Genomic DNA, 50,926 nt, shown 5'->3' with positions numbered 1-50,926 from the left:
TTCGCAAAGATCAAGGAATTCAGAGCCATAGCGACCCGCTACGAAAAGACAACGTCCAGCTACGCCGCCAATTGGCATCTCGCGGCTGCCATCATCGCCTCACGATGAATGTCCACAGACCCTAGACCTGCCCAAAAAATTTTACCTGGAGATTTCACAAATAACAGAAATAACTGATAGGTTAAAAAATACTGAGCCCGAAGTCGTGGCAAAGCGCCACCTGGTGGACCCCGTTGCCTTCGCCCTCGCCGTCGTCGGCGGGCCGCTGCTGGCTGGATTGATAGGAGCACCGACTCTGATCAGCCCCTTCGCCACCCTTATCGGCGGACCAGTTTATGTTCTGGCCGGAACACCAATAATGCTGGCCTACCTGGCCATGCGCGACTCGACTCCGGAAGCATGGGCAGGGCTGGCATTTCTTACCAACCTCATTCTGTTTGGGATCATTCTACAACTGCCTGACATGTCCCGTTCCACACAAAGCTGGGATGGCATGCGCTTGGTTTGGGGAAGTCTCTTTGCCCCTATCTGGGGCTGGATCAGCGGCTGCATTTACGCCTCTCTCAAACGTGATTTCTACAAACAACCCCTCTGAATCGAAAGGACACCACCATGCTGTTTCAAATCGCAACCTACCTCGCCCTCGCCCTTCTCATGGTCACCGCGATGACCCTGATGATCCTCAAAATTTCCAGCATCTTAGGCGACTGCCCACAATCGGGCCGTGCCGCGCAGGCGGCAGGCGTCACCATCGCAACCGGCTATGCCATGATCGCCCTCGGGGGCATCGGGCTGATCGGCGCCGCGATGCCGGTGCTTGACCTAGGTGTCTGGGGCCTGTTGCCCGCGCTCGGCTTTGCAGCGATCTGCCTTGGTCTCGGCTTCGCCCACGCAGTCGCCACCCTGCGCGCCGTGGTCCGCGAGGCGGTGAACCCACCTGCCACAGTTCCCACAGGCAAACCGGCCGCAAGCGCCGCCTGAGCACAGGTCACCAGAAAGCGGGGCGCCTAAGCGGCGCCCCGTTTTACGTTTTGGATCAGTAGCTGTATTCGGCGTAGATCCGGGTCAGATCGCCGTTCCAGTCACCGTGGTAATGCTCCAGCAGCTCATCTGCCGGGACCTTGCCGCTGTCGATGCTTTCCTTCAGTGCATTCAGGAAATGCGTCTCGTCCGGGACCATGCCGCCCGCACCTGCCCGCGCACGCGCCTTGAGGCCTGCCTCGGAGATCTCCAGCACCTGACGCGCCAGATCGTGCATCTTGATGTCGCCGACCTCGGCCTGCAGCGCCTTTTCCGCCGCACCGACGCGCAGGGCCTCGCGGGTCTCTGCATCCCAGCCCTTGACCAGATCCCAGGCCGCATCAAGGCTGTTTTGGTCATACATCAGCCCCACCCAGAAGGCCGGCAGCGCACAGAGCCTGCGCCAGGGGCCGCCATCGGCGCCGCGCATCTCCATGTATTTCTTGATCCGCGCCTCGGGAAAGGCGGTGGTCAGGTGGTCGGCCCAATCGCTGAGCGTCGGGGTTTCACCGGGCAACGCGGGCAGTTTGCCATTGAGGAAGTCGCGGAAGGACTGACCCAGCGCGTTGATGTATTCACCATCGCGGTAGACGAAATACATCGGCACATCGAGCGCGTACTCCACGTAGCGTTCAAATCCCATGCCCTCTTCAAAGACGAAGGGCAGCATGCCGGTGCGCGCATCGTCGAGATGGCGCCAGATCTTGCTGCGCCAGGACTTGTGGCCGTTCGGCTTGCCTTCGAAGAAGGGCGAATTGGCAAACAGCGCAGTGGCCACCGGCTGCAACGCCAGGGCGACGCGCAGTTTCTGCACCATGTCGGCTTCGGAGGCGAAATCAAGGTTCACCTGCACCGTGGTGGTGCGGCGCATCATGTCCCGGCCCATGGTGCCGACCTTGGCCATGTAATCGTTCATCAGCCGGTAGCGCCCCTTGGGCATCAGCGGCATCTCGTCATGGGTCCAGATCGGAGCAGCGCCAAGGCCGATGAAACCGACGCCAATCTTGTCGGCGATTTCCTTCACCTCGCGCAGGTGGACGTTTACCTCGTCGCAGGTCTCGTGAATGGTTTCCAGAGGCGCGCCCGAAAGCTCCAGCGCCCCGCCGGGTTCAAGGCTGACGTTGGCGCCATCCTTGGTCAGACCAATGAGGTTGCCGCCTTCGGTGACGGGCGACCAGCCATTGCGGTCGCGCAGCCCTTCCAGCACCGCCTGGATCGAGCGTTGACCGGCGTAGGGCAGCGGTTTCAGCGTATCCTTGCAATAGCCGAACTTCTCGTGCTCGGTGCCGATGCGCCAGTCGGCGCTCGGTTTACACCCGGAGGCCAGGTATTCGGCCATCTGTTCGTGGCGTTCGATCGGTCCGCCGCCGGACTGGGGAATGGACATGCCGGGCACTCCGTCCTGTTGTTTCGCTGTTTTCGGCGGTCAGAAGTGGGGCCAAACGACGCCGGTGTCAATGCAGCCTTTGGTGGGTGGGTCGGCTTGGGATGCGCTCCCAGATCACGACCTGGTGAGCACCGGCCTTGCGCAGCTCGGCCAGCATCCGCTCCGTGCGCAGCCCCGGAAGGCTGGCAAAGACGTCAAACAGCGCCTCGTGACCTTCGGCGTTGACCGGGATCGCCAGCGGCGGCTGCCCCGGCTGCTCCAGCACCCAATGGGGCGGTTTCGCAGTATGATCCAGCCGCAGCCGTTCGATTTCAGAGGCCGCAACGGCGCCGCCCGTCAGAGGACCGAAATAGGCGATCTGCCCTTCGTCCACCTGGACCACACCCGGCCCGCCCGCGCCCAGCCGGAAGCGCAACCGCTGCGCGCCTACCACGGCCAGAACCAGCCCGACCGCGATCAGCGCCCAGCCGGTCATGGCGGTAAATCCATAGGAGGTGAAAGCCCACTTCAGCCCCACCAGCAGCATCAGCGCCGCGACGATCAGCTCGCGCCAGCGCCACAGGCTGGCCTGTGCTTCGGGTCGGATGAAACTCATGGCACCTCCTGTTCCGGGGCAAAAAGCACCAGAGAAAATGATCCAGCGTGCCGGAACCCGATTGCCTCATAGGCGCGCGCTGCTGCCGGGCTGGCGGCGAACAACACGGCCCGCTGCGCCCCGGCCTTGCGGGCCTCGTCCAGATGCAGGGCGACGGCAAGGCGCGCCAACCCCCTGCCCCGCAAACCCGGCGGCGTATAGACGCCACCGATCTGCACCACCTCCGGTATCTGGGCATTGAACCCTGTCATGGCAACCGGCTGGCCTGCAATAACAAGAACCCGGTGACTGTCACGATCGAGGTAACCGGCGATATCCTGCGCCGCCTTTTCTTCACTGACATCCGCCCCAGTTGCCAAGACTTCGCGATGATAGGCCGCCCGCCAGTCCAGAACCAGATCGCGCGGCGCCGTGGCCAGCGGGATCAGCGCCGCCTGTTCGGCCTTCGGTATTTCCAGCTGGTCAAGGTCAAGGGAGAACCCCGGCTCGTCTTCATCCAGCCGGGTCGGGCAGGAGACAAGATCGCTGACGGCGAGAAAGGCGCGCAGCTGTGCGGTGTCTCCGGCGCAGCCCGCGATGCTCCGCCCGGCCAGCAGCGCAGATGCTTCCTGCCAATCTTCGGCGCGCGCTTGGGGCGCCTGCATCAGCACCATGCCCGCCTCTGTCAGACCAAAGACGCCCGAGTGGTCATCCTGCACCCAAAGATCCATCGCCTGCCCATTGCCGGGATCCTTCAGGTTGCCCAGAAGGAACATCGAGCTTTGCAAATGCTGGCGCAGCAGGCGCTCTACCGGCGGAATGTCAGCCGCGCGGGCGGCGCGCCAGACCATGTTACCAATCCCCGAGACTTTGCTGCCACAGGGTCATTGCCGCCACCGCTGCGGTGTCGGCGCGCAGGATCCGCGGGCCAAGGCTGACCACATGGGCCTGCTGCATCCCGTGCAGACGCTTACGCTCCACCTCAGAGAAACCGCCTTCGGGACCGATGAGGATGGCCCAGGATCCTGGCTGAGAGACTTCGCCCGGACGATAGGCCGGGCAGCGCCCGTCCACCCCCGGACGACCGTCGCCCGTAACACGGTCCAGAAACAGTCGTTGCCCCACCTCGGCCTCGTCGCAGAACATCAACTGACGCTCCTGCGGCCAGTGATCCAGCAGGCGCGAGAGTTTCTGCAGATCCGTCACCTCGGGAACGAAGGTACCACCGCATTGCTCGGCAGCCTCCACCGCGTGGGCCTGCAGCCGGTCCTGACGGATGCGCTCGGAGTTGGTGAATTCGGTCTGCACCGGCATGATCCGCGCCGCGCCCATCTCGGCGGCTTTTTCGACGATAAAATCGGTGCGCGCCTTCTTGATCGGGGCAAAAATCAGCCAAAGGTCCGGCGGCATCTGCAAGGGCTGGGTCTGCTCAATGCAGGCCAGAACCCCGCCGCGTTTGCCTGCTTCGGCCACCTCGGCCAGCCATTCTCCATCGCGCCCGTTGAACAGGGCCACCTTGGCGCCGACAGCCTGCCGCATCACCCCAAAGAGGTAATGCGCCTGATCCCGGTCCAAAGGAATGGTTTGCCCTGCCCCCAAGGGGTGCTCTACATACAGTCTGATCTTCGCACTCATGAGGTCCTACATATGCAAGGGCAATCGCCAACACCAGATGGTCAGGTCGCAGATGCGGTCAAGGGGAATTGGGTGGACACCCACGCGCCCGCCTGGTCACGCCCCTATCTGCGGCTGAGCCGCGCAGACCGCCCGATCGGCACATGGCTGTTGCTGATCCCCTGCTGGTGGGGTCTGGCGCTGGCCATCCTCTGGGATGACACCCCGGTCTGGCAGGACGCCTGGATCTTTGTCGCCTGTGGGCTTGGCGCCTGGCTGATGCGCGGTGCGGGCTGCACATGGAACGACATCACCGACCGCAACTTTGACGGCGCGGTCGAGCGTACCCGATCACGACCGATCCCATCCGGACAGGTGACCGTGCGCGGCGCGGTGACTTGGATGTGCGCGCAGGCGCTTGTGGCCTTTGGCATCCTGATGACCTTCAACTGGGCTGCCATCGGCATGGGCGTGCTGGCGCTGTTGCCGGTTGCCGTCTACCCCTTTGCCAAACGCTTCACCTGGTGGCCGCAGATCTTCCTTGGGCTGGCCTTCAACTGGGGGGCGATGCTGGCCTGGGTGGCGCATACCGGATCGCTGGCCTGGCCGCCGGTCATCCTCTATCTGGCGGGGATTGCCTGGACGCTGTTTTATGACACCATCTATGCGCATCAGGACACCGAGGACGACGCGCTGATCGGCGTCAAATCCACCGCCCGCCTGTTTGGCGACAACAGCCCCAGCTGGCTACGCCGCTTCATCGTGGCAACCGTGGGCCTGATGGCCCTTGCCGTGGTGCTGGCCGCACATGTCGATGCCAACCTGCTGACCCTGCTGATTGCGCTTGCCGGTCCCTGGGCTATGGGCTGGCACATGACCTGGCAATTGCGCGTATTTGATCCCGAAAACAACCCACGCCTGTTGAAGCTGTTCCGGCTCAACCGCGATACCGGCTTGATTCCGCTGATCTTCTTTGCCGTGGCCACTTTCGTGTGATTGAACAGGCCGCCGCTGGCCTGTATGACAGAGCCCAACCGTATCTGGGAATGCTGTTGCAATGCGCCTGTCTTCGTTTCTGATCCCGACTTTGTCCTTCGCCGCGGCGGCAGGGCTGAGCCTGATCGCAGCGGGGTTTGCCGTCACAGCCGTCGAGCGTGGCAGCGAGCGCGAAGTGCGCCGGTCTCTGGATGTTGCGGGCCTGCACTGGGCCGAGGTCACCGCCGACGGGCTGCGGGTTACCCTGCAGGGCACCGCCCCGGACGAGGCCACCCGGTTTGCAGCGATTTCTCTGGCGGGCAGCATTGTCGATGCGGCGCGGGTGATCGACGATATCACGGTACCGCCCTCGGACGGATTGGCGCCGCCGCGGTTTTCGGCGGAAATCCTGCGCAATGATCGGGGGATTTCAATCAGCGGGTTGATCCCGCTGTCCGCCTCGCGCGAGACGCTGGTCGGTCAGCTGGACCGGATCGCCGAAGACAACAACAAGAAGGTCGCCGACCTTCTGGAAACCGCCGATTACCCGACCCCCGATGGCTGGGACCCGGCGTTGAAATTTGCCGTCGCGGCTCTGGAGCTCCTGCCGCGCTCCAAAATCTCGGTCGAGGCAGGCGCGGTTTCGGTAACCGCAATCGCCGACAGCGCCGAAGAACGCGACAGCTTCGAACGCCAGCTGAGCAAGATGGCACCGCCGCAGATCCGTCTCAGCCTTGATATTGCGGCACCGCGCCCGGTGATCACGCCCTTTACCCTGCGGTTCCTGATTTCCGAAAGCGGTGCCCGGTTCGATGCCTGCTCAGCCGAGGACGAGGAAAGCCGCGCCCGCATCCTGTCCGCCGCCCGCGCTGCCGGGCTGGAGGGAGAGGCCGACTGCGTGATTGGCATGGGGGTCCCCTCGCCCACATGGGCCGATGCCGCCGAACTCAGCATTCAAAGCCTTGCGGAATTGGGTCAGGGATCGGTCACCATCGCCAACGCCGATATCACCCTTGTCGCCGCCGAAGGCACGCCGGAGGCCCAGTTCGACACGGTGGTGGGAGAGCTGGAAACCGCGCTGCCGCAGGTCTTTGCTTTGCATGCGGTGCTGCCCATGCCGGAAACCGATGCTGCCGCCGGACCGCCCGAATTCACCGCCACGCTCAGCCCCGAAGGCCAGGTGCAGCTGCGCGGGCGCATCACCGATGCCGCCACCCGCACCATCGCCGACAGCTATGCCAAGGCGCGGTTTGGCTCCGACAGCGTCTATACCGCGGCGCGGGTGGCCGAAGGCCTGCCTGCCGACTGGCCGGTGCGGGTGCTGGCCGGGCTTGAGGCGCTTTCCTATCTGGAGCGCGGTGCAGTCAGCGTCACGCCGGAGGATCTGACCCTGCGCGGCATGAGCTACCGCAAGGATGCCTCCTCAGAGATTGCCAAGTTCCTGTCCGCCAAACTGGGCGAGGCCGAAGACTATGAGCTCGACATCACCTATGAAGAGCCGCCCGCGCCCAAGGATCAGCCGATGGCGCCGGAGCTGTGTCAGGCGGCGCTGACCAGCGTGCAGCTGGAGAACGGCAAGATCACCTTTGAACCCGGCTCGGCCACGGTGGAGGCCGGCAGCAACGTGATCATCGACAAGATCGCCGCGATCCTTGAGAAATGCGGCCCGATACGGCTGGAAATCCAAGGCCACACCGACAGTCAGGGCCGTGAGGAGATGAACCAGAACCTCAGCCAGGCGCGGGCGCAATCGGTGCTCAACGAACTGCGGGCGCGGCGGATCCTGACCTCGACCTATATCGCGCGCGGATTTGGCGAAAGCAGCCCGATCGCCTCGAATGACACCGATGAAGGCCGCGAAGCCAACCGCCGCATCGATTTCCGCCTGCTGCTGCCGACAACCGGCGAGAGCGAGGAAAGCACCCTCGACAGCGCCGCGGCGCCCGTGGAGGAGACAGCAGCAGAGACCGAAAGCACTGAGGCTGATACGCAAACCGAAACCCAGGCTGACGATACGCAAGGTGACGACGCGCAGGCGGCTGACACCGAGACCGGCGACACAGAACAGGAGACATCGGGCCAATGAACAGGACAGAGTTCATCCTCACCACCGCAATCATCCTGTTTGCCGCCTTCGCGATGGGCTGGTTCGCCAATTGGCTGGTGCACCGTTTCACCCGCGTCCGGCAAAGCGACGTCGCCGATCTGGACCGGATGAGCCAGGAATTGCACGAGGCTGAAGAGACACGCGATCAGGCCATTACCTATCTGCAACAGCGCGAAGCGGAGCTGACCAACCAGCTGACCCAGACCGAAGCCGAGCTGAGCGCGGCCATGGAAGGTCTGCGCGATGCCCGCCGCGAGGCCGAAGAGCTGCGCGCGCAGCTGAACCACTGATCTAAAATAGACCACCCCGACCATCCTGCCCGGGAAGAGGATCGGGCGGAGCGGCCGGGGCGACGGTTTCTACGGCCCATGTTCCAATGCACATGGGCCGATTGATGGCTTACCAGGAATTATAGCCGAGGTATTTGCCGGACATCTCGATCTTCACCCGGTCGCCCTTTTCATGGGGCACGCGGATCACCTGCATGTCGAAATCGATGGCTGACATGATGCCGGTGCCGAATTTCTCTTCGATCAGCGCCTTGATGGTCGGGCCGTAGACGCCGACGATTTCGTACAGTCGATAGATGCAGGGATCGGTGGGAATGGCTTGTTCCCAGACCTTGGTTGGCGGTTCTTCCAGAACCGAAACCGCCTCTTGCGGCAGGGCAAGGGCCGTCACCAGCGCTTCGGCCTTGTCCTTGGGAAAACCATTCATGCCCATGCAGGCCGAATGGGTCCAGACCGGCGACATGCCGATCTTTTCGGCGATGCCTTCCCAGGTCATCCCGGCCTGTTTCTTGGCCGAGAGGATCATCATGGTCACGTCTTCTTTGCTCATCATCGTGGGCACCTCAAAAGTATCTTTCATCTGTTGTCCTCCTGATTTGTCTTCAGTCGGCCGCGCCGACCTGTCAGTCGTTGACCGCCTGTAGGTGGCGGGCCGGTTCCGGTTCTGGTGCGGATTCGGTGGCGGGTTCTGCCGCAGTTTTGTCGATCCGCACGGTTTCGGGCCGCTGATCGGGATCGTCGCTTTTCTGTCCGGCCAGTTCTTTCGACCTCTGACCAAGGAACTGCACCAAGTGGTTGCGGATGGCGTAGTAGTTGGGATGTTCGACGATCTCGGTACGGCTGCGCGGACGCGGGATGGTGATCTCCACCGACTCCGCCACCCGGGCAAAAGGACCGTTGGTCATGAGCAGAATGCGGTCAGCCAGCAGGATCGCCTCATCGATGTCATGGGTGATCATGAACACTGTCTGCTCGGTCCCGCCCCAGATCTTCAGGAGTTCGTCCTGAATGGTGCCCCGGGTCAGCGCATCCAACGCGCCAAAGGGTTCATCCAGCAGCAACAGCTTGGGATGGTTAGCAAAGGCCCGCGCGATGGAGACCCGCTGACGCATACCACCCGAAAGCTGACTGGGCTTGCGCTGAACCACATCGCCTTCAAGCCCGACCATGGCCAGATATTCCCGGGCGTGTTCTTCGACCTTGGCCTTGGACCAGTCGGGATAGCGCGCCTTCACACCAAAGGTGACGTTCTTCAGGGTCGAAAGCCAGGGCAGCAGCGAATAGTTCTGGAACACCACCCCGCGGTCCAGCGACGGGCCGGAGACCTCGGTTCCATCCATCTTGACCACGCCCGAAGTCGGCTCGGCTAGCCCGGCAAGGATGTTCATGATCGTCGACTTGCCGCAGCCAGAGTGGCCAAGGATGCAGACGAACTCTCCCTTTTCGATGCCAAAGGTGGCGTTTCCGAAAACGGTCAGGGTGCCCCCCTGACCGTCAGGGAATTTCTGCGTCAGACGCTCGATACTGAGAAAGGGTTTAGGCATTGGAATGCTCCTATTCGGCGTAGGCGACGGCGCGCTGCAGGACACCAAAGGCGGCATCCAGCATCATGCCAACAACGCCAATCATGAGGATCGAGAAGATGACGGAGGTCAGGTCGAGGTTGTTCCACTCGTTCCAGACGTAGTAGCCAATGCCGGTCCCCCCCACGAGCATCTCTGCCGCAACGATCACCAGCCAGGCGATGCCGATGGAGATCCGCATACCGGTGATGATGGTCGGCGCCGCCGCAGGTAGGATCACCGTGAAGGCGGTGCGCAAAGCGCCCAGTTCGTGGGTGCGGGCCACGTTGACCCAGTCCTCGCGCACCCCGGCAACGCCAAAGGCGGTGTTGAGCAGCATCGGCCAGATCGAACAGATGAAGATCACGAAGATCGCCGAGGCCTCGCTGTCCTGAATGATGAACAGCGCAAGCGGCATCCAGGCCAGCGGCGAAATCGGGCGCAGCACCTGAATGAAGGGGTTGAAGGCCTTATAGGCGACCTGGCTCATCCCGATCAGGAAACCCAGCGGGATCGCGATCAGCGCCGCCATCAGATAGCCGGTCAGCACCCGGTAGATGGAATAGCCGATCTGGATGCCGATGCCCTTGTCGTTGGGGCCTGCATCATAAAAAGGGTTCGACAGCTGCTCCCAAGCCTTGGCGATCACCTGGCTTGGCGGGGGCACGCCCGCCTTGGGGGCACCCCCACCGGTCAGGCGCTCGTATTCCGTCAGCTCGGACGCGGCCTTCTGGGCGGGAATGGCGGCCTCCCAGATCAGGAGGCCCACCACCAGCATCACCACGGACAGGATCACCGCGCGCTGATTGACTGAAAGGTTATCCAGCATGGATCACCCCTTTCCGATCGCAAAGCTGGACACGTATTCTTCGGGCTTGGCCGGATCGAAGGTCTTGCCCATGATGGTGTGCGATTTGTAGGTGACGTCGGGCGCCTCGTAGCCGAGATCGTTCATCACCTTCTTGGCGTCGGCAGCCAGATAGACCTGCTCGGCCACCGTTTTGTAATCGACGTCGCCTTCGATATAGCCCCAGCGTTTCATCTGGGTCAGGATCCAGACGCCCATGGAATGCCAGGGGAAGGGGTCGAAATCGATCCGGTCGGGCACGCGCTGCACCTCACCCAGACCATCGGCATAGGTGCCGGTCAGCACCTGTTCGATCACCGGAACCGGCTGGTTCAGATAGTTGGTCGGCGCGATTGCTTCAGAGATTTCCTTGCGGTTTTCAGGGTTTGACGCGTATTGCGTGGCGTCGATGATCGATTTCAGCAGGGCGCCGTATGTGTTCGGCAATTCGGTCGCAAAGGACAGCGGCGCGGCAAAGGCACAGCAGGGGTGACCTTCCCAGATGTCCTTGGTCAGCATGTGGATATAGCCGATGCCTTCCCAGACGGCGCGTTGGTTGAACGGGTCGGGCGACAGGTAACCATCAAGGTTGCCAGCGCGCAGGTTGGCGACCATCTCCGGCGGCGGCACCACGCGGATCTGGATATCGACATCCGGGTCCAGCCCGTGCTCGGCCACGTAATACCGCAGCAGGAAGTTGTGCATCGAATATTCAAACGGCACGCCGAAGGTGAAGCCTTTCCACTGTTTCGGGTCACGCTTGTCCAGATGTTCGTTCGACAGGACGATGGCCTGACCGTTGATGTTCTCGACCGCGGGCATGATGTAGGGTTCGGCGATGGATCCGGCGCCCAGCGTCATTGCCAGCGGCATCGGCGTCAGCATGTGGCTGGCGTCATATTCCCCCGACAGCGACTTGTCGCGGGCCACGGCCCAGCCAGCCGTCTTGATGACCTGCGCGTTGAGGCCGTAACGTTCGTAGAACCCCATCGGCTGCGCCATGATGATCGGGGTGGCGCAGGTGATCGGCACAAAGCCGATGTTGAGATCGGATTTCTCCGGCGGACCCAGCTCGTCAAGGATCGCAGCCTTGGCCTGCTCCATCGGAAACACCGAAGCCAGCGCCGCAGCCACAGTGCTGCCGCCCAGCATGCCCATGAAAGAGCGGCGACCGATGTCATTGTGCCCAAAGACCGAGCGCACGATGGCGCTTTCGACGGCGCGTTCAATCATGTCGTCAGAGGACATATGCTGCGGCTCGGTATGGCCCTTGTCATGGCCGTGTCCGGACAGGCATCCATCGCAACCGCAATCGGCGCCGTGTCGCAGATCGGTCTTATCCGAGAACGGATTTCCAAGGCTCTTTGTCGTCATGGGTGTCCCCTTTCAGTCAATGTTTCGTAAACTCTGACAGTCGCCACGGGACAAAAAAAGCAGCCGCCCAACATTTGTGCAGCAAACAAAAAATATAAAAATCAGTGTCTTATGTGAAATTCGGACCACACAAAATTACGACATATCGTAAATTACGAAATTTCGTTTAAACCTGACGAGGGCGGAGATTAACCTTTTCCCATGTCACTCGATCTTCTCAACGCCGATTCCCTTTTGCAGTCGATTCCCGAGGCCATGCTTGTCCTCGACACCACGGAAGACCGGGTGGTCGACTGGAACCAATCCGCTGCCCGGCTCCTCGGAAACGGGCACGACAACAACGCTCCCCTGCCCTTCTCACACTACCTGGGCAAGGACATGCCTCGCTTCGTGGTGTTCCTCGAAGAAGTGGACCATCGCGGCGCAAGCTGGACCCGCGATGTTACTCTGCGGGCCGGGGATGGCAGCGCGCTGAGCTGCGAACTCCGGGCCCAGCCGGTGCCGGGACAGGACGGCTGGATCATCCTGGCGCTAACCGATCTGCGCGCCCTTGATCAGCGCGCCGAAACCGCCGCCCTGGCGGAAACCTTTCGTGCCGGCCTTGTGAACTGGAAACGCACCGAAGGTTTCTTTGCCGAGCTGGAACGCCAGAACCAGCTGATCCTCAACGCCGCTGGCGAAGGCATCTACGGGGTCAACGCCGAGGGCAAGACCACATTCGTCAACCGCGCCGCGCGTGAGATGCTGGGCTGGACCTCCGAAGATCTGCTGGGCAAGGACATCCACTCGATGATCCACCATCATCACCTCAACGGCGAACACTACCCGTCGCAGCAATGCCCGATCTACCGCTCCTTCCGCTTTGAACAGGTCCACCGGATCGAGGACGAGGTTTTCTGGCGCAAGGACGGCAAGCCGATCCGGGTCGAATATGTCTCGACCCCGATCTACGATCAGAAGGTGCTGGTCGGGGCGGTGGTGATCTTCCGCGACATCACCGAACGCAAGGAAAGCGAACGCAAGCTGCGTGAGGCGATGGAAGAGGTCGCGGCGCTGCGTGACCGGCTGGAACAGGAAAACGCCTATCTGCAAGAGGCAATCACATCAGAGCGCGCCCATCACGACATCATCGGATCCTCGCCCGCCATCCGGCAGATCGTGGCCCGCATCGATCTGGTGGCCAAGACGACGGCGACTGTCCTTATCAGCGGCGAAACCGGCACCGGGAAATCGCTGGTCGCCACCGAGATCCACAAGACCAGCCCTCGCGCCCGGCGGCCGCTGATCCATTTCAAATGCAGCTCCGTCGCCCCCGAGGAGGTCGAGGCCGAACTTTTCGGCCAGATGCGCGGCGCCCCGAATGGCGCCATGCGCGACAAGCCCGGCAAATTGGAACTGGCCCACGGCGGCACCCTGTTCATCGACGATGTCGAGGAACTGCCGGTCGAAATTCAGGGCAAACTGCTGCACGCCCTGCAAAGCGGATCCGTCACCCGGCTGGGCGATACCCGGGAAAAGCCGCTCGATATCCGGGTGATCGCGGCGACCTCGCTGGCTGAGGAGACCGTGCGCCGCACCGGGCGCATCCGCGAGGATCTGTTTCTGTTCCTCAACGTCTTTCCCATCAACTGCCTGCCACTGCGCGACCGCCGCGAAGACATTCCGCTGCTGGCCGCACACCTGCTGAAGATCGCCTGCCGCAGGCTGAACCGGCCGGTGCCGGTGATCACCGAACGGGTGATGCAGCAGATGCAGGCCTATGACTGGCCCGGCAATGTGCGCGAATTGCACAATGCGATGGAGCGCGCCGCCATCGTCTCGCAGGATCGCAAGCTGGTCATCGAACTCTCCGGCACGACCCAAGACGCCCCGGCACACGGCACCAGGTTCCATACCGAGGCCAGAATGCAGGAGATGGTCCGGGACAATATCATCGCCGCCCTGCGCGAAGCCGGTGGGCGCGTCTCCGGCCCGACCGGCGCCGCCACCCTGTTGCAGATTAAACCGACGACGCTCTATTCGCGGATCAAGTCCTTTGACATCACGCCGCTGGACTGGGCCTGAAGATCAGACAACCGCCACGGCCTTTGGAACCTTGGCGGTCTGGCCCGCCGCCGTTTGCGATTGCACTGTGGGCACCCCGTCCTCTGGCCAGGTGACCAGCAGGATCGCGCAGCCGGTGATGTGGCAGGCCGCGATGACATCCGCCAAAGAGCCGACAGTGGCAGCAAAATGCCGCTCCCCGGGTTTGGAGACCTCCACCGCGATGTCAACGGGGCTGTCCGCAGGCAGGCCTTTCTGCATCAACTGATCCGCGAGCCGCCGCGCCTGACGCACCGACATGTAAAAGGCCGTCGTCGTGCCCGGTCCCGACAGGCGGGTGCAATCGGGAAAGGGATCGCTGGCACAGCCGGTGCCCGTGGTCAGCACCAGCGCATTGGCAACACCGCGACTGGTCAGGCTGCGCCCCAGCGCCGCCCCAGCGGCTGAGGCTGCAGTGATGCCAGGCACCAGCTCAACCGGGATGCCCGCCTCATCAGCCGCCTCCATCTCTTCGCTGGCGCGGCCAAAGATGCCGGGATCGCCGGATTTCAGCCGCACAACGCGGCGTCCTTTCAGAGCTTCGGTTACGATCACGCGGTTGATCTTCTCCTGCGGCCAGCTGTGCGCCCCGACATGTTTCCCGACAAAGACCATTTCGGTACCGGGCCGGGCAAGCTCCAGCACTTCAGGATCGACCAGCCGGTCGTAGAAAATCACGTCGGCCTGCTGCAGGCGTTTGACGGCGCGCAGGGTCAAAAGGTCCGCCGCCCCCGGCCCTGCCCCGACCAAGGCGATATGACCTTTTGCCTGCCACTCCTTCGGCGTGGAAGGGGCGCTAAGCTGGGGTGTCATCCGGTCCAGCGTGCGGCCCACCCGCGCCAGGATGAGGGAGGCAGGCCCTGAAGCGAGAGCAAGTGTTTGCGCCGGGCCAAACAGGGGGATGTGAAACAGCCGTTGCAGCAATGTCATGTGATGTCCTTTCAGGCTGTGAGGGGAAGGGCCGTCGGCACAGGGCTGCCGTCGGGAAAATGCAAAGGGCTGTTGGCACAGCCCAGCGTGTCCATCGCCAGCCGCGCGGTTCCAAGGATGACTTCACCCTCAAATCGCGGCAGTGCGGCAGGGCTGATCGCCACCTTCAGCGAATTGATATGGCCTGCGCTGTCCGCCAGGCGCCGGGTTTCCTGTAGGCGCGGTGCCTCGGTGTCCTGCCAAAGCGCGCCATCCCGCAATCCGAAGGCTTCAATCGCCTTGGCCGGGTGACGTTCGAATTCGCCGCCGCCCCCCTTGATCACGGTCAGGGACTGCCAGCCAAGGCGCTGGGCGGCATCGGCCTGCAACAATCGATAGGAGGGGTGAAAGACGCCCTGAACACTGGCCGCCGCGCCAGCCGGGTTCAGCATCCGGCACACCGTGTTGACGCAAGAACGCAGGCCAAGCACCGCACGCAGGGACAAGAGCTGCATCAGGGGCGGGCAAAGATCTTCCAGCGGCATATAAACGATATTCCCCGCGTTCAGCGCGGCTTCGGCCTCGGCGGGGGTATGGGCAATCGGGATGGCAAGGGTTTCAAGACCGTTTCGCACGGTGGGATCGGATCCGTTCCAGCCATGCAGCATCACCCGCTTGCCGCTTTGGGCCACCATCAGCGCCGAGACAAGGAACCAGGGAAGCCCACGCGTGCGCCCTGCCGCATAGGACGGCCAGTCGAGGTCGACCTGCGGCAGCGCCGGGACCTGTTCTTGTGCGGCAGCCGCGAAACCGGCAATCTCTTCCGCCGTTTCGCCCTTCATGCGCAAGAGCATCAACAGCGCGCCAATGGCCTCGGGCGCGGCGTCCTTGCCCAGCATCAGGGTCATGGCATCCCGCGCTTCGTCTTGGGTCAAAGAGCGGGAGCGTCCGGGGCCATGACCCAGGGTGCGCACATGACCGACCAGGCTCATTCCGCCGCCTCCCGCTGATGGGTGCTGGCCAGAATGGCGGCCAGTTCCGGGCGGCAGGAGCCGCAGTTGGTCCCCGCCTCCAGTGCGACACCGATCGCTTCCACCGTCATCAGGTGCTGGGTTTCGATGGCGCTGATGATGGTGTTGATCCCAATCCCGAAGCAGGAGCAGATCACCGGGCCAGGATCGGGCACATCCGCCGGGGGGCGACCGGTCAGAACCTCTGTGCCTGCCGCATACGGGAGCGTGGCAAGATAGTCCCGCACCACCGCCACCGGTTCCCGGTCCACAAACAGGGCCGCAAGAAGGCGCCCCTTGTCGAACAGGGCGATCCGGGCTGTTCCCCGTGCGGGGTCCAGAATGGTGGCAGCTTCGGCGCCGGGCAGATCGAACAGGCGGCGGGCTTCCTCTTCCCAATCGGGCGCAGGCGCGTATCCGGCCATCTCGGCGCGATAGCCGCCACGGGTGGGCGCCAGCGCCCAATAGTCAGCGTTTGGCGCCATGGGCCGGGTCGAGACCGCGAAACCATACCAGGCGGCCTCCATCTTCTGGACGGCAACGACGCTGGCCTTGCTTTCGGGCTGGCCTGACACTGGGTCGGTTTCGGCTGCGACCAGATCGTCGATCCGGCCAGAGGGCGCGGTTTCCCCGGTCCAGTGGATCGGCGCAAAGACCTGCCTGGGTTGCACCGCGTCACTGATCCGGGCGCGCAGGATGGCGCTTCCATTGGGGCTGCGCACCTCCACAAGATCCGCAGGGGCGATGCCCAGGGCGGCTGCGTCTTCCGGGTGCAATTCAAGGAAGGGTTCCGGCATATGCGCGCCAAGGCGTGGCGACAGCCCCGTGCGCGTCATCGTGTGCCATTGGTCGCGAAGCCGCCCGGTGTTCAGCCGGAAGGGGTACTTTGGCCCCGTCCTGGCTGCGGGCGGGCGATAGCGCAGCGGCAGCAGCCGGGCCTTTTTGTCGCCATGGTAGAAATTGCCATCGGCAAAGAACCGGCCACCGCTGCGATCTGCGATGACAGGCCAGCGGGTGGGGGCAAGGGTGTCATAGGCCGATGCCTCCAACCCGGAGAGGCCGGAGATGTCGAAATCACGTCCGAACTGACCCGCGACCCCAGAGAGGGCGGCATATTCACGGAAGATCTCAACCGGGCTTTCATAGTCAAAGGCCGCGTGCCAGCCCATGCGTTTGCCAACTTCGCAGAGGATCTGCCAATCGGGGCGGGCCGCACCGGGGGCGGGCAGGGCCGCGCGCTGGCGGCTGATGGTGCGGTCTGAATTGGTAACGGTGCCGTCCTTCTCCCCCCAGGCGCTGGCGGGCAGCAGCACCCGTGCCAGACGCGCGGTGTCACTGTGTTCGGTGATGTCACTGACCACGGTGAAAGGGCAGGCCTTGATCGCCGCGCGCACGGCGGCGGAGTCGGGCATCGACACGGCGGGGTTGGTGTGAATGACCCACAGCGCCTTGATCCGCCCGTTGGCCACGGCACGGAACATGTCCACCGCCTTCAGGCCCGGCGCCTCGGGCATCTGCGGGGCCTGCCAGAAATCGCGCACCGCCTGACGGTGATCGGGGTTTTCCAGATCGAGATGACAGGCCAGCATATTCGCCAGCCCGCCGACCTCGCGCCCGCCCATGGCATTGGGCTGGCCGGTCACCGACAAGGGCCCCATGCCGGGCCTGCCGATGCGCCCGGTGGCAAGGTGGCAGTTCAGGATCGCGTTGACCTTGTCGCTGCCGCTGGTCGATTGATTGACGCCCTGGCTGTAGATGGTGACGGTCTTTTTGGTGCCGATCCACATGTCGCAGAAGGCGCGGACCTCGTCCTCTGTCAGCCCGGTCGGGGACAGGGTCTCAAGCTGGGCTGCTTCGAGCGCAGCTTCGAACCCATTGGTGTGTTGCAGGAAATCGGGATCCATCGCGCCGCGCGCGTCGATCTCCCTCAGAAGGTGGTTGAACAGGGCCACGTCCGACCCCGGTTCAAGCGCCAGATGCAGATCGGCGCCGTCGCAGCTGGCGGTGCGGCGCGGGTCCACCACCACAATCTTGGTGCCGCGTGATTTGCGGGCCGCAAGAAGGCGCTGGTAGAGCACCGGATGGCACCAGGCGAGGTTTGACCCCACCAGCACCACCAGATCGGCCTCGTCCAGATCCTCGTAGGTGCCGGGCACGGTATCACTGCCAAAGGCGCGCTTGTGCCCCGCCACGCTGGAGGCCATGCAGAGCCGCGAATTGGTGTCGATATTGGCCGAGCCGATGAAGCCTTTCATCAGCTTGTTGGCGACGTAGTAGTCTTCGGTCAGCAGCTGGCCCGAAACATAAAAGGCGACGCTGTCAGGCCCATGATCGCGGATCGTCTGGGAAAACCGATCCGCAACCAGATCGAGCGCCGTGTCCCAATCGCTGTTCTGCCCGTCTATCTTTGGAGCAAGCAAACGATGCTCCAGCCCCAGAGTTTCTCCCAGGGCCGAACCTTTTGAACAGAGCCGCCCGAAGTTGGCCGGATGGTCGGGATCGCCGCGCACGGAAAGCGCGCCGTTCTTGTCCTCAGACAACAGAACTCCGCAGCCCACCCCGCAATAGGGACAGGTGGAGCGGATCCCGCCGGGCGCGCTCATGCGGCGCTCCGCCCGGTAAGGGCGCTGGAGTCAAGCAGCATACGCTGCCCTTCCAGACGCAAGGGGTAGGTCTCGATCCGCCCGTCATCAGCACCCTGCGCCTCTCCGGTATTGAGATCAAAGACCCAGTTGTGCAGCGGGCAGGTCACCGATTGCCCGTGCACGATGCCTTCGGACAGCGGGCCGCCCTTGTGCGGGCAGCTGTTGGAGGCGGCAAAGACCTCTGCCTCGGCGGTGCGAAAGACCGCGATACAGCCCATCGGGGTTTTCAGAAGCCGCGCGCCTCGCAGGGGCACCTCGTCAATATGTCCGATATCGATCCAGCTCATTCTGCGGCCTCCAGGGTGAGATCGGCAAGGGGGGCATAAGCGGCGGATTTCTCCTCCACTTCCTTGGCCCAAGGGTCCTTGCGGTAGATGGTTTGCGACAATTCAAACGCGTCGATCAGGCGCTGGCGTTCCTCCAGATCGTCGACCACGCGGGCCTTCACCCAATCAAGGCCGACCTTGGCGACCCATTTGTAAGGCCGGTCGAGGTATTTGGCGTTCTCGCGGTAAAGCTGCATGAAGGCAGTCGCGAGATCGAGCGCCTCTTCCTCGGTTGCCACATCGGCCAGCCGTTCGGTTTCCTTCACGTCCATGCCCGCCGCGCCTGCGACACCGATCTGGTAACCACTGTCGACGCAGACAACGCCGATGTCCTTGCAAGTGGCCTCAGCGCAGTTGCGCGGACAGCCCGAGACGGCCAGCTTCACCTTATGCGGAGACCATGAGCCCCAGAGCCGTTTTTCCAGCTTGATGCCAAGGCCGGTGCTGTCTTGGGTGCCAAAGCGGCAATGATCCTTGCCGACGCAGGTTTTCACCGTGCGAAGGCCCTTGGCGTAGGCGTGGCCCGAGACCATGCCCGCCTTGTTGAGATCGGCCCAGATATGCGGCAGATCCTCGCCCTTGACGCCAAGGAGGTCGATCCGCTGGCCGCCGGTCACATGCACGGTGGGTACGTTGTATATTTCGGCGGCATCGGCGATGGCGCGCAGCTCGTCCGGGGTGGTCATCCCCCCCCACATGCGCGGCACCACGGAAAAAGTACCGTCCTTCTGGATATTGGCGTGCTTGCGTTCGTTGACGAAACGGCTTTGCGGGTCGTCCTGATATTCCACCGGCCAATCGGCGAGCAGGTAGAAGTTTACCGCCGGGCGGCAGACATGGCAGCCATTGGGGGTTTTCCAGCCCAGCTCCTGCCAGACCGCAGCCTGAGATTTCAGCTCTTGTGATTTGATCAGGCGGCGCACGTCCTCATGCGTCAGGTCACAACAGCCGCAGATCGGCTGCGCCGTGGGGGCGGCGTAGTCGTCCCCAAGGGTGACGGCCAGCACCTGTTCCACCAGTCCCGTGCAGGTCCCGCAGGAGGCAGACGCCTTGGTGCAGGCCCGCAATGCACCCAGATCGGTGGCACCATCGTGGATCGCCGAGACGATATCGCCCTTGCATACGCCGTTGCAGCCGCAGATTTCCGCATCATCCGGCAAGGCTGCAACGGCTAACAAAGGGTCCGCGGAGGCGCCCCCCTGATAGGCCGGGCCAAAGATCAGCGTATCGCGCATCTCGGCGATATCGCTGCCGTCCTTGATCTGACTGTAGAACCAGGCGCCATCGGCGGTATCGCCGTACATCACAGCGCCGATCAGTCGATCGCCTTCCAGCACCAGCCGCTTGTAGACGCCGCGCGCGGGATCGCGGAAAACGATATCCTCGCGCCCTTCGCCTGTCGCGAAATCTCCGGCGCTGAACAGATCGCAGCCGGTCACTTTCAGCTTGGTCGAGACCTCCTTGTTCACGAACCGCGCGTCCTGCCCCAAAAGGGTCTGCGCCAGCACCTTGGCCTGATCGTAAAGCGGCGCCACAAGACCAAAGAGCGCACCATCGTGTTCAACGCATTCACCAAGGGCGAGGATATCGGGATCCGAGGTCACCATGTGGTCGTCCACCACGACGCCCCGGTTGCAGGAAAGGCCCGTTGCCTCTGCCAGCGCCATATTAGGGCGGATGCCCACCGCCATCACCAACAGATCGCAGGGCAGTTCGGTGCCATCCTCCAGCCGCAGGGCCTTCACATGGCCAGTGCCGTCATCCAGGATCTCCTTGGAGTTCGCCTGGCAAAGGACCTTGATCCCCTTCTCAACCAGCGATTTGCGCAAGAGATATCCGGCTGCCTCATCCAGCTGACGCTCCATCAGGTGACCCATGATATGGACGACGGTGACATCGACGCCGCGCGCGGCCATGCCTGCTGCCGCCTCCAGCCCTAACAGGCCACCACCGATCACGACCGCCTTTGTGCCGGGGGTGTCGCCAAGGGCCATCATCGCCTCGGTGTCTTCCAGATCGCGGTAGGGGATCACGCCCGCCAGATCATGTCCGGGCAAGGGGATCATGAAGGGGTTCGACCCGGTGGCGATGACCAGCTTGTCGTAAGAGACATCGCCCTTTTCGCCGCGCACGACTTTCTGCGCGGGATCGATGACGGTAACCTTTTCACCAAACCGGCAGGTGATGCCATGCTCGGCGTACCAGTCTTCGTCATGGGTGACGATCTCGGCATAGGTCTTTTCGCCTGACAGCACCGGCGACAGCATCAGCCGGTTGTAGTTGCCGCGCGGCTCCGCATTAAAGAGGGTGATCTCATAGGCCTCTGGGTTCGCGTTCAGAAGATGCTCCAGCATCCGTCCCGAGGCCATGCCTGCCCCGACGATAACGAGTTTCTGCTTCATGGTCCTCACTCCGCAGCGACGGCGCTCAGCGCCGGTTTTTTCGGTTTCGCGCCATGCTCGTATTCTTCCAGGAAATCGAGCACCTCTTGCCGATAGCTGTAGTAATCCGGGTGTTCGAGCAGCGCCTTGCGGGTGCGTGGGCGCGGCAGGTCGACCTCGGTGATCTTGCCGATGGTGGCCTGCGGACCATTGGTCATCATCACCACCCGGTCAGCCAAAAGGATCGCCTCGTCCACATCGTGGGTGACGCAGATGGCGGTCACTTTGGTGCGGGACCAGACCTCCATCAGCACCTCTTGCAGTTCCCAGCGGGTCAGGCTGTCGAGCATCCCGAAGGGTTCATCCAGCAGCAGCAATTTGGGCGACAGGGCAAAGGCGCGCGCAATGCCCACCCGCTGCTGCATGCCGTTGGACATGTCGCTAGCCGGGCGGTCCATCGCATCGGCAAGGCCGACGCGTTCCAGATAGTATTCCACCACGTCCTGCCGCTCGGCGCGGCTGGCACCCGGGTAGACCTTGTCGACCCCGATGGCGCAGTTTTCCCGCGCGGTCAGCCAAGGAAACAGGTTCGGCGACTGGAACACCACGGCGCGTTCGGGATCGGCGCCCTCCACATGGCGGCGGTCCAGCTTGATCGCCCCCTTGGAGATCGGGTTCAGACCCGCCGCCATGGTCAGGACAGTGGATTTGCCGCAGCCCGAGTGGCCGATCAGCGAGATGAACTCGCCCTTGTTGATCTTGAGGTTGAAATCCTCGACCACGGTGAGCGGCCCCTTTGGCGTGGGGTAGATCTTGTGCAGTTGCGAGAAGTCGAGGAAGCGTTCCTCGGTCGCGCTTTCCTGTGCCTTGGCCACTGCGGACGGCAGGCCATGGATCGGGGTCACGTCGGGCAACAGGCGGGTGCCTTCGACCTTGGCCTCGATCCCAACCTCCATCAGGTAGGAGGTGACCTGGCTGCGCAGGGTCTTGAACCCTTCGTGGTGGTTCATCTCGACCCGGTCGCGCGGGCGGGGGATGGTGACGCGGAATTCCTCGCCAAGGGTGCCATCGGGATTGAGCGCAATGATGCGATCCGCCAGAAGGATCGCCTCGTCCACGTCATTGGTGATCAGCACGCAGGTCTTCTTGTCCGCCTCCCAGATCGCCTCGATCTCGTCGGCGAGGTTGGCGCGGGTCAGCGCATCCAGCGCCGAAAGCGGCTCATCCAGGAGCAGCACTTCGGGCGACATGGCCAACGCACGGGCCACGTTGACCCGCTGACGCATCCCGCCGGACAGTTCCGCCGGGCGGCGGCTCGCGGCATGGGACAGGCCAACCATCTGGATGTAATGCGCGACCTTGGCGTCCTTTTCTGCCTTGGGCATCTTGGGGAAAACCGTATCGACGGCAAGGCGCACGTTGCCTGCCACGGTCAGCCAGGGCATCAGCGAATAGCTTTGGAAAATCACGCCGCGTTCCGGGCCGGGGCCTTCGATCTTCTGATCGCGAAAGCTGACGGAGCCTTTGGTCGGGCTGTCGAGCCCCGCCATCAGGTTGATCAGCGTCGTCTTGCCGGTGCCGGAAAACCCGAGCAGCACGAGGAATTCGCCCTCTTCGACCTCAAGGTTGATGTTCTTCAGCACATGCGTTTCGCTGGTGCCCGTGCCAAAGCTTTTGGAGACGTTGTCGAATGTCAGAATAGCCATGGCGATCACCGGTTGTTCGTGAAGGTGAACAGGGACTGCAGCGCAAACATCACCCGGTCCAAGAGGAAGCCGATGATGCCGATGGTGAAGACCGCCACCATGATCTTGGCCAGCGAGCTGGAGGAGCCGTTCTGGAACTCATCCCAGACGAATTTGCCAAGCCCCGGGTTCTGCGCCAGCATTTCCGCGGCGATCAGCACCATCCAGCCGACGCCCAGGGACAGGCGCAACCCGGTAAAGATCAGCGGCAGCGCCGAGGGCAGCACCAGTCGGGTGATCTTGGTCCAGGTGTTCATTTTCAGGACCTTTGAGACGTTCACCAGATCCTTGTCGATCGAGGCAACGCCCAGCGCGGTGTTGATCAGCGTCGGCCAGAGCGAGCAGAGCGTCACGGTGATGGCCGAGATCAGGAAGGATTTGGAAAACAGCCCGTCATTGGTCGCATAGACCGCCGAGACGATCATGGTGACGATCGGCAGCCAGGCCAGCGGCGAGACCGGTTTGAAGATCTGCACCAGCGGGTTGATGGCAGCATTGGCCGTGGGCGACAGACCCGCCGCGATGCCCAGCGGCACGGCGACGACGGTTGCAATCAGGAAGCCAAAGAACACCGTCCGGATCGAGGTCCAGATCTGCTGATAATAGCTCGGCGCGCCGGTATAGGCGATGGTCTTGACCTCATCGGCGCGGCCCGCAGCGATCAGTTTCTCGTTGCGCTTGGCCACCATGGCTTCGAATTTCTCGCGCTTGGCGGCCTTGGCCTGCGCATCCTCGTGCAGGTTCACCACCTCGGCCCAGACCTGCGCCGGACCGGGCACTGCCCCAAGCGATGTCTGCACCTTCGGTGCCAATGTGCCCCAGAGCAGCAGGAAGGCTGCGATGGCGATCAGCGGAACAGCCAGAAGACGCCAGATTTCCTTGACCTGAGCCTGCGGGTTGTCGCCTGCAACGGCTTTCAGGATTGGCGTGATCCAGGACATGCCCAGAACCTGGAACCATTTGTCAGCGGTGTTGATCTGGGTGAACAGCCTTGCGCGCCGGGCTTCCCGCTCCTCGGCGGCGGCAAAATCGGGGTCGGTCGTGGTCATCGGAAGAACCTTTCGAAACCAGAGGTATAACGGGGAGGGGAGAGGCGGAGCGCGCCGGTCTGGGCGCGCGCCGGATCAGGAGAGGTCAGCCTTCGACACCGGCACCCACGACGACCTGCTCGCCCTTCAGGCCGATCGGCAGGCTTTCGAGGTAAGCGTTGGGGGTGCGGCCATCAAAGGCGATACCGTCGATGATATCCTCGGCCGGAGTCACTGCCTTGTAGCCATCGCTGTCCCAGGGGAAGTCGGCACTGTCGGCAAGGCCTTCGTCCACCAGCATCTTGGCCGCGTCCAGATAGATGTCCGGGCGGTAGACCGACTTGGCGACCTCGTCATACCAGCTGTCAGGCTTGGCATCGGCGATCTGACCCCAGCGGCGCATCTGAGTGAGGTACCAGACCGCGTCCGAATAGAACGGGTATGTGGCGTTGTAACGGAAGAAGACGTTGAAATCGGGCACTTCGCGCTTGTCGCCCTTTTCGTATTCAAACGTGCCGGTCATCGAGTTGGCAATGACGTCGTAGTCGGCGCCGACGTATTCCGGGCGGCTCAGGATCTCGACCGCTTCGGGGCGGTTGGCGTTGTCGTTCTCATCCAGCCAGATGGCGGCGCGGATCAGCGCCTTGGTCACGGCGCGGGTGGTGTTGGGGTATTCTTCGGCAAACTCGGCGGTGATGCCGAACACCTTTTCCGGGTTGTTCTTCCACAGCTCGTAATCGGTGATCACCGGAACGCCGATGCCCTTGAACACCGCCTGCTGGTTCCAAGGCTCGCCCACGCAGTAGCCATTGATGGTGCCCGCTTCCAGCGTGGCAGGCATCTGCGGCGGCGGGGTCACGGACAGGAAGACATCGGCACCGATCTGGCCGGTCACGTTTTCCGGGCTGTAATAGCCGGGATGCAAACCGCCGGCGGCCAGCCAGTAACGCAGTTCGTAGTTGTGCGTGGAGACCGGGAAGACCATGCCCATGTTGAAGGGCTTGCCTTCGGATTTGTACTGTTCGACCACCGGCGCCAGTGCCTCGGCAGAAATGGGATGCTGCGGGCGACCGTCATCCATGGTGGGAATGTTCGGCTTCATCATCTCCCAGACTTCGTTGGAGACGGTGATGCCGTTGCCGTTCAGATCCATCGAAAAGGGCGTGATGATATGCGCCTCGGTGCCAAAACCGATGGTCGCAGCCAGCGGCTGTCCAGCCAGCATATGCGCGCCGTCCAGCTGCCCGCCGATGACGCCATCCAAAAGAACCTTCCAGTTGGCCTGTGCTTCCAGCGTGACGAAGAGACCTTCGTCAAGGAAATACCCCTGCTCATAGGCCACGGCGAGGGGCGCCATATCGGTCAGCTTGATAAAGCCGAAGGTCAGCTCGTCTTTTTCAAGTTCCAGTGCTTCGGCAAAGGCCGGGCTGGTCAGAGCGGTGGAGGCCACGAGGCCAAGCATCAGTTTTCTCATCTTCTTCCCTTTCGGTAGCGCCCGGTCGGAGGAGGATGGAACCGGGCAAACGCAAAACAGGCCGCTACGCTACGCGCCGAAGGTATCGGCGGTGCGAGAGCGGCCTTGCTCAGAATATCCCTGTCAGTGGGAGAATTTCGGACCGGCCCACCCCGTTGTGAGCCGATGTCCTCATCTTGCGGCAGCGCAGCATGATGGCGAAGAAAAAACGAAAATCTGATCGGGATTTTCCCAACCCAGGCAGCCTGGGCGGGATTTTTGCCCAAAAAATGATCAATCAGTGGCGTCCGGGTTAAAAACCCGACCATCAAAGAACGCATCAGGCATCAGGCACAATTCACCCCGCGTCGAGGCCACCGCCGTTTTTTGTCGAATCGCGCCTTCCAGTTTTTCGGATGCACCCGGCATATCCACACCAGCCTCGCCCAGCAGGCTGCGGTGCAGATCCGCGCGGAAGACCCGGGAAACCTCATCAAGAGAGGGCGAAGCTGCGGCCTCATGGGATTGCCGCAGACGATGGGCGATCCACTTCGCCTGACTGCGCCAGGGAAAGGTGGCCGCGCCGTGGTGGAATTCGACGAAACTGTCGACCCGGCGCTGCTCGCCCCGGTCCGAAACGGTGAACTGCCCCGATAGGGCCCGGTCAATGAGTTCCGGCGACACGTCCAGATAGTCCTTGCGCGACAGGATCTCTCCGGCGGTGCTGCGGCTTTCGGGCTTGGCCAGCCAGCGCCCGGCCTGCCATAGCGCCCGCATCATCCGCCCCAGCAGAGCCGGTTCGCTCTCGGCCCAGTCTGTTTTGACCGCAAGCACCTTTTCGGGCGCAAAGCCCCAGATCGCCTTGCCCGGCAGCAGCAACGCCCCTGCCCCCTGGTCCACCGCGACCGATCCCCAGGGTTCGCCAACGCAGAACGCATCCACATCGCCATTGGCCAGCGCAGTCGCCATCAGGGGCGGCGGCACCGTGCGGATTTCAATCCCCCCAGCGCCAAGGGCGGTGCCTTCGCACCAGTAGCGCAGCAATTCCACATGCATCGAAAACGGAAACGGCACGCCAAAGACAACCGGGCCGGAGCGCACCTCGGCCAGCGCTGCGGCGGCCTTCACCGGATCGGCGAAATCAAAACCATAGCCAATGCCCCGCAGCCGCTCTTCCAGCGCGCGGCCAACACCGATGACGTTTCCGTTGACCGACAGGACCGACACCGCCGAAAGGTCTGTCTTCACCCCGCCCAGCCCCATGGCCATCGCAACCGGCACCGGCGACAGCATGTGGGCGGCCTCGACCCGGCCAAAGGCCAGCATATCCCGTACGGACGACCAGGAGGGCGCGGCGATCAGGTCCAGCGCAATCCCTTCGGACTCGGCAAATCCCATTTCCTGCGCGATGATCAGCGGCGCGGCGTCGACCAAGGGCATATAGGCGACAGGCAGGTGGCTTCGCTTCATCCCAAGAGCCCCGAAGCCGTGACAAGCGCCTCTGCCACATCCGGCACCCGGCGTCCCTGATCCATCGCCGTCTTGCGCAGCAGCGCATAGGCGGCGTCTTCATCAATGCCCTTTGCCTTCATCAGCAGCCCCTTGGCCCGGTCGATCACCTTGCGTTCTTCCAGTGCCCGCCGGGTTTCGGCCAGTTCGTTGCGGATCTGGCGCACCATGCGGAAACGGGCAATGGCGGTATCCATGACGGGTTTGATCCGCTCTGGCGCCAGACCGTCCACCACATAGGCCGACACGCCCGCCTCGATCGCGGTCTGCGCCAGTCCTCCGGCAGGGCCGGACACGAACATGGCCACCGGACGGTCCAGAGGCCCGGAGGCCAGCGTCAGCTCTTCCAGCATGTCACGGGTCGGATTGTCGAGGTCGATCAGAACGATGTCGGGGTCATGTGCCGCAATCTTGCGTGCCAGAGCGCTGGAATTGCCGATCACGTAGACATCGCAATCCGCGCTATCCTTGATCGCGTCGACAACGGCGATTGCGCGATCCCGATCTTCCTCGACAACAACAACTGTTAATCTGGCACCCATTCTTTCCGCTATGGCGATCATGTCTGCCGCCGCAAGCTGCCGCAGCGCCGCAGGGCGTTGCCGGGGCAACCGCCGGAGGGCGCTGGCGGGCGGATGCACATCTTTTTGGCGCGCCGGGCAAAAATGAGGCACCCTGAGAACCGGTCGGGCATCATGCGGCCCGCCGGTTTATCCCTGTCAGGGGCCTGCCACTATGCGCAGCGCGTCGGAGCTTCAGTCCGCTTCGGACAGCGGGTGATTGCAGGCGGCCCAGACCCCGTCCGATTGCTGTTCAAGCGGCGGCGGTGCCTGCCTGCATTCTGCGCTGGCGTAGGGACAGCGGGCGCTGAAGGCGCAGCCCGGCGGCGGGTTCAGCGGATCGGGCAGTTCGGTCTCACGTCCCTCCGGCGCCACCAGCGCCCGTCCAACAACCGGGGCGCTATTCGCCAGAAGCTTGGTATAGGGGTGTTTCGGCTGGGCAAAGATCTGCTCCGCCGGGCCAACCTCGACCACCGAGCCAAAATAGAGCACGGCAACGCGGTCGCTGACTGCCTCGACCACGGCCAGATCGTGGCTGATGAACAGATAGGTCAGCCCGAACTTTTCTTTCAGATCAGCCAGCAGGTTCAGCACCTGCGCCTGCACCGAAACATCCAGCGCCGAGACCGGCTCATCCAGGATCAGGATCCGCGCATCGGCCGCCAGTGCGCGCGCGATACCGATCCGCTGCGCCTGCCCGCCAGAGAATTCATGCGGGTAGCGGTCAAGGAACTCCTCCCGCAGGTTCACCGCGGCAAAGATCTCCCGGATCCGCGCATCACGTTCCGCCGCAGACATGCCATGCAGGTGCTTCAGCGGCGCTTCCATGATTTGCCGGATCGTCTTGCGCGGGTTGAGGCTGCTGATCGGGTCCTGAAACACATATTGGATCTTACGGCCAAACAGTGCCGGATCGGCGGCATCCAGCGGCGCACCGTTGATTTCAATCGTACCGGTAGAGGGCGGCAGCAAGCCCACCAGCATCCGCGCCAGTGTGGATTTACCGCAGCCCGACTCGCCGACGATCCCGAGTGTCTCGCCCTCTTCGACGGAGAGCGACAGAGGCTGCACCGCACGCACCAGCCCCTTTGCCGGGCCGAACAGACGCTTTCCCACCGGAAAGGTCTTGCTGAGGTCGGTCAGTTTCAGAGCCGTCGTCATGCGCGTGCCTCCTGCAGTGTGTCTTCGGGCGCGATGCAACGCACCCGGTGGTCGGCGCCATGATCGACAAGCAAGACATCAGCCGCGCGGCAGCCGTCCTGCGCCTTGTGGCAGCGATCGGCGAAGGCGCAGCCCTGCGGCAGCCGGTCGACCGCAGGCGGCAGCCCCGGGATCGCGGCCAGCTCGCGCCGCCCCTGCCCCAACTCGGGCACACAGGCCATCAGCCGCGCGGTATAGGGATGCGCCGGAGCATTGAGGATCGTTTCACTGGGGCCTTCCTCCACGATCCGGCCCGCGTACATCACCGCAACCCGGTCACAGATCTGCGCCACCACGCCGAAATCATGGGTGATAAAGATGATCGCCAGCCCGCGTTCGCGCCGCAGGTCATCCAGCAGAGACAGGATCTGCGCCTGCACCGTCACATCCAGCGCGGTGGTCGGCTCATCCGCGATGATGACCTCGGGATCGTTGGCCAGCGCCATGGCAATGCCAACCCGCTGCCGCATACCGCCCGACATCTCATGCGGGTAGCTGTCCACGCGCTGCTCCGCATTGGGGATGCGCACGGACTTCAGCAGCTCGATAGCGTGGGCGCGGGCCGCAGCCCGGTCGGTTGGATGGTGAGCGCGCACCGCCTCGATCAGCTGGTCGCCGACGGTGTAAAGGGGGTGCAACGTCGCCAGCGGATCCTGAAAGATATAGGCGATGCGGCTGCCGCGCAGGCTGCGTAGGGTTTCATAGGGGGCTCCGATCAGGTCTTCACCCTTGTAGTGGACAGCGCCGCCGGTGATCACGCCGGGAGGCGAGGCCACCAGCCCCATCACGCTGAGCGCAGTAACCGATTTGCCCGAACCGCTTTCGCCGATCACGCCCAGACATTCGCCGGGCTGAACCTTCAGATCCAGGCCGCCCACCGCCTTGTAGACGCGGTCCTTGACCTGGAATTCAGTCTTCAGCCCGCGCAGCGCCAGCAGGGCATCGTCAGATGCGGCCGGAACCGGGCCGCTTCGATCGACACGGGTGGTGGGCATCGGCCGCGACAGCGCCCCGGACTTCAGCCGGGGATCCAGCGCATCGCGCACCCCGTCGCCCAAAAGGTTGATCGCCATGACAATCACCAGGATCATCGCCCCCGGCACAATCGAGGTATGCGGGTTCGAGATCAGCGCCGCGCGCGCCTCGCCCAGCATCGAGCCGAGATCGGCCTGCGGTGGCTGCGAGCCAAGACCGAGGAAGCTGAGGCCGGCGGTTTCAAGGATCATCCAGCCGACCGTGGTGGACATCGCGATCACGATCACAGGGATCACGTTGGGCAGCACTTCGGTCAGAATGATCCGCCAGTCTTTCATGCCGGACAGGCGCGCGGCATCGACGAATTCCTTATGCGCGATGCCAACGGTGATGCCGCGGATGTTGCGCGCGAAAAAGGGAATGTTGACGGCGGCGACGGCGATCAGCGCATTCATCAGCCCCGGCCCCAGCGCCGCGACAATGGCCAGCGCCAGCAGGATATAGGGAAAGGCCATCAGCATATCGACGCCGCGCATGATGATATTGTCGGTGCGCCCGCCGTAGAAGCCTGCCACGATCCCGATCGCAGCGCCAAGGGTGGCGGCGATCACCGCGGCGGCAAATCCGACCGCCAGCGACAGGCGGGTGCCCCACATCAGGCGGCTCAGCAGATCGCGGCCCAGATGATCGGTACCCAGCAAGGCGCCCTCGGACAGGGGCAGTTTGAACCGGTTTGCCGTATTGGTTACATCCGGATCAGCCAGCGGCAACAGCGGCGTCACCAGCGCCAGCAGCACGACGACGCCCATCACGATCAGCCCGCCAAGGGCAAGCCGGTTGCGGGCGAGAAGCGAAAGAAAGCTCTTCATGTCTTGATCCTTGGATCCAGCATGCTTTGGGCGACATCGACCGCGATGTTGAACAGCACGTAACAGGCTGCCACAAAGACCACGCCGCCCTGCACCAGCAGGATGTCCCGTTTCAGGATGGCATCGACCAGCATCCGCCCGACACCCGGCCACTGAAACACCATTTCGATATAGACCGCGCCGGACAGGACAAAGCCCGCCTGCACCCCCAGAACCGGGATGATGCCGACCATGGCCGCGCGCAGGGCGTGGCGCCAGATCACCGAGCGTTCATGCACACCCTTGGCCCGCGCGGTGCGGATGAAATCCTGCCGCAGCACCTCCAGCATGGCCGAACGCGACAGCCGGGCAATCACCCCGGTCGCAACCACCGCCAGCGCCAGCGCGGGCAGGGTCAGATGACTGATCAGCGCAGAGAGATCGCGGGCGCCGTAGATGGGCCACATGCCCGACACGGGAAACCAGCGCAGCTTCACGGCAAAGATCAGGATCATCATCATGCCAAGGAAGAACGACGGGATGGAAATCCCCAGAAGCACGGCAAAGGTAATCGCCTTGTCCGCCAGACCGTATTGGCGCGCGGCGGAAACAACGCCCGCAGCAATGCCAAGAATGGAACACAGCACAAAAGAGGTACCAGCCAGAACCAGAGTGGCGCCAAAGCGGTCCAGCACCTCGTCCAGCACGGCACGGTTCAGAGAGAAGCTGCGGCCGAAATCACCCTGCAGCATATTGCCAAGCCAGATGAAATACCGCTGCACCATCGGCTGATCGAGACCCAGATCCCGGTTCAGTTTCTCAACATTCTCCGGCGTGGCATAGGAGCCCAGAATAGCCGTGGCCGGATCACCGGGGATCATCGCCATAATGACAAAGACGATGATGGAAATACCAAACAGCACAGGTATCGCCGACATCAGCCGTTTCAGAATATAGCCCGCCATGGCGCGTCCCTCCTGAGTGGCGCCGCCGCAAGATCAGCTGCGGCGACGCCTTGTTTCTTATTTCTTGGCCACGTCATCCAGCAACAGGAAGAACGACGGCTGCAGGGCAAACCCTTCGACCCGATCAGAGGTCACCGCGTTCTGCTTCCAGTTGGCGACAAAGACCCACGGGGCGTCTTCCTGCACGATGGTCTGCATTTCGCGGTAGAGCTTGGCGCGCTCCTCCTGATCGGTGGCAGCACGGGCGGCTTCCAGCAACTCATCAACCTTGGGATTGGAGTAGTAGCCGGAGTTAAAACCGCCTTCTTCGGGCCATGCACTGGTGCGCAGCGCCAGGAACGGCAGGGTGTCCGGATCGTTGGTCATCCAGGCCATCTCGGCCATGTCAGCCTTGCCTTCCAGACCGGGGTTCACCTGGCCAAGGAAGGTGTTCCATTCGTAGGTTTCGATTTTCACGTCAAACCCGACAGCCTCAAGATCGGCCTGAATGGCGGTACCCATGGCCAGCGGATCCAGCATGCCCGAGCCACCTTCGGTGACGTAGAAGGTCAGTTCCGCCCCTTCGGCGCCCGCGTCAGAGATCAGCTCCTTGGCCTTGGCCGGATCATAGGGATAAGGTTCCAGTTCCTCGTTATAGGCCCAGGCAAAGGCCGGAGGCGTCGGACCGGCGGCGACTTCCGCGGTGCCTTCCAGAACGTCATTCACGATCGCGGATTTATTGATCGCATAGTTCGCCGCCTGACGTACGCGCTTGTCGGCAAAGGGGCCTTCCTTAGCGTTCAGGATCAGGAACCAGACGTGCGGGCCAGCCTGTTCGTGCACGGTGTAGGCGTCGCTCTGGAATTCACCCAATGCTACCGGAGGCACCTCGACCATCAGGTCGATCCCGCCCGCCAGCATTTCCGCAGTGCGGGTGTTGGCATCGGTGATCGGGCGGAACACAACCGCGTCCAGCTCGGCCGCGCCATCCCAGTAATCGGCGTTCTTCTCGATGACCACCGCCTCGTTCGAGCGCCATTCGGCGAATTTGAACGGACCCGTGCCGGACGGGTTGCGACCGAAATCGGCGCCGTGTTCGGCCACGGCAGCGGGCGAAACGATCAGGCCGGTCGGATAGGCCAGGTTCGACAGGAACGGTGCATAAGGCGCGTTGAGCGTGAATTTCACCGTCAGCGGATCGACAACCTCGACCTCTTCCACGGCGGAAAAGAAGAAGGCCAGCGGGAAGGGACCGGTGTTGTGATAGGGGTGGTTTTCATCCAGCATCCGGTCAAAGTTGAACTTGACCGCCTCGGCATCAAAGGCGCTGCCATCGTGGAAGGTCACGCCCTCGCGCAGGGTGAAGGTATAGGTCTTGCCATCCTCGCTAATGTCCCAGGCGGTGGCCAGCGCCGGTTCAACTTCCAGCGAGCCATCCTTGTAGCGCACCAGACCGTCATAAACATTCATCAGAATACGGAAGTCATTGACGGCGGTGACCGCAGCGGGGTCCAGCGCCTTCGGCTCGGCAATCTGGCCGACAATCAGGACACCCGGCGGCGTCTGAGCAGCCGCAGAAAGCGGGGAAAGGGCGAGTGCCGTTGCTGCGCCAGCAGCCAACATCGCCCTGCGGGTCAGTTTCAGCAGAGTCATGAGCGGGTCCTTCCCTGTTTATTTATCATAATGAATTGCATTCACGCAAATTATCATGATAAATACAAGGGAAATGTGATTGGACCCTGAAATGACCTTCTCGATTTTGACATACGACCGCAAAACAGGCGTTTTCGCTGCGGCGGCCGCCACTGGCAGCCTTTGCGTGGGCGGCTGGGTGCTGCGGGGGGATATCGAATCGGGTCTTGTGGCGTCTCAAGGCACGGCGCCCAGCAGCTTCTGGCGCGATGACGTGCTGCGGGCCATGTATCAGGGCGAGGACGCCGAAACCGCAGTCACCCGTGTCACCAGCGCCGATCCGGGGCGTGGGCACCGGCAGCTCACCGCGCTGGACCGGCAAGGGCGCACACAGGGCTTCACCGGCGATCAAAGCGTTCCCTATGCCAGCCATATCGCGGAGCTGGGTCTTGTCATCGCCGGCAACATGCTGACTGGTCCCGAGGTTCTGGAAGCTATGAAGACAGCGGCGCAAGCAGAAGCCCCCTCGCCCGCCGAACGCATGCTGCAGGTGCTGACCGCCGCAAAAGGCGCAGGCGGCGACAGCCGCGGGCTGAAGTCCGCAGCCCTGCTGGTGCTGGAGCCGGAGCGCCCGCCGCTGGATCTGCGCATCGACCAGCACGACAGCGATCCGGTCTCGGCGCTGGGGCAGCTTTGGCGGAAAACCTGCCAGTCCCCCTATTTCGACTGGTTGGCAGAGGTCCCCGTGCTGAACGACAAAAGCCGCGCTCCGCAATAGACCGCGCCACAATCGCTCCTGCAAAGGCTGAATCACGGGCTTCACGCTGACGCATTTACGCTGCGCGCAACACGTTTTCGCCACACTTCTGCCGCAATGGCTAATTGGTTAATGGCGGTCTTGCCCATGCGCGGCATGGTTTCAGGGGTTTAGCCCCTTGTTGCATGTTTTCGCCGATCCCGGACGCAATGGACCAACGCCACTTTGCCGCCACCTTTGGCGCGACATTGCCCGATAAACTTCTCCCCAACAGCAACCACAGAACATAGGCTATAGCAAAAAGAGGACCCTGAGCATGGTCGCGAATACCCCGACTCCGGTTTTCACGAGAGAAGCCGACCGCATTTATTCCGGCGCGCAGGAAGACATCCTGAAAATCCGCCATTCCGATGCCTATGAATCCCGCGCGGCGACGGTTTCGCTCAGTTTTTCTCTGGACCGGCTGCCGGGGGAAATGGCGCTGATCTCCAAGGATGGCAAGGGCGACGGGAAAGGTGATTTCACCCTCTGGGTCAAGGATGGCACCCTGCAGCTCAGCCAGTCGGACGGGGCCGACACCGAATACCTGAAGGTGCCTGATCTCGTCCTGTCAGCGCAGACCAAATACCATATCTCCGTCAGCTTTGGCAGCGACGGGCTGATGATCTGGCTCAATGGCGCGCTGGTCGCGGCAGAACCGGAGTTCAAGCAGGGCCTGCAACTGAACGATCATTCGCTGGTGGTCGGCGGCAGCCGGGCCTGGCGCGAGGGGCAGGACGACGACGCCCATTCCCTGTTCAAGGGCACTATCGGCGATGTCATGATCTTTGACCGCCAGCTGGGTGCAGACAGCCAGTTGGCGCTGGCCGAAGCTGCCGGAGCCGAGCTGGCCATGGGCGCGCAGATGCAGGCCGCGATGGCGGATCTGGCGCCGGTCTTTGGCCAGCTACACGGCGCCAGCGACACCTTCCTCGACATTCTGGCGGATTACGGCGTGAGCGCCCATGGTCACATGGAGAGCCACCTCAACATGATCAGCCGCAATGGCGGCGACAACCGCGTCGTCGGCACCGGCGGCGCCGATGGCATCAACGGCGGTGGTGGCAACGACCGGGTCAAGGGCAAGGGCGGCGCCGATGTGCTGCAGGGCGGCTATGGCAATGACCGCCTTTTGGGCAGCGGCGGGCATGACGTGCTGGATGGCGGCCACGGCGAGGACACGCTGAAGGGCGGCGGGGGCAACGACCTGCTGATCAGCCGCGCCGACGGGCGCGAAGGCGCCATCTATTACGACCCCGACCGCGACGAGGGCGATCCGCTGAACGAGCTGACCGATGGCAAGCTCTATCCCGATCAGCCAATCCCGGCCGATGACCTGCTGATCGGCGGGCGCGGCGCCGACATCTTCTATTTCCAGACGCTGATCAACGCCAAGGAACGCTATATCGAAAAGCACACCCGCGAAGATGGCACCATCAACTGGCACGGCGTTGCGGGCGAAAACGACAAGCTGCACGACCATTGGGTCGATATCCTAGGCAACGACGTGGTGCAGGATTTCAGCCGCGCCGAGGGCGACAGGCTGGTGATCGAAGGGCACACCACTCAGATCGCCTCGATCACCTATGGCGATGCTGATGGCAACGGGGTGATGGACCATTCGGTGATCGCGCTCTACTCGGATCAGGGTAACAACGGCGGCGCCCATAATGACGACCGGCTGGGCACCATCACCGTCTACGGCGATCTGGTGAAACGCTCCGATATCGAGCACACAGCCGCCCCGGCCTATGGCATTGTCAAATCCATCGAAGATCTGGAAGAGGCGCTGGCCCCGCTGGACCCCGGCACCAACAGCGGCCCGATCCGTGCGCCCGGATCCCAGCTGCCCGATGCCGCCGGGCTACCCCTATCCGAAACCCGCATGCCAGTACTTTCCATGCCCGGGACCCATGTTTTGAGCGGAGAAGAGGGCGATTACCTCAACGCGGGTCATCTGGACAGCCTTTCCTTACGCGCGGCGACGGTTTCGCTCAGTTTTTCACTGGACCGGCTGCCGGGGGAAATGGCGCTGATCTCCAAGGATGGCAAAGGCGACGGGAAAGGTGATTTCACCCTCTGGGTCAAGGATGGCACCCTGCTGCTCAGCCAGTCGGACGGGGCCGACACCGAATACCTGAAGGTGCCTGATCTCGTCCTGTCGGCGCAGACCAAATACCATATCTCCGTCAGCTTTGGCAGCGATGGGCTGATGATCTGGCTGAATGGCGCGCTGGTTGCGGCAGAACCGGAGTTCAAGCAGGGCCTGAAACTGAACGATCATGCGCTGGTGGTCGGCGGCAGCCGGGCCTGGCGCGAGGGGCAGGACGACGACGCCCATTCCCTGTTCAAGGGCACTATCGGCGATGTCATGATCTTTGACCGCCAGCTGGGTGCAGACAGCCAGTTGGCGCTGGCCGAAGCCGCCGGAGCCGAGCTGGCCATGGGCGCGCAGATGCAGGCCGCGATGGCGGATCTGGCGCCGGTCTTTGGCCAGCTGCACGGCGCCAGCGACACCTTCCTCGATATTCTGGCGGATTACGGCGTCAGCGCCCATGGTCACATGGAGAGCCCGCTCAACATGATCAGCCGCAATGGCGGCGACAACCGCGTCGTCGGCACCGGCGGCGCGGATGGCATCAACGGCGGTGGTGGCAACGACCTGGTCAAGGGCAAGGGCGGCGCCGATGTGCTGCAGGGTGGCTATGGCAATGACCGCCTTTTGGGCAGCGGCGGGCATGACGTGCTGGATGGCGGCCACGGCGAGGACACGCTGAAGGGCGGCAAGGGCAACGATCTGCTGATCAGCCGCGCCGACGGGCGCGAAGGCGCCATCTATTATGACCCCGACCGCGACGAAGGCGATCCGTTGAACGAGCTGACCGATGGCAAGCTCTATCCCGATCAGCCAATCCCGGCCGATGATCTTCTGATCGGCGGGCGCGGTGCCGACATCTTCTATTTCCAGACGCTGATCAACGCCAAGGAACGCTATATCGAAAAGCACACCCGCGAAGATGGCACCATCAACTGGCACGGCGTTGCGGGCGAAAACGACAAGCTGCACGACCATTGGGTCGATATCCTAGGCAACGATGTGGTGCAGGATTTCAGCCGCGCCGAGGGTGACAGGCTGGTGATCGAAGGCCATACCACGCAGATCGCCTCGATCACCTATGGCGATGCCGATGGCAACGGGGTGATGGATCATTCGGTGATCGCGCTCTACTCGGATCAGGGCAACAACGGCGGCGCCCATAATGACGACCGGCTGGGCACCATCACCGTCTACGGCGATCTGGTGAAACGCTCTGATATTGAGCACACGGCGGCCCCGGCCTATGGCATCGTCAAATCCATCGACGATCTGGAAGAGGCGCTGGCCCCGCTGGACCCCGGCACCGACAGCGGCCCGATCCGTGCGCCCGGATCCCAACTGCCAGATGCCGCGGACCTTGGATATGAAACAGATGCATCAGCGGTATTCGCCGTGGCGGGCAGCCACGCGTTTTCCGCCGCGGACCGGTCGGCCTATGTATTCGACCACACGGACAGTCTCGCCTTGTCCCGCGGCACCATCGCCTTCCGGTTTTCCGCAAACAGCTTGTCGAGCTACCAGACACTGATCTCCAAGGATGCATCGGACTACGGTCAGGGCGGGCATCTCTCCGTCTATATAGACGCAACCGGCGAGTTGGTCGTGCGACTTCAGGACGAGACGGAATCGCATTACCTTATTGCCAGCAACGCGATCACCGTCGGCAAGGAATATGATTTCAACCTCAGCTTTGGCGCGGACGGTCTTGAAGTCTACCTGAACGGTGCACGCATCGCCTATGATCCAGAGATCCGCATAGACTGGAGCCAGAACACCGAAGCCCTGAGTGCCGGGGCATCGGGCTGGAGCAACACAGCTGGCGAGACCGACAACCTCAACAGCTACTTTGACGGAACGATTGAAAATCTTGCGATCTATGACGAGGCCCTGACGGCGCAAGAACTGTTCGGTAACGCTCAGCGCGCGGACTACACTTATTTCGACGGCAGCATCGACCGGTTTGACTTTGGCCGGGGCGAGTCCGGCAGCGTCGTGGTCAGCCGCGGCAGCACCGAGACAGAGCTGACCGGAGGAACCGGATTTGCCGCCTTTGATGGGCTGACGGTGCGTACGGCGGATATCCAGATCGGCTCGCGCAGCGATGATGAGATGCGCGGCGGTGACGGCGCCGATGTGCTGACTGGCAAAGGCGGCAACGACCGGTTGATCGGCATGGGCAACGACGATCTCATTCTGGGCGGGCGCGGCGATGACACTCTGTACGGCGGCGATGGGCGCGACACCCTTTTGGGTCAGGCGGGCGATGACAAGCTGCAGGGATCGGACGGTCAGGACGTGCTGCACGGCGGTGATGGCCATGACACACTTTTTGGCGAAGAAGGCAATGACCGGCTGTACGGCGGCCTTGGCGATGACACCATTTATGGCAGTGTCTGGAATGACGCCGGTTCGGACAACAAGGACCGGGCGATGTTCGACGGCAATTTCTCCGACTTCAGTTTCGAAAGCGGAACCTACTTTGAGTCAAACCGGGGGCAGGACGTCACTTGGCTGGCGGTCACGGATGCCGCCAATGGCGGCCGAGATGGATATTACGAAGGACGTGATATGCTGATCGATATCGATCTTCTGGTCTTTGCAGACCAGACCGTCGCCTTCGACGATCTTCTGTAGACCGCGCTTGCAGCGAACGGCCGGTCCCGGAGTGCACTTGCCGGTATGCGCCTGACGGCGAACTGATCTGCGCACTCCGGCTTTGCATTGTCGGGGCTGATCATCCTATATGAGCACACAAGCGGCGTTGGCGCCGCTTGGATTTGCCTTTCCGGCCTTGCTTTCCGAAATGCATTTCTATCCTTACCCGTCTTAGAAGGCGCTGAAATATTGCTGAAAAACAATCGGTTCGCATGGTCCACGCCGCAGCGCCACGGTGACGCAACGGGGTTTTACACGGGGACCACCCAATGAGCCTGCAAAGCCGCGCCATTTTGCTGATGATCAGCGCGATCTTCTGTTTTTCGGTGATGGATGCCACAGTCAAGGCACTGGCGCCCAGCGTTGGCGTTCTTCCAGCGCTATGGGCGCGCTATGCCGGGCAGATGCTGCTGGTGCTGGTGATCGTCATGCCCCGGCTGAAACAGGTGGTGCGCACCCGGTATCCAGCGCTGCAATTCCTGCGCTCTGTGCTGCTAATGAGCGCGACGGCCTTCTTTTTCACCGGCCTGAGCAAGATCCCCCTGACGGATGCTGCGGCGCTGATGTCCACCAATCCTGTGCTGATCACCCTTGGCGCGGCGCTGTTCCTGGGCGAGGCTTTGGGTGTGCGGCGCATCGCCGGGATCGCGGTGGCCATGATCGGCGCGATGATCGTCATTCGCCCCGGCAGCGATGTGTTCAGCCCTGCCGCGCTTTATCCGCTGGCGGCCGCGTGCTGCTATTCCGGCTATGCCCTGCTGACGCGCCGGGTCGGCGCCGATGAAGACGTCTGGACATCGCTGTTTTACACCGGGCTGGTCGGCACCGTTCTGCTGAGCCTTGCGGTGCCCTTTCAATGGCAATCCCCGGATCTGTTCGGGATCGGCCTGATGATCTTCATCTCGCTGGCCGGGACCATCGGGCAACTGGCCCTCATTCAGGCGTTTTCCAAAGGCGAAGCAGCAATGCTGGCGCCGTTTTCCTATTCCGGGCTGGCGTTTGCTGCGGTCTGGGGCTTTGTGTTCTTTTCCGAAGTCCCGGATTTCTGGACCATCTTCGGCAGTGCCATGATCGCCGGCGCCGGGCTTTATGTCTGGTATCGCGAGAATTACCGCAAACGCTAAGACACCCGGCGCCAGAGAGGAAGGCTATCTGCGCTCTGCGGCCGGGGGCCAGAGCAGTGACTGCACCGTGTAGACGAGGATCGCCGCACCAACGGCCCCGCCCGCAGCAACCCCCAGAAGCACGATCAGATCGACCGGCCCGCCGATATTGGCCAGTTCGGAATGAGTCATCACCAGCACGAACCACACCGCAAGCACCGCCCCCACCGGCATCGACAGCTGCGCCAGCAGGAATTTGTGCCAGCTGATCTTGCGATCCCGGATCAACACGTAAACGTATCCCAGCGTCACAACGGCCGCCAAGCCGACCATAGCCCAGAACAGGCCGCGACCAAAAATCTCTTCGAACACCGCAATCAGGGTTCCAACTGTCAGGTCTTTCATCGCCTCTTCCTCCTCAGGCACGGCCACGCAGCATGGCGTTATAGGTGGCCTTCAACGCCACTTCCTTCATCAGCCAGCTGATCCACAGCTCCTCAAGCGGGGCGATGATCCCGGGGAAGGACGGCACAAGATTGTCGTTGTAATCAAACTCCACCAGCATGGCCCGGCCGATCTGGGTGATCATCGGGCAGGAAGTGTAGCCATTGTAGGTCTGGGTGGGGTCAGTGCCGGTGATGGCCGCGACAAGCCCGTCCTCGACCACTGGCACCTGCCATTTTACGCTGGCGGCGGTCTTGCCCTTGGGAACGCCCGCCACATCACCCAGCGCCCAGATCTCGGGATAGCGCAGGTGGCGCAGGCTCGCCATGTCGCATTCGACCCAGCCCTGATCAGTCCATTTGTCAGCCCAGCTCAGACCGGACTGGCGGACCACCTCAGGCGCGCGTTGCGGCGGGATGACATGGATATAGTCGTAGTCCAGTTCGACCGAGCCATCAGGGGTCGAAAAGCGTGCCCGGCGCCGCTCGGCGTCGATGCCTTGCAACTGGTGCTGCATATGGCTGGTGATGCCGCGATCACCGAACAACATGCGCACCTTCTCGGCGACGATGGGCACCCCGAACAAAGAACTCTGCGGCGCTGCGTATTGCACGTCGATCTTGCCGCCGTTGCCCGCGCGCTTGGCGATATCGTCAATCAGGAAAGTATGTTTCAGTGGCGCGCCCGCGCATTTCATCTCGGTTTCGGGGCGGGTGAACAGGCCAACGCCGCCCTCCTCAGTGAACTTCGAGGCGGCCTGCCAGGTGCGCGCCGCGTAGTCCGGCCCGGCATAAAGCGCGCCAATGCCGTTTTGCCCGACCATATCGAGCGAGAAGCCTTCGATGGCGTCGTGATCCAGAACCAGCCCCGGGGCCACAACCAGGAAGTCATAGGCCAGCGACTGACCGCTCTCGGTGGCGACGGTCTTGGCCTCCGGGTCAATCGCGGCGGCTTTTTTCGGGATCAGGGTCACGCCGTCCGGCAGCCAGTCGCCGGTCTGACTAAGCACGTAATCCGCAGGCTTCAGACCGGCGGCAACCAGTGTCAGGCCGGGCTGGTAAAGGTGCGCTACGCGCGGATCCAGAAGGGTAATCTCGGCGCCCTCAAGGCGGCGCACCAGCCGGTTGGCGAGCGCCGTGCCACCAGCGCCCGCGCCGATGATGACGATCCGTGCCTTTGTCGGCACCGGCGTGCTGGCGCTGGCCTGCGCCCCAAGCGCCGCAGCCACGCCCGCCGATGCCGCAAGGCCAAAGAGCTGGCGGCGGGTGGGGTTCGTTATGGATTTCGTCATCATCTCTCCTCCGAAAGGGAACTCTGGGCCTGCGCGCCGGGTCCGCGCGCAGGCCGGGCGCTGGTCAGTAACTGGCGATCCGCGCGCCCGGGGCGATCATGGCGCTGGCCATCGCCGGGGGTTTGGCAACACTCACGCCATCCAGCAGGACCGATGAGTCGGCGCCGCGTCCCGGCAGGTAGATCGCACAGACCTCGACCTTGGCACCGGGCATCGCGGCGATTTTCTTCATCAGGCCCTGCGGGCTCATGTCCTTGGGCGGCTGCGGCGCGGTGGCGCTTTCGGGCGCCTCTTTCAGCGCCAGATCCCCGGCCGGGCCGCACAGCAGCACATGCTGGGCGACGCCCTGTTTGGCAGCCTGCATGGCCAGAACCATCGCCATCAGCTGGGTCTGGGGCTCGGGCGCGGTCAGGATCGTCACCAGCGTCTCGGGCTTGTCCTGCGCCAGAGCGGGGCTGCAGGGGCCAAGGGCGCTGATTGCGGCAATTGCAAGTTTTTTCATGTCTGAAGTCCTTTCCGGGATCACTCAGGTTGACAGATTTCCCAGCGCAGAACGGCGCGGGCCGTGCGGTAGACCAGCCCACCGACGATGAGGCACAGAACGCCGACACCGACGTTTCCGGCCAAGGTATGCAGCGGGCTGGAGATCAGGATTCCAAAGCGCAGCGTCGCGATTGTCAGTGCCGCAACCGGAAAGCTGAGCGCCCACCAGGACAGGGCAAAGGGCAGGCCGCGCAGCTTGGCCACCTGGGTCGCGGCCAGCGCCGTAAAGACCAACGCCGCGCCGTAAAGGATCCGCGCAAAGGCATCGATCACGTCGCCATTCAGTTGCAACCAGGCAAGGAAGCCAACTGCGGGCGGGGCGATCAGGATGGCCAGGGTCGGCACCATGCGTCCGGGCAGCGGATCGTGGAACACCAGCCGGTTCATCACCAGCACCAGCAGCACGATCCAGAACACCAGCCCCGCCGAGAAGAACACCCAGGAGGTTTCCGGAAATCCCAGCTGCACACCCGCCACCGGCGCGACCACGTTGCCCACTGCCGGGATGAACCAGGCAGGCGAGATATGGATGGTCTGAAAGGCCCGGTGCCCGATCCAGTTCGACAGCACCGCCAGCGTCAGGATGCCCTGCCCCAGCGCGCCGATCAGCCAGACCAGCCGCGCGCTGTCATGCGACACCGGCTGCAGGGCGGTGGCGATCAGCAACAGGGAAATCGACACGGCAGGAAAGAAGGCCAGTTTCACCGGATGCCGCCATTCGGCCAGTATCGCCTGCGGATAGCGCATAGCCTTCAGCGCGTAGACCGATGCCAGCACGACAAAGACCAGAACCGTCGCGACGAGTGCCGCGCGGCTGGCGGCTTGCATCCCCGCCGCATGCAGCGCAAGTGTCAGCCCCGACAGCCCCATGACGGCGGCGAAAAAGGGCACCGGAAAGTGCTGAAGCCTCGGCTCCGCAGCCGCAGGATCGGCTGGGGTTTCGGGTGTCTTGGGATCAGCGGTCATTACAGATCTCCGCAGAAGGTTGGGATCAGGTCCGGAGCCGGCAAGGCCGGATCCAGCTTGCTTTGCGTGTGGACGCAGGCTCAGCGCTTATGCTCTCCCACCGGGCACTCCCCCTCTTCCGCGAGGCAGGCATCGGTGCGCAGCTCCAGCCACATGGCGTTCAGGACGGCAAAGAGAGCAGCGAGCGGCAGGCCAAGAAGCCAGGCAAAATACCACATGATATCAACTCCTTCAGTATAGCGTGTCGGCGTTTTCGGTGACGTCTGCCTCGGTGACCTTGCCCCAGAGTACTTTGTAGACCCACGCGGTGTAGGCCAGGATCAGCGGCATGAAGATCGCGGTGACCACCAGCATGATGAACAGGGTCTGATGCGAGCTTGAGGCATCCCAGACGGTCAGCGAGCTGTTCGGGTCCACGGTCGAAGGCAGGATGAACGGGAACATGGTCAGACCGACCGACGCGACAATCCCGGTGATCGCCATCTTTGACCACAGAAGCGTCGAGACCTCGTGCCCCGCCTTCAGCCCGCGTATCACCATGGCGATCCCGGCAAAGCCCATCAGTGGCGCAACCACGATCCAGGGCCGCGCGACATAGGCCGCAAGCCAGCTGCCTTCCCGGGTTACCTGCGAATACAGCGGATTGGACGGGCCGTTCGGCACCACATCGTTCACCAGCGCAAACCCGTCGATGCCAACCGCCAGCCACAATCCGGCAAGCACATAGCCCCCTGCAGCCACCATTCCGGCCACGGTGCCGATGCGGCGGGCGCGTTCAGCGATCACGCCTTCGGTCTTGAGCGTCAGCCAGGCCGCGCCATGCATCAGCAGCATCGAAAACGACACCACACCGGCCAGCACCGCAAAGGGATGCAAGAGGCCCAGGAACTTGCCGTAGAAGCTGCCTTCGTACATCGGCATCAGGTCTGCGGTCAGGAAGAAGGGCACGCCAAGCAGCACATTGCCCACCGCCACGCCGAACAGCAGCGCCGGAACCGCACCTCCGGCAAACAGCGCCCAATCCCAGCGCGTACGCCATGCGGCACTGTCGCGTTTGGAGCGATACTTGAACGCAACCGGACGCACGATGAGGGCCGCGAGCACCACAAACATCGCGAGATAAAAGCCCGAGAAGGACACCGCATAAAGCGGCGGCCATGCAGCAAAGATCGCGCCGCCGCCGAGAATGAACCACACCTGGTTCCCTTCCCAGACCGGCCCAACGGTGTTGATCACCACGCGACGTTCCACATCCGTCTTGGCGACAAAGGGCAACAGCGCGCCAACGCCCATGTCGAACCCGTCGGTCAAGGCAAATCCGATCAGCAGCACGCCCAGAAGCGCCCACCAGATGATCCGCAGCGTGTCAAAATCGATCAGTTCATGAAGGATCATAAGTCTTACTCCGCAGGGGTTGCAGGGGCGGCAGCATCACGGGCCGCACCGCGCAGGCGCGCTTCGTGCTGGTCCTGCCAGGCTTCGGTCTCGGCAACGTCCTGAAACGGACCTTTGCGGATGTATTTCACCATCAAGCTGACCTCGATTACGAAGAGGATCGTGTAGAAGATGACGAAACCAGCGAGGGTGATCAGCAGATCCGCGACGCTCAGATGCGAGGCCGACAGAGCCGTCGGCAACACGCCATCCACCGTCCAGGGCTGGCGCCCGAACTCGGCCACGAACCAGCCAAGCTCGGCCGCGATCCACGGGGTCGGAATGATGGCAACAGCGGCATAAAGCGACCAGCGCGGGAAGCGCATGTTGCAGAAAGACGCCCGGTAGAAGAAGAAGGCCATCACGCCGATAAAGCTGAAGCCCAGCGCAACCATCAGGCGGAAGGCCCAGAACAGCGGCCCGACGCCCGGAATGGTATCCTCGGCCGCCATGGCGATCTGCTCTTCGGTGGCGTCACGCGGATCGTCCACATAGCGTTTCAGCAGGTAGGCAAACCCCAGATTGTCTGAGTTCTGCTCAAAGATGAACCGCGCCTCGGCCGGGACATTGCCGCGGTTTTCGCGGATGGTCATCAGCGCGTCATAGGCGATGACACCATGGCGGATACGGTCTTCGGCCTCAGCCACCAGATCGTTGATGCCGGGGATTTCCTTGGTCAGGCTGCGGGTGCCAATCAGACCCATCGCCCAGGGGATATGCACCGCGTAATGGGTCTCGCGGGCTTCCTTGTCGGGCAGGCCGAACAGGGTAAAGGGCGCAGGCGCAGGTTCGGTTTCCCACATCGCCTCGATCGCGGCGAGTTTCATTTTCTGGGTATGACTGGCGGAATAACCTGATTCATCGCCCAGCACGACCACCGACAGTGCCGCCGCCAGACCAAAGGACGAGGCCACCGCGATCGACCGCCGCGCCAGATCCTTGTGCCGGTTCTGGATCAGATAGAGCGCCGAAACCCCCAGAACAAAGACTGCGGCGGTGACATAGCCCGCGCTGACGGTATGCACGAATTTGGCCTGCGCCACTTCGTTGAACACCACATCAAAGAAAGAGGTCATCTCCATCCGCATGGTGTCAGGGTTGAACTCTGCGCCGACCGGATTCTGCATCCAGCCATTGGCGATCAGGATCCACAGCGCCGAAAAGTTCGACCCGATGGCGACCAGCCAGGCCACCACCATGTGCTGTACCTTCGACAGCTTGTCCCAGCCAAAGAAGAACAACCCGACAAAGGTTGCCTCCATGAAGAAGGCCATCAGCCCCTCAATCGCCAGCGGCGCACCGAAGATGTCACCCACGTAGTGGCTGTAGTAGCTCCAGTTCATACCGAACTGGAATTCCATGGTGATGCCGGTGGCGACGCCAAGGACAAAGTTGATGCCGAACAGGGTGCCCCAGAACTTTGTCATCTGTCGCCAGATGGGGCGGTTTGTCATGACATAAACAGTCTCCATGATCGCCACGAGGATCGACAGACCCAGCGTCAGCGGCACGAAGAGAAAGTGATACATGGCCGTCATCGCAAACTGCAGGCGCGACAGCTCGACCAGTCCGATCTCCATGATGCGAATCCTTTTCATAGGTTTTCCGCATCAAAGATACGGATTTTCAAAATTCATATTCTATATTTGCAATATAACTTTGACGCAGATCAAATTTCCAATCTTAGATGCAGATTTAATTGCGAATAACCTCGACACAGCGGTCAGCGCCTTCCGTTTCTGCGCTGCGGTGCCCCGCGATCAGAAAAGCCGCATCGGGACAGGCGCGGCGCAGACCGGTCATCACGACGCGCGCGGTTGCGGCGTCCAGCCCTTCGGTCGGCTCATCCAGCAGCAGAAGGCGCGGCCTGCGCAGAATCGCCCGGGCCAGAACCAACCGCCGTGCCTCGCCGCCCGACAGACCCGCCCCGCGAAAGCCAAGCCGGGTGTCCAGCCCCTCGCGCTGCCGCAGGGTATGCGACAGCTGGGTCGCCTCCAGCGCCTGCCACAGCTCGGCATCCGGGGCGTTCGGCGCAGCAAGCCGCAGGTTCTCGGCCACGCTGCCCGCGATCAGAGCGTGGCGCTGCGGCACCAGGGCGATGCTTTGCGTGCGTGTTTCCAGCGGCAGCTGCGCCGGATCGAGACCGCCGAAACGCACTGTTCCAGCCGAAGGTCTCAGCGCGCCTGCCGCCAGCAGCAAGGCGGTGCTTTTGCCGCTGCCGCTGGGGCCCTGCAGCACAACCGTTTCGCCGGGGGCGACCGTCAGGCTGAGCGGGGCAAAGACCATCCCGCCCTGCCCCCTTTTCAGCGCTACAGCGTCGAAGGTGAGAGAGCCGGATGGAGCCGGGATAGATTCCTGACTGGATGTGATCTCGGTTTCGACGGAGGGCAGGATACGCCGCGCGGCCTGCGTCATCCGGCCAATCTCGGCCAGCGCGCGCCGCACCGGCGCTACCGTTTCGCCAAGGGCCAGCGCCGCGAAGATGGCGATCGCCGCCTCAGCCGCCGTGATACTGCCCTGCTGCACCAGCGTCATGCCCATCCCGAGGGCCAGCGCCGTCATTGCCGCAGCAGTCAGATCCAGAAACGCTCCGGCGCGCCGCTCGGTCTTATCAAGCCGCGCGCGTGCTGCACCATGCCGCGAAAAGGCAGAAAGGACCGCATCGGTGGCGACGCCGATCTGGCCATATACGGTCAGATCATCGCGCCCGGCGATCAGGTCGATCAACCGGCTGCGGCCTGCCTGCATCGCAGCCTCAGCCCGCCGCGCTGGTTTTGTCGCCAGTTTCTGCCCCAGCAGGAACACCCCAGTCGGCAGCAGTAGGTAGCCGCCCCCGATGGTCAGTGCCAGCGCCGGGTGCACCAGCACCCACAGCAGCAGCGTGCTGAGCAGGATCACGGCCCAACCAGCCAGCGCGGGTAGCATCAGCCGCAACAGCGCCCCATCCAGCGCATCTGTATCCGCCGTCACCCGGTTGAGGAAAGCATTGGCGCGCATTCGTTCCAGATGCCGGTGCGGGCTGTGCAGCAGCCCCATCAGCAACCGAACCCGCAGCGCCGACAGCGCCCGAAGGGTCGCATCATGGGTCAGCACCCGCTCTCCGTAGCGGGCGGCGGTCCGTCCCAGCGCCAGAAAGCGCACCATAGCCGAGGGGGCAAAGACGTTGAACAGGATGCCAATCCCAACCATGCCCGCAGCCGCCGCTGCGGTGATGAACCAGCCCGACAAGCCCAGAAGCGCCACGCCCATGGCAAGCACCATCACAGACAGCAAAAGCCCCCGTAGCAGGCTGCGGCGTTCAGTCCGCAGGATGACCCGGAGCAGGTGTATCAGATCCCGCATGACAGATCCTCCGACTTACCAAGTGCGATCTGCCGGTCCATACGCCCGGCAAGCGCCGGATCATGCGTGGCTATGATCAACGTGCCGCCCGTCTGCGCAAAGCGCATCAACCCATCGGTGATGGCCTTTGCGGTTGCAGCGTCCAGATCCGCGGTTGGTTCATCCGCGATGATCAGACCCGGTGCGCCCTGCATGGCGCGCGCCAGCGTCACCCGCCGCGCCTCTCCGCCCGACAGGCCCGCGCCGCGTTCCCCGAGCAAGGACAAATCGCCTTTGGGCAGCGCCTTCAGCACCTGCGCCAACTGGGCGGCGTCCAGAAGGCCAGGCTCCAGAGGCGCGCCAAAGGCAATGTTGTAGCGCAGGCTGCGATTGAGGAAATGCGGCGCCTGAGGCATCCAGCCCAGCGACGCCCGCCACGCCGCAGCGTTGCTATCATCCAGCGGCTGACCATCCAGCAGAACCGCGCCTTGATCCGGCTGCTCCAACCCCGCCAGCAGTCGAAAAAGAGTGGACTTGCCGCAACCGCTGGGACCGGTAAGGGCGACAGTCTCCCCGGGGACGATGGAAAGATCAGGATAGGCAATGCCGCGATGCACCACATCCGACAGCTGCAAGACCGGCTGTGGGGTCAACGGCGTGGCTTCTGCGCCCTGCCCCATCCGCTCCGGGCGCTCTTCTGCACGCCATCCGGCGATTTCATCCAGCACCGCCTCGGCTGCCGCACGATCGTGCCAGGCCGCCGCGAGATCCCGCAGAGGCTGGAAAAACTCAGGCGCCAGCAACAGCAGGTAGATCCCCGCCGCCGGAGACAGTTCCGTGCCCCAAGCGCCCCAGCTGAGTTCCCCCAGAAGGGAAAAGCCGACCCAGATCGCAACCATTGCCACGCCCAGCGCCGAAAACAGCTCCAGCACCATGGAGGACAGGAAGGCGATCCGCAGCACCGCCATGGTCCGCTCCCGCAGGCCTTCCGAAGCGCGGGCGAAGCCATCGACCATCTGCGGCCCCGCCCCGATCAGGCGCAGATCCGACAGCGCCGCCAGCCGATCCACCAGCAAATCGCTCAGCTGGCCAATCTCCACCATCTGCCGTTCGCTGGCCGATTTGGCCGCCCAGCCCACAAGCGCCATGAAGACCGGGATCAAAGGCCCTGCCAGCAGCAGGACCAGCGCCACCGCCCAGCTGTGCCAGACCGCGATGCCGAGGATCACCAGCGGCATCACCGCCGAACGCATCCACGCCGGGCGATAGCGCATGAGGTACGGGCGCAGCGCCTCCAGTTTCTCCCCGGCCAGCGCGGCCAGCGCACCTGGCCCGCCAAGGGCAGAGGGCTGCGTGCTTTGCGCCTCAACCGTCGCGATCTCCTGCCGCAGGACATCGATCCGCGTATCGGCAGCCTCGGCAAGGCAACGGTCGGCCATGGTGGAAAACCCCGCCCGCAGCAACGCGAGCGCAAAAAAACATGCTGCCATGACAACGGGTGACAGGGCCTCAGGATCCATCAGCAACCCCGCCAGCGACCAGGCAATTACCGCAGCAGCGGCCAACCATGTCAGCGATGCGGCCAGGCTCAGCAGGGTTCCAAGGCTCTCGCCCCGAACCGAAGAGGCAGTCTGTAATCCCACGGGATTCTCCGTTTAACCCGCATTCTGAATGTAAATTTATGCGGTGTCAGAAGGTGATGATTTGATCTGGCTCAAGAAAAAAGTTGAATTTCCGGTGTAACAAATAGCCCAATCCCGAAGGCCAAACTCCAGGAGCGCTGATGAGACTGACAACCCGAACGAACCTGGCAGCGCGCATACTGATGGCCTGTGCGACCAACATTGACCGGCTGTTGCGGACGGCTGAAATCGCAGAATTGTGCAATTGTTCGACCAACCACGCCGCCCATGTGGTGCAGCGCCTGCAGGCCGAGGGGTTCCTGACCACCCTGCGCGGCCGGGCTGGTGGCATTCGCCTTGCGCGCGCGGCCGACCAGATCTCCATCGGCACGATGTTCCGCCTGTTCGAGGCCGACATTCCCTTTGCCGAGTGTTTCGATGCCGAGCACAACAGCTGCCCGCTGACCGAGACCTGTCGCCTGCGCAGCTATCTGGAGCGCGCCCTGGGAGCGTTCTACCATGAACTCGACATGGTGACGCTGGAGGACCTGGTGCGCGGCAATTGCGGTCTTGCCAAGCTTCTGGCGATGCACCCGGCCCCGCCCGCACAATGCGGCGCGGAACTGGGCCAGGGCGGCTGAACACCTTAGCGAGGTTCGAACTGATCCAGCGGCAGTTTCAGGTAGGAATGGCCATTCCCTTCGGGCGCGGGCAGGCGCCCGCCGCGAATGTTGACCTGTAGCGCCGCCAGCATCAGCCGTGGCAACGGCAATGTGGCATCACGCGCATCTCGCAGGCTGCGATATTCCGCTTCGCCGGGGGCGTCCTTCAGATGGATATTCGCCGCCTTATGCTCGGCAACCGTGGCAACGCATTGCGCGGCGCGCCCTTTGGGGGCGTAATCGTGGCCGACAAAGACCCGGGTGTCATCGGGCAGCGCAAGGATATCCTGAATGCTGTCGAACAGCGCCTTTGAACTGCCGCCGGGAAAATCCGCGCGGGAGGTTCCGCTATCGGGCATCATCAGCGTGTCATGCACAAATGCCGCGTCGCCTGCCACATAGGTCACCGACGCCAGCGTGTGCCCCGGCGAGAACATCACCCGCACCGGCACCTCACCGACGTTAAAGGTCTCTCCATCGGCAAACAGATGGTCCCACTGGCTGCCGTCGGTCGGGAATTCTTCTGGCAGGTTATAGATTTCCTTCCACAGCTTCTGCACCCCGACGACCTTTTCCCCAATCGCGGTGGGCGCGCCGGTCCGGGCCTTCAGCCACTGCGCAGCAGAAAAATGGTCTGCATGCGGGTGCGTGTCGAGGATCCAGACCAGATCGATACCCGCCGCCTGCACGTAATCCAGCAGGCGCTGCGCATTGGCAGAGCCGGTGGCACCAGACAGCGGATCGAAGTCCAGCACCGGGTCGATAATGGCGCCCTTCATGGTCGCCGGATCGTGGAACACATACTGCCAGCTTCCGGTGGGCTGATCCCAGAAGGTTTTCACAACAGGGTTTTGCATGGGAGTGTCTCCTAAGGAACGTCTGAACAACGTCTTCGGCTGCGCCGATGTTGCCGCTTGAGGGCAGTTTGGGGCGGTTGAGGCGTCATTTCCAGCGATTTTCGCCCCGTATTGGCCGCCTGAGCGGCGGTTTGGCC

42 protein-coding genes and 1 pseudogene are annotated in these 50,926 nt (G+C 62.9%); 11 read left to right on the top strand and 32 right to left on the bottom strand.

The features are described from left to right. From AAFO90_RS14480 to AAFO90_RS14470, 3 genes and pseudogenes are all read left to right on the top strand, one after another. Positions 1-108: pseudogene (locus tag AAFO90_RS14480) on the top strand (IS5/IS1182 family transposase); the annotation flags it as partial. A gap of 97 nt (positions 109-205) precedes the next feature. Next, on the top strand, positions 206-595 hold the full coding sequence (locus AAFO90_RS14475; RefSeq protein WP_347509830.1) for a hypothetical protein: 390 nt from the start codon (positions 206-208) through the stop codon (positions 593-595). Positions 596-612: 17 nt separating this feature from the next. Beyond that, a complete protein-coding gene (locus AAFO90_RS14470) occupies positions 613-981 on the top strand; it encodes a hypothetical protein (protein WP_347509829.1) in 369 nt (122 codons plus the stop codon). Between the two features lie 55 nt (positions 982-1,036). Here AAFO90_RS14470 and AAFO90_RS14465 read toward each other — a convergent pair whose 3' ends face one another. The 4 genes from AAFO90_RS14465 to AAFO90_RS14450 all read right to left on the bottom strand — a co-directional run bounded on the left by AAFO90_RS14465 (position 1,037) and on the right by AAFO90_RS14450 (position 4,616). After that, entirely contained in the window at positions 1,037-2,407 is a 1,371-nt protein-coding gene (locus tag AAFO90_RS14465) for a glutamate--cysteine ligase (RefSeq protein ID WP_347509828.1), read from the bottom strand. Between the two features lie 67 nt (positions 2,408-2,474). Beyond that, positions 2,475-3,002 (bottom strand): hypothetical protein, encoded by a 528-nt coding sequence (locus tag AAFO90_RS14460; RefSeq protein ID WP_065272447.1) that lies wholly within the window; start codon positions 3,000-3,002, stop codon positions 2,475-2,477. Then, entirely contained in the window at positions 2,999-3,832 is an 834-nt protein-coding gene (locus AAFO90_RS14455; protein WP_347509827.1) for a GNAT family N-acetyltransferase, read from the bottom strand. Before AAFO90_RS14455 ends, AAFO90_RS14460 begins: the two co-directional genes overlap by 4 nt. Position 3,833: 1 nt before the next feature. Further along, complete coding sequence (locus tag AAFO90_RS14450; RefSeq protein ID WP_347509826.1) at positions 3,834-4,616, bottom strand: 16S rRNA (uracil(1498)-N(3))-methyltransferase; 783 nt, start codon at positions 4,614-4,616, stop codon at positions 3,834-3,836. Between the two features lie 12 nt (positions 4,617-4,628). On the opposite strand from AAFO90_RS14450, the gene ubiA reads away from it, so the two are divergent. The 3 genes from ubiA to AAFO90_RS14435 all read left to right on the top strand — a co-directional run bounded on the left by ubiA (position 4,629) and on the right by AAFO90_RS14435 (position 7,967). Continuing rightward, complete coding sequence (gene ubiA / locus AAFO90_RS14445) at positions 4,629-5,591, top strand: 4-hydroxybenzoate octaprenyltransferase (RefSeq protein WP_065272444.1); 963 nt, start codon at positions 4,629-4,631, stop codon at positions 5,589-5,591. 61 nt (positions 5,592-5,652) lie between these two features. Continuing rightward, positions 5,653-7,656, top strand: a complete 2,004-nt coding sequence (locus tag AAFO90_RS14440) for an OmpA family protein (protein ID WP_347509825.1) — start codon at positions 5,653-5,655, stop codon at positions 7,654-7,656. Further along, positions 7,653-7,967 (top strand): hypothetical protein, encoded by a 315-nt coding sequence (locus AAFO90_RS14435; RefSeq protein ID WP_065272443.1) that lies wholly within the window; start codon positions 7,653-7,655, stop codon positions 7,965-7,967. Before AAFO90_RS14440 ends, AAFO90_RS14435 begins: the two co-directional genes overlap by 4 nt. A 109-nt stretch (positions 7,968-8,076) precedes the next feature. On the opposite strand, the gene cynS is transcribed toward AAFO90_RS14435, so the two are convergent. The 4 genes from cynS to AAFO90_RS14415 are packed head-to-tail and all read right to left on the bottom strand — an operon-like array spanning position 8,077 to position 11,750. Continuing rightward, positions 8,077-8,547, bottom strand: a complete 471-nt coding sequence (gene cynS / locus AAFO90_RS14430; protein ID WP_237028372.1) for a cyanase — start codon at positions 8,545-8,547, stop codon at positions 8,077-8,079. Positions 8,548-8,590: 43 nt separating this feature from the next. Next, positions 8,591-9,511 carry an ABC transporter ATP-binding protein gene (locus AAFO90_RS14425; RefSeq protein ID WP_347509824.1) on the bottom strand — a complete coding sequence of 307 codons (921 nt, stop codon included), beginning with the start codon at positions 9,509-9,511 and terminating at the stop codon, positions 8,591-8,593. A gap of 10 nt (positions 9,512-9,521) precedes the next feature. Beyond that, positions 9,522-10,358, bottom strand: a complete 837-nt coding sequence (gene ntrB / locus AAFO90_RS14420; protein WP_274827548.1) for a nitrate ABC transporter permease — start codon at positions 10,356-10,358, stop codon at positions 9,522-9,524. Positions 10,359-10,361: 3 nt separating this feature from the next. Further along, a complete protein-coding gene (locus AAFO90_RS14415; RefSeq protein WP_347509823.1) occupies positions 10,362-11,750 on the bottom strand; it encodes a CmpA/NrtA family ABC transporter substrate-binding protein in 1,389 nt (462 codons plus the stop codon). A gap of 201 nt (positions 11,751-11,951) precedes the next feature. On the opposite strand from AAFO90_RS14415, the gene AAFO90_RS14410 reads away from it, so the two are divergent. After that, positions 11,952-13,814, top strand: coding sequence for a sigma 54-interacting transcriptional regulator (locus AAFO90_RS14410; protein WP_347509822.1), 1,863 nt, complete (start codon positions 11,952-11,954; stop codon positions 13,812-13,814). A gap of 3 nt (positions 13,815-13,817) precedes the next feature. Here the strand turns inward: AAFO90_RS14410 and cobA are convergent, their stop codons facing one another. The 14 genes from cobA to AAFO90_RS14340 form a co-directional block, all read right to left on the bottom strand. Further along, the gene (gene cobA / locus AAFO90_RS14405; protein ID WP_347509821.1) at positions 13,818-14,762 is read right to left on the bottom strand and encodes a uroporphyrinogen-III C-methyltransferase; all 945 of its coding nucleotides are present in this window, start codon (positions 14,760-14,762) and stop codon (positions 13,818-13,820) included. Between the two features lie 11 nt (positions 14,763-14,773). Continuing rightward, positions 14,774-15,733 carry a glycosyl transferase family protein gene (locus tag AAFO90_RS14400; RefSeq protein ID WP_347509820.1) on the bottom strand — a complete coding sequence of 320 codons (960 nt, stop codon included), beginning with the start codon at positions 15,731-15,733 and terminating at the stop codon, positions 14,774-14,776. Continuing rightward, entirely contained in the window at positions 15,730-18,354 is a 2,625-nt protein-coding gene (locus AAFO90_RS14395; protein ID WP_347509819.1) for a molybdopterin-dependent oxidoreductase, read from the bottom strand. The genes AAFO90_RS14400 and AAFO90_RS14395 overlap by 4 nt, the downstream gene beginning before the upstream one ends. Next, positions 18,351-18,683 carry a nitrite reductase small subunit NirD gene (nirD, locus tag AAFO90_RS14390; protein WP_274827542.1) on the bottom strand — a complete coding sequence of 111 codons (333 nt, stop codon included), beginning with the start codon at positions 18,681-18,683 and terminating at the stop codon, positions 18,351-18,353. Before nirD ends, AAFO90_RS14395 begins: the two co-directional genes overlap by 4 nt. Then, complete coding sequence (gene nirB, locus AAFO90_RS14385) at positions 18,680-21,124, bottom strand: nitrite reductase large subunit NirB (RefSeq protein WP_347509818.1); 2,445 nt, start codon at positions 21,122-21,124, stop codon at positions 18,680-18,682. Before nirB ends, nirD begins: the two co-directional genes overlap by 4 nt. A gap of 5 nt (positions 21,125-21,129) precedes the next feature. Next, positions 21,130-22,809: an ABC transporter ATP-binding protein gene (locus tag AAFO90_RS14380; protein ID WP_347509817.1), complete on the bottom strand. Its 1,680-nt coding sequence runs from the start codon at positions 22,807-22,809 to the stop codon at positions 21,130-21,132. A 5-nt stretch (positions 22,810-22,814) separates the two neighbouring features. Further along, positions 22,815-23,897, bottom strand: a complete 1,083-nt coding sequence (locus AAFO90_RS14375; RefSeq protein ID WP_347509816.1) for an ABC transporter permease — start codon at positions 23,895-23,897, stop codon at positions 22,815-22,817. 85 nt (positions 23,898-23,982) lie between these two features. Next, positions 23,983-25,350, bottom strand: coding sequence for a CmpA/NrtA family ABC transporter substrate-binding protein (locus AAFO90_RS14370; protein ID WP_347509815.1), 1,368 nt, complete (start codon positions 25,348-25,350; stop codon positions 23,983-23,985). 273 nt (positions 25,351-25,623) lie between these two features. Continuing rightward, positions 25,624-26,799: a CmpA/NrtA family ABC transporter substrate-binding protein gene (locus AAFO90_RS14365; RefSeq protein ID WP_347509814.1), complete on the bottom strand. Its 1,176-nt coding sequence runs from the start codon at positions 26,797-26,799 to the stop codon at positions 25,624-25,626. After that, positions 26,796-27,380 carry an ANTAR domain-containing protein gene (locus AAFO90_RS14360; protein ID WP_274834674.1) on the bottom strand — a complete coding sequence of 195 codons (585 nt, stop codon included), beginning with the start codon at positions 27,378-27,380 and terminating at the stop codon, positions 26,796-26,798. The genes AAFO90_RS14365 and AAFO90_RS14360 overlap by 4 nt, the downstream gene beginning before the upstream one ends. A gap of 213 nt (positions 27,381-27,593) precedes the next feature. Then, positions 27,594-28,559, bottom strand: a complete 966-nt coding sequence (locus AAFO90_RS14355; RefSeq protein WP_347509813.1) for an oligopeptide/dipeptide ABC transporter ATP-binding protein — start codon at positions 28,557-28,559, stop codon at positions 27,594-27,596. Further along, positions 28,556-30,442 (bottom strand): dipeptide/oligopeptide/nickel ABC transporter permease/ATP-binding protein, encoded by a 1,887-nt coding sequence (locus tag AAFO90_RS14350; RefSeq protein ID WP_347509812.1) that lies wholly within the window; start codon positions 30,440-30,442, stop codon positions 28,556-28,558. Before AAFO90_RS14350 ends, AAFO90_RS14355 begins: the two co-directional genes overlap by 4 nt. Beyond that, positions 30,439-31,386: an ABC transporter permease gene (locus AAFO90_RS14345; protein WP_065272428.1), complete on the bottom strand. Its 948-nt coding sequence runs from the start codon at positions 31,384-31,386 to the stop codon at positions 30,439-30,441. The genes AAFO90_RS14350 and AAFO90_RS14345 overlap by 4 nt, the downstream gene beginning before the upstream one ends. A 57-nt stretch (positions 31,387-31,443) precedes the next feature. Then, positions 31,444-33,018 (bottom strand): ABC transporter substrate-binding protein, encoded by a 1,575-nt coding sequence (locus AAFO90_RS14340; protein ID WP_065272427.1) that lies wholly within the window; start codon positions 33,016-33,018, stop codon positions 31,444-31,446. Positions 33,019-33,109: 91 nt separating this feature from the next. On the opposite strand from AAFO90_RS14340, the gene AAFO90_RS14335 reads away from it, so the two are divergent. The 3 genes from AAFO90_RS14335 to AAFO90_RS14325 all read left to right on the top strand — a co-directional run bounded on the left by AAFO90_RS14335 (position 33,110) and on the right by AAFO90_RS14325 (position 39,670). Continuing rightward, the gene (locus tag AAFO90_RS14335; RefSeq protein ID WP_347509811.1) at positions 33,110-33,775 is read left to right on the top strand and encodes a DUF1028 domain-containing protein; all 666 of its coding nucleotides are present in this window, start codon (positions 33,110-33,112) and stop codon (positions 33,773-33,775) included. Positions 33,776-34,070: 295 nt separating this feature from the next. After that, positions 34,071-38,525 (top strand): LamG-like jellyroll fold domain-containing protein, encoded by a 4,455-nt coding sequence (locus AAFO90_RS14330; protein ID WP_347509810.1) that lies wholly within the window; start codon positions 34,071-34,073, stop codon positions 38,523-38,525. A gap of 290 nt (positions 38,526-38,815) precedes the next feature. Further along, positions 38,816-39,670 (top strand): DMT family transporter, encoded by an 855-nt coding sequence (locus AAFO90_RS14325; RefSeq protein ID WP_347509809.1) that lies wholly within the window; start codon positions 38,816-38,818, stop codon positions 39,668-39,670. A gap of 24 nt (positions 39,671-39,694) precedes the next feature. Here the strand turns inward: AAFO90_RS14325 and AAFO90_RS14320 are convergent, their stop codons facing one another. The 9 genes from AAFO90_RS14320 to cydD form a co-directional block, all read right to left on the bottom strand. Then, on the bottom strand, positions 39,695-40,054 hold the full coding sequence (locus AAFO90_RS14320) for a DUF5368 domain-containing protein (protein ID WP_274827529.1): 360 nt from the start codon (positions 40,052-40,054) through the stop codon (positions 39,695-39,697). A gap of 13 nt (positions 40,055-40,067) precedes the next feature. After that, on the bottom strand, positions 40,068-41,384 hold the full coding sequence (locus AAFO90_RS14315) for an FAD/NAD(P)-binding oxidoreductase (RefSeq protein ID WP_347509808.1): 1,317 nt from the start codon (positions 41,382-41,384) through the stop codon (positions 40,068-40,070). Positions 41,385-41,448: 64 nt separating this feature from the next. Then, positions 41,449-41,886 (bottom strand): hypothetical protein, encoded by a 438-nt coding sequence (locus AAFO90_RS14310; RefSeq protein ID WP_347509807.1) that lies wholly within the window; start codon positions 41,884-41,886, stop codon positions 41,449-41,451. Between the two features lie 20 nt (positions 41,887-41,906). Next, complete coding sequence (locus tag AAFO90_RS14305) at positions 41,907-42,893, bottom strand: SLAC1 anion channel family protein (RefSeq protein WP_347509806.1); 987 nt, start codon at positions 42,891-42,893, stop codon at positions 41,907-41,909. Positions 42,894-42,973: 80 nt separating this feature from the next. Next, the gene (gene cydX / locus AAFO90_RS14300) at positions 42,974-43,111 is read right to left on the bottom strand and encodes a cytochrome bd-I oxidase subunit CydX (RefSeq protein WP_274827525.1); all 138 of its coding nucleotides are present in this window, start codon (positions 43,109-43,111) and stop codon (positions 42,974-42,976) included. Between the two features lie 13 nt (positions 43,112-43,124). Next, complete coding sequence (cydB, locus tag AAFO90_RS14295; protein WP_347509805.1) at positions 43,125-44,288, bottom strand: cytochrome d ubiquinol oxidase subunit II; 1,164 nt, start codon at positions 44,286-44,288, stop codon at positions 43,125-43,127. 5 nt (positions 44,289-44,293) lie between these two features. Next, the gene (locus AAFO90_RS14290; protein ID WP_347509804.1) at positions 44,294-45,907 is read right to left on the bottom strand and encodes a cytochrome ubiquinol oxidase subunit I; all 1,614 of its coding nucleotides are present in this window, start codon (positions 45,905-45,907) and stop codon (positions 44,294-44,296) included. A 115-nt stretch (positions 45,908-46,022) separates the two neighbouring features. Beyond that, on the bottom strand, positions 46,023-47,669 hold the full coding sequence (locus AAFO90_RS14285) for an ATP-binding cassette domain-containing protein (RefSeq protein WP_347509803.1): 1,647 nt from the start codon (positions 47,667-47,669) through the stop codon (positions 46,023-46,025). Further along, a complete protein-coding gene (gene cydD, locus AAFO90_RS14280; RefSeq protein WP_347509802.1) occupies positions 47,657-49,291 on the bottom strand; it encodes a thiol reductant ABC exporter subunit CydD in 1,635 nt (544 codons plus the stop codon). Before cydD ends, AAFO90_RS14285 begins: the two co-directional genes overlap by 13 nt. Positions 49,292-49,431: 140 nt before the next feature. On the opposite strand from cydD, the gene AAFO90_RS14275 reads away from it, so the two are divergent. After that, positions 49,432-49,911 carry an Rrf2 family transcriptional regulator gene (locus AAFO90_RS14275; protein WP_347509801.1) on the top strand — a complete coding sequence of 160 codons (480 nt, stop codon included), beginning with the start codon at positions 49,432-49,434 and terminating at the stop codon, positions 49,909-49,911. Positions 49,912-49,916: 5 nt separating this feature from the next. Here the strand turns inward: AAFO90_RS14275 and AAFO90_RS14270 are convergent, their stop codons facing one another. Further along, complete coding sequence (locus tag AAFO90_RS14270; RefSeq protein WP_347509800.1) at positions 49,917-50,789, bottom strand: MBL fold metallo-hydrolase; 873 nt, start codon at positions 50,787-50,789, stop codon at positions 49,917-49,919. Positions 50,790-50,926: the final 137 nt, after the last annotated feature.

The sequence above is a fragment of the Phaeobacter sp. CAU 1743 genome, from assembly GCF_039839315.1.
GTDB lineage: Bacteria > Pseudomonadota > Alphaproteobacteria > Rhodobacterales > Rhodobacteraceae > Phycobacter > Phycobacter gallaeciensis_A.
Note: the sequence above shows the minus strand (reverse complement) of the source record. Positions and strands in the feature narration are given on the sequence as shown.

Excerpts from the sequence above, each read along its gene's own strand:
- nirD (WP_274827542.1), bottom strand. The coding sequence starts at position 18,683 with ATGAGCTGGATCGATATCGGACATATTGACGAGGTGCCCCTGCGAGGC.
- AAFO90_RS14460 (WP_065272447.1), bottom strand. The coding sequence starts at position 3,002 with ATGAGTTTCATCCGACCCGAAGCACAGGCCAGCCTGTGGCGCTGGCGC.
- AAFO90_RS14320 (WP_274827529.1), bottom strand. The coding sequence starts at position 40,054 with ATGAAAGACCTGACAGTTGGAACCCTGATTGCGGTGTTCGAAGAGATT.
- AAFO90_RS14450 (WP_347509826.1), bottom strand. The coding sequence starts at position 4,616 with ATGAGTGCGAAGATCAGACTGTATGTAGAGCACCCCTTGGGGGCAGGG.
- AAFO90_RS14335 (WP_347509811.1), top strand. The coding sequence starts at position 33,110 with ATGACCTTCTCGATTTTGACATACGACCGCAAAACAGGCGTTTTCGCT.
- AAFO90_RS14440 (WP_347509825.1), top strand. The coding sequence starts at position 5,653 with ATGCGCCTGTCTTCGTTTCTGATCCCGACTTTGTCCTTCGCCGCGGCG.
- AAFO90_RS14350 (WP_347509812.1), bottom strand. The coding sequence starts at position 30,442 with ATGAAGAGCTTTCTTTCGCTTCTCGCCCGCAACCGGCTTGCCCTTGGC.
- AAFO90_RS14330 (WP_347509810.1), top strand. The coding sequence starts at position 34,071 with ATGGTCGCGAATACCCCGACTCCGGTTTTCACGAGAGAAGCCGACCGC.
- nirB (WP_347509818.1), bottom strand. The coding sequence starts at position 21,124 with ATGAAGCAGAAACTCGTTATCGTCGGGGCAGGCATGGCCTCGGGACGG.
- AAFO90_RS14290 (WP_347509804.1), bottom strand. The coding sequence starts at position 45,907 with ATGGAGATCGGACTGGTCGAGCTGTCGCGCCTGCAGTTTGCGATGACG.
- AAFO90_RS14415 (WP_347509823.1), bottom strand. The coding sequence starts at position 11,750 with ATGACGACAAAGAGCCTTGGAAATCCGTTCTCGGATAAGACCGATCTG.
- AAFO90_RS14465 (WP_347509828.1), bottom strand. The coding sequence starts at position 2,407 with ATGTCCATTCCCCAGTCCGGCGGCGGACCGATCGAACGCCACGAACAG.
- AAFO90_RS14285 (WP_347509803.1), bottom strand. The coding sequence starts at position 47,669 with ATGCGGGATCTGATACACCTGCTCCGGGTCATCCTGCGGACTGAACGC.
- AAFO90_RS14365 (WP_347509814.1), bottom strand. The coding sequence starts at position 26,799 with ATGAAGCGAAGCCACCTGCCTGTCGCCTATATGCCCTTGGTCGACGCC.
- AAFO90_RS14360 (WP_274834674.1), bottom strand. The coding sequence starts at position 27,380 with ATGGGTGCCAGATTAACAGTTGTTGTTGTCGAGGAAGATCGGGATCGC.
- AAFO90_RS14275 (WP_347509801.1), top strand. The coding sequence starts at position 49,432 with ATGAGACTGACAACCCGAACGAACCTGGCAGCGCGCATACTGATGGCC.
- AAFO90_RS14370 (WP_347509815.1), bottom strand. The coding sequence starts at position 25,350 with ATGAGAAAACTGATGCTTGGCCTCGTGGCCTCCACCGCTCTGACCAGC.
- ntrB (WP_274827548.1), bottom strand. The coding sequence starts at position 10,358 with ATGCTGGATAACCTTTCAGTCAATCAGCGCGCGGTGATCCTGTCCGTG.
- AAFO90_RS14340 (WP_065272427.1), bottom strand. The coding sequence starts at position 33,018 with ATGACTCTGCTGAAACTGACCCGCAGGGCGATGTTGGCTGCTGGCGCA.
- AAFO90_RS14395 (WP_347509819.1), bottom strand. The coding sequence starts at position 18,354 with ATGAGCGCGCCCGGCGGGATCCGCTCCACCTGTCCCTATTGCGGGGTG.
- AAFO90_RS14425 (WP_347509824.1), bottom strand. The coding sequence starts at position 9,511 with ATGCCTAAACCCTTTCTCAGTATCGAGCGTCTGACGCAGAAATTCCCT.
- AAFO90_RS14400 (WP_347509820.1), bottom strand. The coding sequence starts at position 15,733 with ATGAGCCTGGTCGGTCATGTGCGCACCCTGGGTCATGGCCCCGGACGC.
- AAFO90_RS14305 (WP_347509806.1), bottom strand. The coding sequence starts at position 42,893 with ATGACCGCTGATCCCAAGACACCCGAAACCCCAGCCGATCCTGCGGCT.
- cynS (WP_237028372.1), bottom strand. The coding sequence starts at position 8,547 with ATGAAAGATACTTTTGAGGTGCCCACGATGATGAGCAAAGAAGACGTG.
- AAFO90_RS14435 (WP_065272443.1), top strand. The coding sequence starts at position 7,653 with ATGAACAGGACAGAGTTCATCCTCACCACCGCAATCATCCTGTTTGCC.
- cydX (WP_274827525.1), bottom strand. The coding sequence starts at position 43,111 with ATGTGGTATTTTGCCTGGCTTCTTGGCCTGCCGCTCGCTGCTCTCTTT.
- AAFO90_RS14345 (WP_065272428.1), bottom strand. The coding sequence starts at position 31,386 with ATGGCGGGCTATATTCTGAAACGGCTGATGTCGGCGATACCTGTGCTG.
- AAFO90_RS14315 (WP_347509808.1), bottom strand. The coding sequence starts at position 41,384 with ATGACGAAATCCATAACGAACCCCACCCGCCGCCAGCTCTTTGGCCTT.
- cydB (WP_347509805.1), bottom strand. The coding sequence starts at position 44,288 with ATGATCCTTCATGAACTGATCGATTTTGACACGCTGCGGATCATCTGG.
- AAFO90_RS14410 (WP_347509822.1), top strand. The coding sequence starts at position 11,952 with ATGTCACTCGATCTTCTCAACGCCGATTCCCTTTTGCAGTCGATTCCC.
- AAFO90_RS14380 (WP_347509817.1), bottom strand. The coding sequence starts at position 22,809 with ATGGCTATTCTGACATTCGACAACGTCTCCAAAAGCTTTGGCACGGGC.
- AAFO90_RS14455 (WP_347509827.1), bottom strand. The coding sequence starts at position 3,832 with ATGGTCTGGCGCGCCGCCCGCGCGGCTGACATTCCGCCGGTAGAGCGC.
- AAFO90_RS14270 (WP_347509800.1), bottom strand. The coding sequence starts at position 50,789 with ATGCAAAACCCTGTTGTGAAAACCTTCTGGGATCAGCCCACCGGAAGC.
- cobA (WP_347509821.1), bottom strand. The coding sequence starts at position 14,762 with ATGACATTGCTGCAACGGCTGTTTCACATCCCCCTGTTTGGCCCGGCG.
- AAFO90_RS14375 (WP_347509816.1), bottom strand. The coding sequence starts at position 23,897 with ATGACCACGACCGACCCCGATTTTGCCGCCGCCGAGGAGCGGGAAGCC.
- AAFO90_RS14355 (WP_347509813.1), bottom strand. The coding sequence starts at position 28,559 with ATGACGACGGCTCTGAAACTGACCGACCTCAGCAAGACCTTTCCGGTG.
- AAFO90_RS14325 (WP_347509809.1), top strand. The coding sequence starts at position 38,816 with ATGAGCCTGCAAAGCCGCGCCATTTTGCTGATGATCAGCGCGATCTTC.
- AAFO90_RS14470 (WP_347509829.1), top strand. The coding sequence starts at position 613 with ATGCTGTTTCAAATCGCAACCTACCTCGCCCTCGCCCTTCTCATGGTC.
- ubiA (WP_065272444.1), top strand. The coding sequence starts at position 4,629 with ATGCAAGGGCAATCGCCAACACCAGATGGTCAGGTCGCAGATGCGGTC.
- AAFO90_RS14310 (WP_347509807.1), bottom strand. The coding sequence starts at position 41,886 with ATGAAAAAACTTGCAATTGCCGCAATCAGCGCCCTTGGCCCCTGCAGC.